This window comes from Georgenia satyanarayanai, assembly GCF_900116375.1.
GTDB lineage: Bacteria > Actinomycetota > Actinomycetes > Actinomycetales > Actinomycetaceae > Oceanitalea > Oceanitalea nanhaiensis.
The window spans coordinates 1-55,982 of sequence record NZ_UETB01000018.1 but is presented as its reverse complement, the minus strand read 5'-3'; the positions used below and the strand labels follow the sequence as shown (position 1 = coordinate 55,982).

General features: G+C 71.8%; 52 protein-coding genes, 2 tRNA genes and 1 rRNA gene (1 of these 55 running past the window's edge). 22 read left to right on the top strand and 33 right to left on the bottom strand.

The annotated features are described in order from the left end of the window. Positions 1–1,810, top strand: the 3' portion of a protein-coding gene (locus DSZ44_RS16525) for an AMP-dependent synthetase/ligase (RefSeq protein ID WP_110853731.1). It extends 11 nt beyond the left edge of the window; only the last 1,810 of its 1,821 coding nucleotides appear in the window; the start codon falls outside the window, past its left edge; its stop codon occupies positions 1,808–1,810. 92 nt (positions 1,811–1,902) lie between these two features. On the opposite strand, the gene DSZ44_RS16520 is transcribed toward DSZ44_RS16525, so the two are convergent. The 9 genes from DSZ44_RS16520 to DSZ44_RS16480 form a co-directional block, all read right to left on the bottom strand. After that, positions 1,903–2,205, bottom strand: coding sequence for a chorismate mutase (locus DSZ44_RS16520; protein WP_110853730.1), 303 nt, complete (start codon positions 2,203–2,205; stop codon positions 1,903–1,905). 95 nt (positions 2,206–2,300) lie between these two features. Beyond that, on the bottom strand, positions 2,301–3,488 hold the full coding sequence (locus DSZ44_RS16515; RefSeq protein ID WP_110853729.1) for a baeRF2 domain-containing protein: 1,188 nt from the start codon (positions 3,486–3,488) through the stop codon (positions 2,301–2,303). An 82-nt stretch (positions 3,489–3,570) separates the two neighbouring features. Further along, positions 3,571–4,842, bottom strand: a complete 1,272-nt coding sequence (gene clpX / locus DSZ44_RS16510) for an ATP-dependent Clp protease ATP-binding subunit ClpX (RefSeq protein ID WP_110853728.1) — start codon at positions 4,840–4,842, stop codon at positions 3,571–3,573. Positions 4,843–4,993: 151 nt separating this feature from the next. Then, positions 4,994–5,698, bottom strand: a complete 705-nt coding sequence (locus DSZ44_RS16505; RefSeq protein ID WP_309146727.1) for an ATP-dependent Clp protease proteolytic subunit — start codon at positions 5,696–5,698, stop codon at positions 4,994–4,996. A 29-nt stretch (positions 5,699–5,727) separates the two neighbouring features. Next, entirely contained in the window at positions 5,728–6,345 is a 618-nt protein-coding gene (locus DSZ44_RS16500; protein ID WP_181424694.1) for an ATP-dependent Clp protease proteolytic subunit, read from the bottom strand. Positions 6,346–6,538: 193 nt separating this feature from the next. Beyond that, on the bottom strand, positions 6,539–7,987 hold the full coding sequence (gene tig / locus DSZ44_RS16495; protein ID WP_110853726.1) for a trigger factor: 1,449 nt from the start codon (positions 7,985–7,987) through the stop codon (positions 6,539–6,541). A gap of 271 nt (positions 7,988–8,258) precedes the next feature. Then, entirely contained in the window at positions 8,259–9,062 is an 804-nt protein-coding gene (locus DSZ44_RS16490) for an alpha/beta fold hydrolase (RefSeq protein WP_220035244.1), read from the bottom strand. 28 nt (positions 9,063–9,090) lie between these two features. After that, positions 9,091–9,654, bottom strand: a complete 564-nt coding sequence (locus DSZ44_RS16485; RefSeq protein ID WP_110853724.1) for a DJ-1/PfpI family protein — start codon at positions 9,652–9,654, stop codon at positions 9,091–9,093. A 116-nt stretch (positions 9,655–9,770) separates the two neighbouring features. Further along, a complete protein-coding gene (locus DSZ44_RS16480) occupies positions 9,771–10,508 on the bottom strand; it encodes a GntR family transcriptional regulator (RefSeq protein WP_220035243.1) in 738 nt (245 codons plus the stop codon). A gap of 169 nt (positions 10,509–10,677) precedes the next feature. On the opposite strand from DSZ44_RS16480, the gene DSZ44_RS16475 reads away from it, so the two are divergent. The 7 genes from DSZ44_RS16475 (at position 10,678) to DSZ44_RS16445 (ending at position 18,922) form a co-directional block, all read left to right on the top strand. Then, positions 10,678–11,952, top strand: a complete 1,275-nt coding sequence (locus tag DSZ44_RS16475) for an iron-containing alcohol dehydrogenase (RefSeq protein WP_110853723.1) — start codon at positions 10,678–10,680, stop codon at positions 11,950–11,952. Further along, a complete protein-coding gene (locus tag DSZ44_RS16470; protein WP_110853722.1) occupies positions 11,949–13,430 on the top strand; it encodes an NAD-dependent succinate-semialdehyde dehydrogenase in 1,482 nt (493 codons plus the stop codon). Before DSZ44_RS16475 ends, DSZ44_RS16470 begins: the two co-directional genes overlap by 4 nt. 61 nt (positions 13,431–13,491) lie before the next feature. Next, positions 13,492–14,925, top strand: coding sequence for an extracellular solute-binding protein (locus DSZ44_RS16465; protein WP_110853721.1), 1,434 nt, complete (start codon positions 13,492–13,494; stop codon positions 14,923–14,925). A 7-nt stretch (positions 14,926–14,932) separates the two neighbouring features. Then, a complete protein-coding gene (locus tag DSZ44_RS16460) occupies positions 14,933–15,871 on the top strand; it encodes a carbohydrate ABC transporter permease (protein ID WP_220035242.1) in 939 nt (312 codons plus the stop codon). Then, the gene (locus tag DSZ44_RS16455; protein WP_110853719.1) at positions 15,871–16,782 is read left to right on the top strand and encodes a carbohydrate ABC transporter permease; all 912 of its coding nucleotides are present in this window, start codon (positions 15,871–15,873) and stop codon (positions 16,780–16,782) included. The genes DSZ44_RS16460 and DSZ44_RS16455 overlap by 1 nt, the downstream gene beginning before the upstream one ends. After that, positions 16,782–17,846 carry an ABC transporter ATP-binding protein gene (locus tag DSZ44_RS16450; RefSeq protein WP_110853718.1) on the top strand — a complete coding sequence of 355 codons (1,065 nt, stop codon included), beginning with the start codon at positions 16,782–16,784 and terminating at the stop codon, positions 17,844–17,846. Before DSZ44_RS16455 ends, DSZ44_RS16450 begins: the two co-directional genes overlap by 1 nt. Beyond that, positions 17,846–18,922, top strand: a complete 1,077-nt coding sequence (locus DSZ44_RS16445) for an ABC transporter ATP-binding protein (RefSeq protein ID WP_110853717.1) — start codon at positions 17,846–17,848, stop codon at positions 18,920–18,922. The genes DSZ44_RS16450 and DSZ44_RS16445 overlap by 1 nt, the downstream gene beginning before the upstream one ends. A gap of 100 nt (positions 18,923–19,022) precedes the next feature. On the opposite strand, the gene DSZ44_RS16440 is transcribed toward DSZ44_RS16445, so the two are convergent. Continuing rightward, a tRNA-Pro gene (locus DSZ44_RS16440) sits at positions 19,023–19,099 on the bottom strand. An 83-nt stretch (positions 19,100–19,182) separates the two neighbouring features. Here DSZ44_RS16440 and DSZ44_RS16435 point away from each other — a divergent pair. Both DSZ44_RS16435 and DSZ44_RS16430 read left to right on the top strand, forming a co-directional pair. Then, positions 19,183–19,256, top strand: a tRNA-Gly gene (locus DSZ44_RS16435). Positions 19,257–19,292: 36 nt separating this feature from the next. Beyond that, positions 19,293–20,222, top strand: a complete 930-nt coding sequence (locus DSZ44_RS16430) for an alpha/beta fold hydrolase (protein WP_181424693.1) — start codon at positions 19,293–19,295, stop codon at positions 20,220–20,222. 26 nt (positions 20,223–20,248) lie between these two features. Here DSZ44_RS16430 and rpmF read toward each other — a convergent pair whose 3' ends face one another. Continuing rightward, positions 20,249–20,416, bottom strand: coding sequence for a 50S ribosomal protein L32 (gene rpmF / locus DSZ44_RS16425; RefSeq protein ID WP_110853715.1), 168 nt, complete (start codon positions 20,414–20,416; stop codon positions 20,249–20,251). A gap of 135 nt (positions 20,417–20,551) precedes the next feature. On the opposite strand from rpmF, the gene DSZ44_RS16420 reads away from it, so the two are divergent. From DSZ44_RS16420 to epsC, 5 genes are all read left to right on the top strand, one after another. Beyond that, complete coding sequence (locus DSZ44_RS16420; protein WP_110853714.1) at positions 20,552–21,184, top strand: IMPACT family protein; 633 nt, start codon at positions 20,552–20,554, stop codon at positions 21,182–21,184. A 151-nt stretch (positions 21,185–21,335) separates the two neighbouring features. Then, entirely contained in the window at positions 21,336–21,695 is a 360-nt protein-coding gene (locus DSZ44_RS16415; protein WP_110853713.1) for a GntR family transcriptional regulator, read from the top strand. Further along, positions 21,692–22,699 carry a DUF1648 domain-containing protein gene (locus DSZ44_RS16410; RefSeq protein ID WP_110853712.1) on the top strand — a complete coding sequence of 336 codons (1,008 nt, stop codon included), beginning with the start codon at positions 21,692–21,694 and terminating at the stop codon, positions 22,697–22,699. Before DSZ44_RS16415 ends, DSZ44_RS16410 begins: the two co-directional genes overlap by 4 nt. Positions 22,700–22,938: 239 nt before the next feature. Further along, a complete protein-coding gene (cysK, locus tag DSZ44_RS16405; RefSeq protein WP_110853711.1) occupies positions 22,939–23,874 on the top strand; it encodes a cysteine synthase A in 936 nt (311 codons plus the stop codon). A gap of 1 nt (position 23,875) precedes the next feature. Continuing rightward, positions 23,876–24,457 carry a serine O-acetyltransferase EpsC gene (epsC, locus tag DSZ44_RS16400; protein WP_181424692.1) on the top strand — a complete coding sequence of 194 codons (582 nt, stop codon included), beginning with the start codon at positions 23,876–23,878 and terminating at the stop codon, positions 24,455–24,457. Here the strand turns inward: epsC and DSZ44_RS16395 are convergent. After that, positions 24,454–25,392 carry an AraC family transcriptional regulator gene (locus tag DSZ44_RS16395; protein ID WP_258369648.1) on the bottom strand — a complete coding sequence of 313 codons (939 nt, stop codon included), beginning with the start codon at positions 25,390–25,392 and terminating at the stop codon, positions 24,454–24,456. The two genes, epsC and DSZ44_RS16395, sit on opposite strands and share 4 nt — an antisense overlap. Positions 25,393–25,531: 139 nt before the next feature. Between DSZ44_RS16395 and DSZ44_RS16390 the strand changes: the two genes are divergently transcribed. Continuing rightward, positions 25,532–26,410, top strand: a complete 879-nt coding sequence (locus DSZ44_RS16390) for an NmrA family NAD(P)-binding protein (RefSeq protein WP_110853709.1) — start codon at positions 25,532–25,534, stop codon at positions 26,408–26,410. An 11-nt stretch (positions 26,411–26,421) separates the two neighbouring features. Here DSZ44_RS16390 and DSZ44_RS16385 read toward each other — a convergent pair whose 3' ends face one another. From DSZ44_RS16385 to DSZ44_RS16375, 3 genes are read right to left on the bottom strand one after another with little or no spacing between them, the layout of a single operon-like run. Further along, positions 26,422–26,904 (bottom strand): nucleoside deaminase, encoded by a 483-nt coding sequence (locus DSZ44_RS16385; protein ID WP_110853749.1) that lies wholly within the window; start codon positions 26,902–26,904, stop codon positions 26,422–26,424. Between the two features lie 46 nt (positions 26,905–26,950). Continuing rightward, on the bottom strand, positions 26,951–27,868 hold the full coding sequence (locus tag DSZ44_RS16380; protein ID WP_110853708.1) for an Fpg/Nei family DNA glycosylase: 918 nt from the start codon (positions 27,866–27,868) through the stop codon (positions 26,951–26,953). Further along, positions 27,861–28,187, bottom strand: a complete 327-nt coding sequence (locus DSZ44_RS16375; RefSeq protein WP_110853707.1) for an MGMT family protein — start codon at positions 28,185–28,187, stop codon at positions 27,861–27,863. The genes DSZ44_RS16380 and DSZ44_RS16375 overlap by 8 nt, the downstream gene beginning before the upstream one ends. A 51-nt stretch (positions 28,188–28,238) precedes the next feature. On the opposite strand from DSZ44_RS16375, the gene DSZ44_RS16370 reads away from it, so the two are divergent. After that, on the top strand, positions 28,239–29,522 hold the full coding sequence (locus tag DSZ44_RS16370; protein ID WP_258369644.1) for a GNAT family N-acetyltransferase: 1,284 nt from the start codon (positions 28,239–28,241) through the stop codon (positions 29,520–29,522). Between the two features lie 143 nt (positions 29,523–29,665). Here DSZ44_RS16370 and DSZ44_RS16365 read toward each other — a convergent pair whose 3' ends face one another. Next, positions 29,666–30,112 carry a ribose-5-phosphate isomerase gene (locus DSZ44_RS16365; protein ID WP_110853706.1) on the bottom strand — a complete coding sequence of 149 codons (447 nt, stop codon included), beginning with the start codon at positions 30,110–30,112 and terminating at the stop codon, positions 29,666–29,668. Positions 30,113–30,197: 85 nt separating this feature from the next. Between DSZ44_RS16365 and DSZ44_RS16360 the strand changes: the two genes are divergently transcribed. Continuing rightward, a complete protein-coding gene (locus tag DSZ44_RS16360) occupies positions 30,198–32,198 on the top strand; it encodes a M13 family metallopeptidase (protein ID WP_110853705.1) in 2,001 nt (666 codons plus the stop codon). Between the two features lie 51 nt (positions 32,199–32,249). On the opposite strand, the gene DSZ44_RS16355 is transcribed toward DSZ44_RS16360, so the two are convergent. The 7 genes from DSZ44_RS16355 to DSZ44_RS16325 form a co-directional block, all read right to left on the bottom strand. Beyond that, positions 32,250–32,795, bottom strand: coding sequence for a hypothetical protein (locus tag DSZ44_RS16355; RefSeq protein ID WP_110853704.1), 546 nt, complete (start codon positions 32,793–32,795; stop codon positions 32,250–32,252). Between the two features lie 61 nt (positions 32,796–32,856). Next, positions 32,857–33,558, bottom strand: coding sequence for a YggS family pyridoxal phosphate-dependent enzyme (locus DSZ44_RS16350; RefSeq protein ID WP_110853703.1), 702 nt, complete (start codon positions 33,556–33,558; stop codon positions 32,857–32,859). 134 nt (positions 33,559–33,692) lie between these two features. Beyond that, the gene (gene lplAB, locus DSZ44_RS16345) at positions 33,693–34,742 is read right to left on the bottom strand and encodes a lipoate-protein ligase LplAB (protein WP_110853702.1); all 1,050 of its coding nucleotides are present in this window, start codon (positions 34,740–34,742) and stop codon (positions 33,693–33,695) included. Between the two features lie 44 nt (positions 34,743–34,786). Continuing rightward, positions 34,787–36,406, bottom strand: a complete 1,620-nt coding sequence (cimA, locus tag DSZ44_RS16340) for a citramalate synthase (RefSeq protein WP_110853701.1) — start codon at positions 36,404–36,406, stop codon at positions 34,787–34,789. 233 nt (positions 36,407–36,639) lie between these two features. Next, positions 36,640–37,734 (bottom strand): branched-chain amino acid aminotransferase, encoded by a 1,095-nt coding sequence (locus DSZ44_RS16335; protein WP_110853700.1) that lies wholly within the window; start codon positions 37,732–37,734, stop codon positions 36,640–36,642. A gap of 134 nt (positions 37,735–37,868) precedes the next feature. Then, complete coding sequence (locus DSZ44_RS16330) at positions 37,869–38,921, bottom strand: 3-isopropylmalate dehydrogenase (protein ID WP_110853699.1); 1,053 nt, start codon at positions 38,919–38,921, stop codon at positions 37,869–37,871. A gap of 103 nt (positions 38,922–39,024) precedes the next feature. Continuing rightward, on the bottom strand, positions 39,025–39,600 hold the full coding sequence (locus DSZ44_RS16325; protein WP_110853698.1) for an ASCH domain-containing protein: 576 nt from the start codon (positions 39,598–39,600) through the stop codon (positions 39,025–39,027). 77 nt (positions 39,601–39,677) lie between these two features. On the opposite strand from DSZ44_RS16325, the gene DSZ44_RS16320 reads away from it, so the two are divergent. Together DSZ44_RS16320 and DSZ44_RS16315 are read left to right on the top strand one after the other, a co-directional pair. Continuing rightward, a complete protein-coding gene (locus DSZ44_RS16320) occupies positions 39,678–40,208 on the top strand; it encodes a DUF4870 domain-containing protein (protein ID WP_110853697.1) in 531 nt (176 codons plus the stop codon). Positions 40,209–40,396: 188 nt separating this feature from the next. Further along, on the top strand, positions 40,397–41,527 hold the full coding sequence (locus DSZ44_RS16315) for a ScyD/ScyE family protein (RefSeq protein ID WP_110853696.1): 1,131 nt from the start codon (positions 40,397–40,399) through the stop codon (positions 41,525–41,527). Between the two features lie 62 nt (positions 41,528–41,589). Here DSZ44_RS16315 and ilvC read toward each other — a convergent pair whose 3' ends face one another. From ilvC to DSZ44_RS16295, 4 genes are all read right to left on the bottom strand, one after another. After that, positions 41,590–42,618, bottom strand: coding sequence for a ketol-acid reductoisomerase (ilvC, locus tag DSZ44_RS16310; protein WP_110853695.1), 1,029 nt, complete (start codon positions 42,616–42,618; stop codon positions 41,590–41,592). Between the two features lie 67 nt (positions 42,619–42,685). After that, the gene (ilvN, locus tag DSZ44_RS16305; protein ID WP_110853694.1) at positions 42,686–43,210 is read right to left on the bottom strand and encodes an acetolactate synthase small subunit; all 525 of its coding nucleotides are present in this window, start codon (positions 43,208–43,210) and stop codon (positions 42,686–42,688) included. A gap of 13 nt (positions 43,211–43,223) precedes the next feature. Then, on the bottom strand, positions 43,224–45,068 hold the full coding sequence (locus DSZ44_RS16300; RefSeq protein ID WP_110853693.1) for an acetolactate synthase large subunit: 1,845 nt from the start codon (positions 45,066–45,068) through the stop codon (positions 43,224–43,226). A gap of 292 nt (positions 45,069–45,360) precedes the next feature. Then, complete coding sequence (locus DSZ44_RS16295; RefSeq protein WP_110853692.1) at positions 45,361–46,029, bottom strand: DUF6226 family protein; 669 nt, start codon at positions 46,027–46,029, stop codon at positions 45,361–45,363. A gap of 44 nt (positions 46,030–46,073) precedes the next feature. Here DSZ44_RS16295 and DSZ44_RS16290 point away from each other — a divergent pair, with 44 nt between their 5' ends. Next, a complete protein-coding gene (locus DSZ44_RS16290; RefSeq protein WP_110853691.1) occupies positions 46,074–47,054 on the top strand; it encodes a quinone oxidoreductase family protein in 981 nt (326 codons plus the stop codon). A gap of 139 nt (positions 47,055–47,193) precedes the next feature. Here DSZ44_RS16290 and ilvD read toward each other — a convergent pair whose 3' ends face one another. From ilvD to DSZ44_RS16265, 5 genes are all read right to left on the bottom strand, one after another. Beyond that, positions 47,194–48,894: a dihydroxy-acid dehydratase gene (gene ilvD, locus DSZ44_RS16285; RefSeq protein WP_110853690.1), complete on the bottom strand. Its 1,701-nt coding sequence runs from the start codon at positions 48,892–48,894 to the stop codon at positions 47,194–47,196. A gap of 114 nt (positions 48,895–49,008) precedes the next feature. Next, positions 49,009–51,828: a M14 family zinc carboxypeptidase gene (locus DSZ44_RS16280; RefSeq protein WP_110853689.1), complete on the bottom strand. Its 2,820-nt coding sequence runs from the start codon at positions 51,826–51,828 to the stop codon at positions 49,009–49,011. 69 nt (positions 51,829–51,897) lie between these two features. Then, positions 51,898–52,638: an amino acid ABC transporter ATP-binding protein gene (locus DSZ44_RS16275; protein ID WP_110853688.1), complete on the bottom strand. Its 741-nt coding sequence runs from the start codon at positions 52,636–52,638 to the stop codon at positions 51,898–51,900. Next, a complete protein-coding gene (locus tag DSZ44_RS16270) occupies positions 52,635–53,420 on the bottom strand; it encodes an amino acid ABC transporter permease (protein ID WP_110853687.1) in 786 nt (261 codons plus the stop codon). The genes DSZ44_RS16275 and DSZ44_RS16270 overlap by 4 nt, the downstream gene beginning before the upstream one ends. A gap of 3 nt (positions 53,421–53,423) precedes the next feature. After that, entirely contained in the window at positions 53,424–54,248 is an 825-nt protein-coding gene (locus DSZ44_RS16265; protein ID WP_110853686.1) for an ABC transporter substrate-binding protein, read from the bottom strand. Positions 54,249–54,416: 168 nt separating this feature from the next. Between DSZ44_RS16265 and rocD the strand changes: the two genes are divergently transcribed. Beyond that, positions 54,417–55,625 carry an ornithine--oxo-acid transaminase gene (rocD, locus tag DSZ44_RS16260; RefSeq protein WP_110853685.1) on the top strand — a complete coding sequence of 403 codons (1,209 nt, stop codon included), beginning with the start codon at positions 54,417–54,419 and terminating at the stop codon, positions 55,623–55,625. Between the two features lie 60 nt (positions 55,626–55,685). On the opposite strand, the gene rrf is transcribed toward rocD, so the two are convergent. Further along, positions 55,686–55,802, bottom strand: a 5S ribosomal RNA gene (gene rrf, locus DSZ44_RS16255). Between the last annotated feature and the right edge of the window lie 180 nt (positions 55,803–55,982).

Below are 55,982 nucleotides of genomic sequence, written 5' to 3'. Positions count from 1 at the left end.
GCGTCCCGAGGCGAGCACGCCCGGGGTCGGGCGGCTCGAGCCGCACATGTCCCTGCCCTGGGTGCTGGCCGACCGCCTCGCCCGCGACCCCGCCGGGGTCATCTTCGAGCGCAAGTCCTCCCTGGGCACCGACTTCGTGCCGGTGAGCGTGCAGACCTTCGCCGAGGAGGTCACCGCCGTCGCCAAGGGCCTCATCGGGCTGGGCGTGCAGGCCGGTGACCGCGTGGCGATCATGGCGCACACGAGCTACGAGTGGTCACTGCTCGACTTCGCGGCGTGGTCCGCCGGTGCGGTCCCCGTGCCGATCTACGAGACCTCCTCGGCCGAGCAGGCCGAGTGGATCGTGTCGAACTCCGGCGCGCGGCTCGTCTTCGCCGAGACCCGCGGGATGGCCGCGCTCCTCCAGCCGCTCGTCCAGCGTCTCGAGCACCTCGAGCAGGTGCTCGTCCTGGACGAGAACGCCGTCGAGACCGTCATCGGCCACGGTGCGGGCGTCCCGACGGAGCGGGTCACCGAGCGTGCCGAGGCCACCGACATGTCGAGCCTCGCGACGATCATCTACACCTCGGGCACCACCGGCCGCCCCAAGGGCGCCGAGCTCACCCACGGCAACTTCGTCACGCTCGTCGTCAACGGCAGCGACGACCCGAACTTCTCCGGGGTCGTGCGCGGCACCGACAAGCGCACCCTCGTCTTCATGCCGCTCGCACACGTCTTCGCGCGCTTCGTCGAGGTGCTGTGCGTGTACTCCGGCGCCACCATGGGCCACGTCCCGGACGCGAAGAACCTCGTCGCCGACCTGGACGCGTTCAAGCCGACCTTCCTCCTCGCCGTCCCGCGGGTCTTCGAGAAGGTGTACAACTCGGCCGACGCGAAGGCCGGCTCCGGCGCCAAGCAGCGCATCTTCCGCTGGGGCGCCAAGGTGGCGATCACCTACTCACGGGCGCTGGAGTCCGACGGCGGGCCGTCCGCCGCCCTCAAGGCGCAGCGGGCCCTGGCCGACCGTCTCGTCTACGCCAAGATCCGCGCCGCCATGGGCGGGAACCTCGACTGGGCGATCTCCGGTGGCGGGCCCCTCGGCGAGCGGCTCGGGCACTTCTTCCGCGGCATCGGCGTCGGCGTCCTCGAGGGCTACGGCCTCACGGAGGTGGGTGCCCCCACCACGGTCAACCGTCCCGGGCTCACGAAGATCGGCACGGTCGGCCCGCCCTACCCGGGCACGCGCGTGGCGATCGCCGAGGACGGGCAGGTGCTCGTCAAGGGCGACCACGTCTTCCGCGGCTACCACGACAACCCCGAGGCGACGGCCCAGGCCTTCACCGAGGACGGCTGGTTCGTCACCGGCGACATCGGCCAGCTCGACTCCGACGGCTACCTGCGGATCACCGGCCGCAAGAAGGAGCTCATCGTGACGGCCGGCGGCAAGAACGTCGCCCCGGCGGTGCTCGAGGACCGGCTGCGGGGCCACCCGCTGCTCTCCCAGGTCGTCGTCGTCGGGGACGGGCGCCCCTTCATCGGGGCGCTGGTGACGCTGGACGAGGACATGCTGCCCGGCTGGCTCGCCAACCACGACCTGCCCGCGATGAACGTCGAGCAGGCCGCGAGTGACGAGCGGGTGCTCGCCGCCCTGGACCGTGCCGTCACGCGCGCCAACGAGGCCGTCTCCCGCGCGGAGTCGATCCGCAAGATCACCGTCCTCACGACCGACTTCACCATGGAGAACGGCTACCTCACCCCGAGCCAGAAGGTGAAGCGCGCCAAGGTCCTCGAGGACTTCGCCGACGAGATCACCGCCATCTACGGCGCCTGACCCGCCTCCCCAACTTCGCAACTGGTCGGTCTGCTGACGCTTCCAGCGCCGCAGCCGTCGGTCACTCGACCACGTGCGACGTTTGGGGGGCGCTAGTCGGACTGGCGCTGCTCGGCCGTCGCGACGTGGTGGCGGATGACCTCCTCGACGATGAAGGACAGGAACTTCTCGGCGAACACCGGGTCCAGGCCGGCATCCTCGGCCAGCGCGCGCAGGCGCCGGATCTGCTCGGCCTCGCGGCCGGGGTCCGACGGCGGCAGGCCGAGGTCCGCCTTGATATGCCCCACCCGCTGGGTGCACTTGAAGCGCTCGGCGAGCAGGTGGATGAGGGCGGCGTCGATGTTGTCGATGGTGCCGCGGGCGCTGGCCAGCTCGGCGGGGATGGTCTCGCTCATGGCCCGATCCTAGGACGTGGCCCTGGGCCGGCCCCGCACGTCTCACGCACGACGACGCCCCACCGGGCCTGCCGGTGGGGCGTCGTCGTCGTCAGTCAGGAGCGGGCGCTGTCCCCGCTCACCTTGTAGGCGTGCTCGCTCGGGGTCGACGCGTCGCGCCACCGCAGCAGCGCACCCACGCCGTCGACGAGCTCGGCGGCCTCCTCGTCGACGATCGTCACGCCGGCAGCCTGCTCCGCGGCGGCACGACCGATCGCGAGGTCGGCGCGCACCTCCCGCGGCTCGCTCACGCCGAGGTCGGCGACGAGGGCAGGGGTCGTGGCGATCTCCAGCGCCCCCTCCCCCGCCCACAGGCTGCGCAGCCGCAGCTGGGAGTTCCGGCCGACCGTGTCCTCGCGCAGGAGGAGCTCGGAGACCTGTCCGCGGGAGAGCGCCACGACGACGTCGTCCACGCCCTGCGTGGCCGTCCCGTCCCGGCCCTCCTCCTGGCGGAAGCGGTCGAGGACCTCCTCACGACGACGCACCCGGAAGACGTCCAGCGCCTCGTGGAGGTTGCGCTCGAAGGCCTGCTCGTTGACGCCCGCGGCGCGCGAGCCGCCCTCGAGGACGGTGGCGATGGCCGCCGCCTCGGCGCCGAGACGCTCGCGGACGAGCGCGACCGCCCGGACGTCGCCGGTGAGGACGAGCAGCTCAGGGCGGCGCTCGGTGACGATGCGGCCCAGCTCGACGGCGACCGTCTCCGCGTTCCGCTCCCAGGAGTCCTCGGCCCGTGCCTGCAGGCGCCGCGACGCCAGGCCCGCGCGGCGGACCTTGTTGATGACGTCCTGGTCGCCCTCGACGCTGGCGAGCGCGTCGTCGCCGGCCTCGTACTCGAAGGCGGCGTGCCTCTGCAGGGTGAGATCGGCCCCCGTGCGGTCGATCTCGGCCAGCAGGTAGGCCACCGTGCCGTCCGCGACCTTGGCCAGCGACACGACGTCGAGGCCCACGACCCCGGTGTCGTCCGACGGCGGATCGGGCAGCACCCGGTCGACGACGACGCCGTCCGGCCCCGCCACGATCGTGCGACCGTGCTCGCCGGGTACGTGCGTCGGGACACGCACCTGCTCCTCGACGTGGTCGAGGGTACGGGCGCTCACGCCTCGGCCCTCCAGCGTGCGTCGAAGGTCGCGCCAGCGGGTCAGCACGGCCTGGTAGCCGTTCTCCGACTCGCGGGTGGCGTCGAACGTGACGGTGACGACGTCGTCGCCACTGGGAACCAGGCTCGTGAGCCAGTCGATCTGCATGTGACAGCACCTCACTCGTCTCGCGTGCAGTGCTGTCTACTGTGGTCCACGAAGCGCGGGCTCGCACCTCGCGGGAGGGAGGTCAGGCGCTCTTCTCGCGAGGCGGACGGCGCTTCTTCTCCCGCGGCACGAGCGTGGGGTTGACGTTCTGCTGGACGACCTCGGCGGTGATGACGACCTTCTCGACGTCGTCGCGGCTGGGGACGTCGAACATCGTCTCGCGGAGGATCTCCTCCATGATGGCGCGCAGGCCGCGGGCGCCGGTCCCCCGCAGGAGAGCGAGGTCGGCGATCGCCTCGAGGGCGTCGTCGGTGAACTCGAGCTCGACGCCGTCGATCTCGAACATCCGCTGGTACTGACGTACCAGCGCGTTCCGCGGCTCGGTGAGGATCTTGATGAGCGCGCCGCGGTCGAGCGGGGAGACGGTCGTGACGATCGGCAGACGGCCGACGAACTCGGGGATGAGCCCGAACTTGTGGAGGTCTGCGGGCCGCACCTCGGAGAACGGGTCGACGTCGACCTCGGTGGAGCGCAGCGTGGCCCCGAAGCCGATGCCGCTGCGACCGATGCGGGAGGTGATGATGTCCTCAAGCCCGGCGAAGGCGCCGGCCACGATGAACAGCACGTTCGACGTGTCGATCTGGAGGAACTCCTGGTGAGGGTGCTTGCGCCCGCCCTGCGGCGGCACCGAGGCCTGGGTGCCCTCGATGATCTTGAGCAGCGCCTGCTGCACGCCCTCACCGGAGACGTCGCGAGTGATCGACGGGTTCTCGCTCTTGCGGGCGATCTTGTCGATCTCGTCGATGTAGATGATGCCCTTCTCGGCCTTCTTGACGTCGAAGTCCGCGGCCTGGATGAGCTTGAGGAGGATGTTCTCGACGTCCTCACCGACGTACCCGGCCTCGGTCAGCGCCGTGGCGTCGGCGATCGCGAAGGGCACGTTGAGCATCTTCGCCAGCGTCTGGGCGAGGTAGGTCTTGCCCGTGCCGGTGGGGCCGATGAGGAGGATGTTGGACTTGGCCAGCTCGACGACGTCGTCGGACGCTGGCGCCTTCTCGGCGGCCTGGACCCGCTTGTAGTGGTTGTAGACGGCGACGGCGAGGGATCGCTTGGCAGGTCCCTGGCCGACGACGTACTGCTCGAGGAAGTCGAAGATCGCCCGCGGCTTGGGCAGGTCGACCAGGCCGAGCTCACTGGCCTCGGCGAACTCCTCGTCGATGATCTCGTTGCACAGGTCGATGCACTCGTCGCAGATGTACACCCCCGGCCCGGCGATGAGCTTCTTCACCTGCTTCTGGCTCTTGCCACAGAAGGAGCACTTGAGCAGGTCAGTACCCTCAGCACTCCGCGCCATGCTCACTCCTCTTCACCGGTGGGGTCACGGTCCATTGGACACCATGACGGGCCCGCGTGTCTTCTCACCGGGCCGTGGTGTGTCGAGCGATACGAGGACGCCGCCCGCACAGGGCCGCCGGCCGGGCACGTGCCCGGCCGGCGGAGGTGGCTCACGCGGTGATCGCGGGGGCCTGCGCCTTGCGGGACTCGAGGACCTGGTCGACCAGGCCGTACTCGAGCGCCTCGGCCGCCGTGAGGATCTTGTCGCGCTCGACGTCCTCGCGCACCTGCTCGACCGGCGTGCCGGAGTGGTGGGCGATGGTCTCCTCGAGCCACTCGCGCATCCGCAGGATCTCGCGGGCCTGGATCTCGATGTCCGAGGCCTGGCCGTAGCCGCCCCCCTGGACGGCGGGCTGGTGGATCATCACGCGCGAGTTCGGCAGTGCGAGCCGCTTGCCGGGCGAGCCGGCCGCGAGCAGCACGGCCGCGGCCGAGGCCGCCTGACCGAGGCAGACCGTCTGGATCTGCGGCTTGATGAACTGCATCGTGTCGTAGATCGCGGTGAGCGCCGTGAAGGAGCCACCGGGCGAGTTGATGTACAGCGTGATGAGGCCGTCCGGGTCCGAGCTCTCCAGGACGAGGAGCTGGGCCATGACGTCGTCGGCCGACGCGTCGTCGATCTGCACGCCGAGGAAGATGATGCGGTCCTCGAAGAGCTTGGTGTAGGGGTCCTGGCGCTTGTACCCGTACGCGGTGCGCTCCTCGTACTGGGGCAGCACGTACCGCGCGGACGGCGCGGCCGGTGCGAGGCCTCCGGCGAGGGCGGAGCCGTCGAGGCGTCCGGCGCGGGCCATGAACTGGGATTCGATGCTCACTGGTGCTCCTGGGTGGTCGTCGTGGTCCGCTACTTGCCGGTCGTCCCGCCGCCACCGGAGACGGAGGCAGCGGACTCGACGACGTGGTCGACGAAGCCGTACTCCAGCGCCTCGGGCGCGGTGAACCAGCGGTCGCGGTCGGCGTCCCGGTTGATCTGCTCGACCGTCTTGCCGGTCTGCTCGGCGGTGATCTCGGCCAGCACGCGCTTCATGTGGAGGATGAGCTCGGCGTTGATCCGGATGTCGGTGGCGGTGCCGCCGATGCCGCCGGAGGGCTGGTGCATCATGACGCGCGCGTGCGGCGTGGCGTAGCGCTTGCCCTTGGCACCGGAGGAGAGGAGGAACTGGCCCATCGAGGCGGCCATGCCCATGCCCACCGTCGCGACGTCGGGCTGGACGTACTGCATGGTGTCGTAGATGGCCATGCCGGCCGTCACCGAGCCGCCGGGAGAGTTGATGTAGAGGAAGATGTCGCGCTCGGGGTCCTCCGCCGCGAGCAGGAGCATCTGGGCGCAGATGGCGTTGGCGTTGTCGTCACGCACCTCCGTGCCGAGCCAGATGATGCGCTCCCTGAGGAGACGCTGGTAGATCGAGTCGTTGAGGCCGAGGCTGTTGCCCTCGTGGGCACCTCGAGGCTGGTGGCTCACGTACACGCTCCCATTGGTCGTCCGGGGCACCGGCGGTCGGGTGGACCCGCCGTGCGGCGATGTTCCTAGGACACTAACCCCGCCCGCGGCTCATCTCTGCCGCCTCACGGGTGTTTTCGCTGTTGGCGCACCTGGCAGGTCCGGGTACGCCGCAGGGCGGCGCCGTGTCGGCACCGCCCTGCGGATCATCGAGTCAGTCGGCGCTGGGCGCGGACTCGGCGCTGTCGGCCGAGTCGCCGCTGTCGGCCGAGTCGGCGCTGTCACCGGAGTCGGCGCTCTCCGCGGAGTCGGCGCTCTCGACGGCCGGCTCGGCGGCGTCCGCGACGGCGGCCGCCTCGGCGAGCGCTGCCGCAGCGTCCTCGTCGTCGGAGCCGATGAAGTCGCTGAGGTCGACGTCCTTGCCCTCGCCGTCGACGACCTTGACCTTGCGCAGCGCCACGGCCAGGGCCTTGTTGCGGGCGAGCTCACCGGCGAAGACCGGGATCTGGCCCGCCTGGCCGGCGGACTGGATGAACTCGTTGGGGTCCATGCCGTACTGGCGGGAGGTGGACAGGAGGAACTCGAGGAGCTCGTTCTGCCCGACCTGCACCTCCAGCGCCTGGGCCAGCTCGTCGAGGATGAACTGGTCGCGCATGGCCTTCTCGGTGTCCTCGCGGACCTCCTCGCCGTGCGGGTCGTCCTCGGCCTTGCCCTCGGCCTCGAGGTGCGCCTTGATCTCGGCGTCGACCGCGTTCTTCGGCAGCGGGAACTCGATCTCCCCGCGCAGGCGCTCGAGCAGCTGGTCGCGGGCGGCGACGGCGCGGTTGGAGTTCTTGTCCTTGCCGACCTGCTCGCGCAGGTCCGCGCGCAGCTCCTCGATCGTGTCGAACTCGGAGGCGAGCTCGGCGAACTCGTCGTCGGCGGCGGGGAGCTCGCGCTCCTTGACGCTGTTGACGGTGACGGTGACCTCGGCCTCCTCACCGGCGCGCTCGCCACCCACGAGGGTGGTGGTGAAGGTGGTGCTCTCGCCGGCGGACAGGCCGGTGATGGCCTCGTCCATGCCCTCGAGCATGGTGCCGGCGCCGACCTGGTAGGAGGTACCGGTGACGGAGTCGACCTCCTCCTCGCCCACGGTCGCCCTGAGGTCGATGGAGACGAAGTCGTCGTCGGCCGCGGCGCGGTCCACGCCCACGAGGGTGCCGAAGCGCTCCCGCAGGGACTCGAGGCGCTGCTCGACGTCCTCGTCGGTCACCTCGACGGAGTCGACGGCGATCTCGTAGGTGGACAGGTCGGGCAGGGTGATCTCGGGGCGCACGTCCACCTCGGCGGTGAAGGTGAGCTGGCCGCCGACGGCGCCGGTGAGGTTGGGGACCTCGGTGACGTCGACCTCGGGCTGGCCGAGCGGCTTGATGCCGGTCTCGGCTACGGCGTCGCGGTACAGGTTCGGCAGCGCGTCGTTGACGGCGTGCTCGATGACGGCCGCCCGGCCGACCCGCTGGTCGATGATGCGGGCGGGGACCTTGCCCTTGCGGAACCCGGGCACGTTCACCTGCTCGGCGATGTGCGAGTAGGCGTGGTCGATGCTCGGCTTGAGCTCCTCGTACGACACCTCGACGGTGAGCTTGGCCCGGGTGGGCTCAAGGGTCTCGACGGCGCTCTTCACTGCGATGCTCTCCACTCTTCGGTTCCATGGGACGCCCCCGCGCGGGGGAAGTGCGGGTGCTGTGCGTGCGCGAACCGAGGCAGACGGACGTGCGCACAGGCGCCCTCCATCGTAGGGCACGGGTGTCGAGCCCCGCGACGGCGCGGAGCGGGCGGGCGGCGTGACATCCACCGCAGGCGGGTCTCGCGGTCGGCCCGCGACGGCGCCCGGTGCGGTCGGTGCGGTCGGCGCGGTCGGTGCGGATCGTCGTCGTCCACCCGCCCGGCCCCCGTCACGCCCGGCGCAGGAAGTCCGCGAGGAGGCGGTGGACGTCGTGGGGGTGCTCGACCACCGGCGAGTGCCCGCACCGCCCGAGGACGTGCAGTCGGACGTCCGCGAGCTGGTCGAGCAGCGGCAGGGCCGCCGCCCGCAGGGGGGTGACCCGGTCCTGGGCGCCGTGGACGAGCAGGACGGGCGCGCGGACCGCCGCCAGTGCCTGCTCCGACAGGGTGAGGTCCGCGGCCCACCGCTGGCGGGGCGGCGGGAAGAGTGCCGCGAACGCGGCCTCACCGGCCCGCATCGCCGCAGCCCGGGCCGCGACCGCCGTCTCGGTGACGAGCGAGTGGTCCAGCAGGAGGCGGCTCAGCATGTCCCGCGCGCCGTCCTCCGTGGCAGGGGCGGCCCACACCGCGTCGAGCTCGGGCGACAGCGGAGCCCCGGGCGCGCCCATCGTCGACACCGGCACGACGTGGGTCACCTGCTCGGGACGTGCCGCCGCCAGCGCCAGGGCGACGGCGCCACCCATGGAGTGGCCGACGACGGCGTAGGAGCGGTGCCCGAGGGCGTCCATGAGTGCGGCGGCCTGCTCGGTCCACAGCCGCAGCCCGCCGCGGGACCCCGGCGGCAGCGGCGTACGGCCGAAGCCCGCCTGGTCGGGGGCGACGAGGTGGCAGGACGCCGAGAGCGCGTCGACGGTCGCCGCCCAGGCTCCGGACCCGGTCGTGCCGGGTCCGGAGCCGTGCAGGAGCAGGACGGCGGGTCCGCGTCCGCCCTCGAGCACCTGCACCGGCGAGCCGTCGACGGCGACGGTGCGCACCTCCGTCACCGGTCGGTGGCCGCGCGCATCAGGCGGTGACGAGGGACTTCGAGAAGACGTCCATCATCACCCGACCGAACTGCGGCATGTCCGGCCAGCCCCGGCAGGAGACGAGGTTGCCGTCGACGACGTCGGGGGCGTCCACGACCGTCGCACCGGCATGCTCCATGTCGCGGGTGATGGGCGGGAAGCACGCCGTCCTGCGGCCCTTGAGCAACCCGTAGTCCGCCGGCACCTGCGCGCCGTGGCACACGAGCGCGATCGGCAGGTTCCGAGCGAAGAAGTGCTCGGTGATGCGCCGCACGTCGTCGTCCACGCGGATCCACTCGGGAGCGCGGCCCCCGGGGATGATGAGCCCGTCGTAGAGATCGACGTCGACTTCCTCCCACAGCACGTCGACCGGCAGCTTGCGGCCAGGCTTCTCGACGTACGCGTCGCAGCCCGGGTCGAACTCGTGGATGACGAGCTGGACGTCACGCATCGACTTGTTGGCGACGTCGACGTCCCACCCGCCCTCCTGGATCCGGTAGTAGGGGTACATCGTGTCAAGCTCCTCGGCGGCATCGCCGGTCAGGAGCAACGCTCTGGGCACCTAGGTTCTCCTCGCACTCAACGTTGGGTGTGGGGTGCCACTCGGCCGAGTAGGACGAGCGGAATCCGATCCGATTCGATCGGATGGGTAAGGATGGCGCGCGGGGGCGCCGTCAGTCAAGCCCCCACCCGCGGGGCGTCCGCGAGCGGGGCGTCGTCGAACAGCGGGCGGAACCGGTCCCCCGACAGGAGGATGTGCCGCCGCATGGCGTAGGCCGCCTCGTCCGGGTCGCGCGCCGCGATGCCGGCGAGGATCTCGTCGTGCTCGCCCATGGCGAGGTAGGTGACCTGGGTGTCGTAGACGAGCCGGAACAGGTGCACGTGCGTGTGCAGCCGGCCCAGCGCCTCGCGGACGAGCCGGTTCCCCGCGCTCCGCGCGACGAGGTCGTGGAAGGCCGCGTCCCGCAGGCCGAAGGCACCGTAGGTCGCGGGCCCGTCCCCCTCCTCGAGCTGCGCCATCTCCTCGAGCAGCCGGCGCAGCTCGCTCACCTGTGCCGTGGTGGCGCGTTCCGCCGCCCGACGCGCAGCCGCGGGCTCCAGGAGCAGGCGGATCTCGAGCATGTCGTCGAACCGCTCACGGGTGATCAGCGGCGGGATCCGGTAGCCGGCGTTCGGCACCCGGACGACGAGCCCGTCGGCCTCCATGCGGTTGAGGGCGTCGCGGATCGGTGTCTGCGAGACCCCGAGCTCGCGGGCCAGGGCGTCGATCGTCACGCGGGAGTCGGGCACGAAGCGCGAGGACATGAGCTGTCGGAGCAGCGTGTCGTGCACCTCGTCCGCGAGTCGCCCGCGCGGCCGCCCGTTCTCCGTGCTGCGGGTCCCGAGGTCTCGACCGTTCGTCGCTTCATCGTCCACGAGGGTGTGCCCTTTCCACTTCCTTGGCCATGACGGTTGACAGCGGATGCTCCACTGCTCCATGATCTGCGTCAATCGGATCGTATAGGAAACAGCGTGGCTTCCTTCTCGCATCGTCGCGAACGGCTCCCGCTGGCTCCTCCTCCCACCGTCGACCTCTGGAGTCCCTATGAGCATGCTCGGTGTCCTGCGCGGGCCGCGGCAAGTCGTGTTCGGCGCTGGTCAGCGGCACGCCCTGGGGACGCTCACCGCGGCCCTCGGCTCCCGCGCCCTGGTCTGCACCGACGCCCGCTTCGGTGCGACGGGTGAGTTCGCCGGCATCGTGAGGCTGCTCGAGGGCGCGGGCGTCCAGGTGACGGTGTTCGCCGAGGTGCTGCCCGACGTCCCGGTGCACCAGGTGACCCAGTGCGCCGCGCTCGCCGCGAGCGCCGCGCCGGACGTCGTCATCGGCATGGGCGGAGGCAGCTGCCTCGACCTCGCCAAGGCGGTGGCGGTGCTCCTCACGCACGGTGGCGAGCCTTCGGACTACTACGGCGAGTCCCGTGTCCCCGGGCCCGTGCTGCCGGTCGTGGCCCTGCCGACCACCGCGGGGACCGGCTCGGAGGTCACGCCGGTGGCCGTCCTCACCGATCCCGAGCGCGTGAGCAAGGTGGGGATCTCCAGCACGCACCTCATCCCGCACACCGCCGTGTGCGACCCGGAGCTCACGCTCGGCTGTCCACCGTCCCTCACGGCGAGCGCGGGCGCTGACGCCCTCTCGCACGGGATCGAGGCGTTCACCGCGGTGCGCCGGCCGGTGACCACCGAGCTGACGACGGAGCGTGTCTTCGTCGGCAAGAACGAGCTGACGGACTCCTACGCCCTCATGGCCGTCCGGCTGGTCGCGGGCAGCCTCCACCGTGCCTGGTCGGAGCCGGGCGACATCGCTGCCCGTGAGGCGATGATGCTCGGGGCCACGGCCGGCGGCTTCGCCCTCGGCACGGCCGGCACGGCGGCGGCGCACGCGCTCCAGTACCCGGTCGGTGCCCTGACCCACACCCCGCACGGGATCGGGGTCGGGGTCCTGCTGCCCTACGTCCTCGAGTTCAACCGGCCCGTGCGGGTCCGGGAGCTGGCCGCCGTCGCCCTCGCGATGGGAGCCTCCCCCGACACCCCGGACGAGGACCTCGCCGACGAGGCGATCGAGCGCGTCGCGGCCCTGCTCTCCTCGGTGGGGATCCCCACCACCCTCGCCGACCTCGGGCTGCCGGCCGACCGGCTGCGCTGGACCGCCGAGCAGGCCCTGGGCTCCGCGCGGCTCATCGCGAACAACCCGCGTCCACTCGACGTCGACACCCTCGAGCAGATCGTCCGCGCCGCGCACAGCGGCGACCGAGCGGCCCTGCGGGAGACCCTGCCCGGGTCGGCCTCGCCGGACCTCACCACGACAGCAGGTGCCCGATGACCACGACACTCCACGAGTCCCTGCGTCCGGTCCTCGACGGCCTCGACGTGCCCACCGACCTGCTCGTCGCCGGCACCTGGCGCGGCGGCTCCGACGGGGGCCGCATCGATGTCCGTGACCCCGCGTCCGGTGCGGTCCTCGCGTCAGTCGCCGACGCCGACGTCGACGACGGGGCCGCGGCGGTGGACGCGGCCGCCACCGCGGCCGCCGGATGGGCGGCCACGGCACCCCGCGCCCGGGCCGAGCTGCTGCTGCGGGCCTTCACGCTCATGCACGAGCGCAGCGAGGAGCTCGCCCTGCTCATCAGCCTGGAGAACGGCAAGTCGCTGCCCGACGCCCGGTCCGAGGTCGCCTACGCCGCCGAGTTCTTCCGCTGGTACGGCGAGGAGGGCGTCCGGCTCCGCGGCCAGGTCGGACGTTCCCCGAACGGGGCCAACCGTCTGGTCGTCACCCACCAGCCCGTCGGCGTCAGCGTGCTCATCACCCCGTGGAACTTCCCCGCAGCGATGGCCACCCGCAAGATCGCACCGGCCCTGGCCGCCGGGTGCACCGCGATCCTCAAGCCGGCGACCGAGACCCCGTTGACGGCACTCGCGGTGGCGGCCCTCCTCCAGGAGGCCGGCCTGCCACCGGGCGTGCTCAACGTCGTCACGACGACGAAGCCCGGTCCTGTCGTCGAGACGATGCTCACCGACCCCCGGACGCGCATGCTGTCGTTCACCGGGTCGACGGAGATCGGCCGCCGCCTGCTGCGCACCGCCGCCGACCAGGTCCTCAAGTGCGGGATGGAGCTCGGCGGCAACGCCCCCTTCGTCGTCCTCGCCGACGCCGACGTCGACGCCGCGGTCGAGGGTGCGATGGTCGCCAAGATGCGCAACGGCGGCCAGGCGTGCACCGCCGCGAACAGGTTCTTCGTGCAGGCAGCGGTCCACGACTCCTTCGTCGAGGGCCTCGTCGCCCAGATGGCCGCCGTCCGCGTCGGTCCGGGTTCCGACGAGAGCACCCAGTGCGGTCCGCTCATCAACGAGGACGCCGTCCGGAAGGTCGACGAGCTCGTCCGGGACGCCCTCGACCGGGGCGCCCGAGCCGTGCTGGGCGGCGAGCGGCCCCGCGAGGGGGCGGGCTGCTTCTACCCCCCGACGGTGCTCGTCGACGTGCCGCCGGAGGCCCGCGTCCTGCACGAGGAGATCTTCGGACCGGTGGCCCCGGTGGTCCGGTTCGAGCGGGAGGAGGAGATGCTCACGATGGTCAACGACACGGAGTACGGCCTCGTCAGCTACCTCTACACGAGCGACCTCGGCCGCGGCCTGCGTCTCGCCGAAGGCATCGACAGCGGCATGGTCGGCCTCAACCGGGGGCTCGTCTCCGACCCCGCCGCACCGTTCGGCGGGACCAAGCAGAGCGGCTTGGGCCGCGAGGGCAGCACCGAGGGTCTTCTCGAGTTCATGGAGACCCAGTACATCGCGACGTCCTGGTGAGGCCGCCGCAAACCCCCACACGTCCAGCACCATCCCCCCGATGCAGGAAGCAGGAGAACTGATGAGCAACGCACTGCGAGACCGACGGAGCTCTCGCCACAGCCGCCCGGTGCGGGCAGGGGCAGCGACCGCGCTGGTCGCCCTGGCCCTGGCGGCCTGCGGCGGTGGCGGTGACGGCGACACCACGAACGACGCGAACGCGGACGAGGGTGGCCCCGCGGCACCCGCGACGATCCCCGAGCTCACCGACGAACCGCTGGACCTCAGCTTCATCTGGTTCGAGTGGCCCCCCGCCCAGCTCCTCGAGGACTTCGCGAACGAGGAGTACACCAAGGAGCGTCCGAACGTCACCGTCACGGTCAACACCGTGCCGAACGCGAACTGGCACGACGCGATGTTCACGCAGTTCGCGGCGCGACAGACGGACTTCGACATCGCGGTCCTCGACTCCCAGCACATCGGCGAGGCCGTGACGAACGGCAACATCCTCGACATCACCGACTTCATCAACGAGAACATCGAGACCGACGCCTACGACCCCTACCTCCTGGCCGCCTACGGCCAGTACCCCCAGGCCGAGACGGGGCAGCGGGACGAGAACGCCCGGATGTACGGGCTCCCGCTGCTCGGTGACACCTGGACGATGATCTACCGCAAGGACCTCATCGGCGAGGAGCCCCCCGAGACCTGGGACGAGATGATCGAGGTCGCGAGGCAGTGCCAGGAGGACAACCCCGGCGTCAGCGGGCTGGCCTTCCACCAGGCCAACGGATCGGACGCCGCGGCGGTCACCTACAACACCGTCAACGCCCTCTACGGCGGCAACCTCTGGAACCGGGAGGAGGGGCAGATCGAGGGCGTCATCAACGACGAGGCCGGGCAGCGGGCGATGGACATCCTCGTTAACGAGATGAAGCCGTTGACCGCACCCGGCTCCGGCAACTGGTTCATCGACGAGGTCAACGCGGCCGTCGCGCAGGGTGATGCCTGCATCGCCTTCAACTGGATCGCGGCGAGCGGCGGCCTGCTCGACCCGGCGCAGACGGTGCTGGGCGACACCCGCGAGGAGATCCTCGACACGCTCGGCTTCGCCACCCTGCCGACGCAGGAGACCGACCTCGTGCCGCTCGGCGGCATGGGGATGCACATCTCCGCCTACGCCCCCGACGACCGGGTCGCCGAGGCGCTCAACTTCATGCGGTGGTTCGAGCAGGAGGACATCCAGAAGAAGTGGGCCGCGGCCGGCGGCGTCCCCTCGCGCACGGACGCCCTGGAGTCCGCCGAGTTCCTCGAGGCCGGACCGTTCAACCAGGTCTACGCCGACTCCGTCGCACGGCAGCGGGACATGTGGAACGTGCCCGAGTACGCCCGCCTCATCGACATCGAGAACACCAATGTCAACGCGGCCCTCAACGGGGCGAAGGACCCGCAGACGGCGCTCGACGACATCGCCCGGGAGCAGCAGTCGGTGCTGGACGGCGACGGCGGGCTGTGAGATGAGCATGACGACGTCGGCCGACGCCCCGGTGCAGGAGGCAGCGCCCCTGCCTCCTGCACCGGGGCGCTCCCCCCGCCTGCGTGACCGTGGGCTCGCCGTGGCCTTCATCTCCCCGGCGATGCTCCTGCTGCTCGGCATGTCGGTCTTCCCGTTGCTGTGGGCCCTGTACCTGTCGTTCACGGACTACTCGGCCACGAGCAGCGTGCCCGGCAGCTTCGTCGGGTTCGAGAACTACGCCGACGTCCTCACGTCGTCGGAGGTCCACACGCGAGCCCTGACGACGGCGCTGTTCGTGGCCGGTGCGGTGATCCTGCAGACCGTGCTGGGCTTCTCCATCGCCTACCTCATCTCGCGACGGACGCGCGGGCGAGGGCTGCTCACCACGCTCTTCCTCGTCCCGATGATGCTCTCGCCGGTGGTCGTCGGACTGTTCTGGCGCTTTATGCTCGACGCGCAGTTCGGGGTGGTCAACAGCATGCTCACCTCCCTCGGGCTCGAGCCGGTCGAGTGGCTCACCCAGCAGCGGACAGCCCTGTTCTCCCTCATCCTCGTCGACACCTGGCAGTGGACCCCGTTCATCATGCTCATCGCGCTCGCCGGGCTCACCGCGGTGCCCAAGTACCTGTACGAGGCCGCGTCGATCGACCGGGCCTCGGAGTGGTTCCGCTTCCGCAACATCACCCTGCCGATGGTGTGGCCGCTGCTCCTCATCGCGGTGATGTTCCGGGCCATCGAGGCCTTCCGCCAGTTCGACCTCGTCTACGTCCTCACCAACGGCGGACCGGGGGTGTCCACCGAGACGTTGTCGTTCCACGTCTACAAGGTCGCGTTCCTCGGCTTCCGCACCGGGGCCGCCTCGGCGTACGGGATCCTCATGGTCATCGTCGTCATCGTCCTGGCGCAGTTCTACCTGCGCTACCTCAACAAGCTCAAGGAGGGCTGATGGCGATCTCCGTCGACGACGCCGTCCCCGGCCCCGTCAGCGCAGGCTCCCCCCGTCCCCGCCGCCGGCGCGGCGGCAAGGCCCGCACCGCCGTCGAGATCACGCTGCTGGCCGTGCTCCTCGGCAGCTCGCTGTTCGCGGTGATGTGGATTCTGCAGACATCCATCAAGACCGGCCAGGACATCTACGCCGTCCCGGCGAAGTTCCTCGGTTTCGACGTCACGCTGCAGCACTACAGGGACGTCTTCGTGGCCCCCGGCGGGGGCCGCTCGGACCTGTCCCAGTCGTTCCTCAACTCCGTCGTGGTCGCGGGGTCCTCGACCGTGCTGGCCACCCTGGTGGGCGTCCCCGCAGCGTGGGCGTACTCGCGGTTCACGCTCAAGGCCAAGAAGGACCAGCTGTTCTTCATCCTCTCCACGCGCTTCATGCCGCCCGTGGTGGTCGTCATCCCGGTCTTCCTCATGTACCGCGAGCTCGGACTCATCGACACCCGGCTCGGTCTCATCCTCGTCTACACCGCGTTCAACCTCCCCTTCACGATCTGGATGATGAAGGGCTTCGTCGACGAGGTGCCCTCGGAGTACGAGGACGCCGCGATGCTCGACGGCTACACGCGTCTGCAGGCGTTCTGGAAGTTCACCCTGCCCCTGCTCATCCCCGGTATCGCCGCGACGGCGGTCTTCGCGCTCATCTTCTCCTGGAACGAGTTCGTCTATGCCATCTTCCTCACGTCCAGCCAAGAGGTGCGGACGGCCCCACCGGCCATCGCCGGCCTCATCGGCGGTACCACGGTGAACTGGGGTCTGGTCGCCGCCTCCGCGGTCGTCTTCGCCCTGCCGGTGCTCGTGTTCGCCTACCTCGTGCGCAAGCACCTGGTGGCCGGCGTGACCCTGGGGGCGGTGCGACGCTGATGGCGGGCATCGAGGTCACCTCCCTGCACAAGCGCTACCCGGACGGGACGGTCGCCGTCGAGCACGTCGACCTGTCCATCGGTGACGGCGAGCTCTTCGTCATGCTCGGCCCCTCGGGCTGCGGCAAGACGACGACGCTGCGCGCCATGGCCGGGCTCGAGCGCCAGACGTCGGGCGACATCCACATCGGGGACACGCTGGTCAACGACCTGCCGCCCGCGGAGCGGGACATCGCCATGGTGTTCCAGTTCTACGCCCTCTACCCGCACCTCAAGACCCGCGACAACCTCGCCTTCCCGCTGCGTGCGGAGGGGCGGCCCAAGGCGGAGATCCGCGAGCGGGTCGAGGAGGCCGCGCGGATGATGCGGCTCGGCCCGCTCCTGGACCGCAAGCCGCACCGGCTGTCCGGCGGCGAGCAGCAGCGCGTCGCGCTGGCGCGGGCCCTCGTCCGGCGGCCGCAGGCCTTCCTCATGGACGAGCCGCTCACCAACCTCGACGCCGAGCTGCGGGCGGACACCCGGACCGAGATCAAGCACCTGCAGGCCCAGCTCGGCGCGACGATGGTCTACGTCACGCACGACCAGGTCGAGGCGATGTCGCTCGGGCACCGCATCGCGATCCTCAACAAGGGCCGGGTCGAGCAGGTCGGGACGCCGCTGGAGGTCTACGACCGGCCGGCGAGCCTGTTCTGCGCGGCCTTCATCGGCTCCCCGCCGATGAACCTCCTCGAGGTCGAGGTGGCGGAGGGTGCGCTGCGTGCGCCCGGTGGGCTCGCGCTCACCCCGCCCCCGGGGCTGCGGCGCGACCGTCCGCTCGTGGCGGGCGTGCGGCCCGAGGCGTTGGAGATCACCCCGGCCGGGGCGGACGGCACCGTCCCGGGACGGGTGGTGTCCGCCGAGGTCCTGGGCGACGAGATCATCTACGTCGTGGACAGCGGGGGGCGGGACGTCCGCGTGCGCATGCCCCCGACGATCCGCTTCGGTACCGAGGCACCGGTGGGCCTGCGGCACACCGGCGGGACCCCGCCGGTCTACGACTCGAGCACGGAAGAGCTGGTGGCCTGATGGGAACGGTTGCTGCCTACGGGCTGCGCAAGTCCTTCGGCGAGGTGCAGGCGCTCGACGGGGTGACCCTGGAGGTGCCGGACGGCTCCTTCTTCGTCGTCCTCGGGCCGTCCGGGGCGGGCAAGACGACGACCCTGCGCGCGATCGCCGGGCTCGAGAAGCTCGACGCCGGGTCGGTCCACCTCGACGGCCGCGACGCGACCGGTGACACCCCGGCCGCGCGCGACCTGGCGATGGTGTTCCAGAGCTACGCGCTCTACCCGCGCCGGACGGTCTTCGAGAACATCGCGTCGCCGCTGCGCGCCCGCAGCGCCTCGCGCGAGGAGATCACGACGGCGGTCGAGAAGGTCTCGGGCCTGCTCCACATCGAGCGGCTGCTGACCCGTAAGCCGGCCCAGCTGTCCGGTGGTGAGATGCAGCGCGTCGCCCTGGCGCGTGCGCTGGTCCGCAAGCCGCGCGCGTTCCTCATGGACGAGCCGCTGACGAACCTCGACCTCAAGCTCCGGGTCGAGATGCGCACCGAGCTCACCCGGATCCACCGCAGCCTCGGCGAGACCTTCGTCTACGTCACCAACGACCAGGTCGAGGCGCTGTCCATGGCCGACCAGGTCGCGGTGCTCCGCGAGGGCACGGTGCAGCAGGTGGGGACCCCGACGGAGGTGTACGACCGCCCGGCGAACCAGTGGGTCGCCGCCTTCGTCGGGAGCCCGCGCATCAGCCTGCTCGCCTGCCGAGCGCAGGGGGACCGGCTCGTCGGTGCGGAGGGCTGGACGCTCCCGCGGCCGCGGTGGACGACGGCGGAGGAGGGCCGTCCGCTGCTGCTCGGCCTGCGCGCCGAGGACCTGTCCGTCGAGGCGCGCGGCGACACGGCGCTCACGGGGGAGCTCTACGGCCTCGAACCGCTCGGCGACCGCACCGTCGTCGACGTCAAGGTGGGCAAGGAGATGCTCAAGGTCAAGGCGCGGCCGACCGTCACCGGTACACCGGGTGAGCGCATGTCCGTCACCGTCGACCTGGACCGCGTGCACCTCTTCGACGCGGACACCGGGCTCGCGCTGTCCGCCGTGGGTCGGTAGGAGGTCGCTGCCCCTCGGTTCCTGTCGGCCCGTCGGCCGGCGGGCCGAGGGGCACGCGTCCGTGGGCCGGCGCCGCAGACCCTGCCCGAGGCGCCCGTGCTGGTCGGGATGACAGGATTCGAACCTGCGACCTTCCGCTCCCAAAGCGGATGCGCTACCAAGCTGCGCTACATCCCGTTCGGCCGGTGGCCGCGAGCCGATTGTAGGCGACCGGCCAGGTCGCGTTACACTCGACCTGCACGCCGGCGAGACCGGCGCCTGCGGGTGTAGCTCAATGGTAGAGCCTCTGCCTTCCAAGCAGATGGTGCCAGTTCGATTCTGGTCACCCGCTCCACGCACCACCGCGGGTGCACCCTCCGAGGAGGCGGTCATGGGCCGACGACTGGCGATCGGTGCCCTCCTCGCTGCCGTCGCGGGCGGTGTCGTCGCAGCGGCCCGGCCGAGCCGGCCGCCTCTCCCCCGTCGGACCGGCAGGTCCGCCACCGGGATGGAGTACCTCGTCCTCGGTGACGGTCCCCGGACCCTGCTCAGCATCCCGGGCGGCCCCGGCAGCGACCTGCCCACCGGTGTGCTGGGCCGGCTCACCGAGCGGGAGTCGCGTCCGTACGTCGACGCGGGCTACGCCGTCTGGACCGTCACCCGGCCCCGGGACATGCCCGTGGGCCACACGGTGGCCGACATGGGCGACGACTACGCCCGCTTCGTGCGCGAGGAGATGGGCGGCGCCGTCGACGTCGTGCTCGGCCAGTCCTACGGCGGCATGGTCGCGCTCCACCTCGCCGCCGCCCATCCCGACGTCGTCGGTGCCGTGGTCCTCGCCGGCGCCGCCGCCGTCGTCGAGGAGTGGGGCACGGAGGTGGACGCGCGCTGGGCGCGGCTGCGTGCGGAGGGCCGCGACGCCGAGGCGGGCGCCGTCTTCCTCGAGTACCTGCTGCCGGACCCGCGCTACGCCCCGCTGCGCCGGCGCCTCGGGGGCGTCGCCGGCAGGCTCGCCGCCGGGTCGACGACACCACCGGGTGACCTTCTCGTCGAGGCCGACGCCGAGCTCGCCTTCGACGCCCGCGAGGTCCTCGGGAGCATCACGGCACCCGTCCTGCTCCTCGCCGGCGAGGAGGACCGCTTCTTCTCCCTCGACACCGTCCGGTCGACCGCCGCCCGCATCCGGCGCAGCACGCTCGTCACCTACCCCGGCCGCGGGCACGTCGCGACGATCTCGAGCAGTGACGTCCCGCGCGACGTCCTGGCCTGGCTCGAGCGGCTCGGCCCGGGAACGCGAGACGGCCGCCACCCCGAGGGGTGACGGCCGTCAACGCGTTGAGTACGCGATCAGTCTGCGAACTCCAGGCCCTTCTGGTAGGCCTTGGCCAGGCGCCGGGGCACCTGGATCTCGCGGCCCTGGACGCGGACGGTCTGGAGCGTGGTGGGCTCCGCCTTCCACTGGGACCGGCGAGAGCGGGTGTTGCTACGGGACATCTTGCGCTTCGGAACTGCCATCTGCCCTGCCGCTCCTTTCGTGGTCGAGACGATTGCCGTCGTATAGCGTGCCACGGCGCAGGCGTCCGGGTCCAATGCGGGACGCCGCGGCCGGTGTGACATTGCCCCCTCTGGGGCGGCCACAATGGCTGCATCATGGATGTTCGCACCCTCGCCGGCGGCGTGACCACCGCGACCGAGCTGGAGATCCGCCGCTCGCGCTTCATCACGTGGCTGCGCCGCGCCGACGACGAGACGGCGGCGCGCGCGCTGGTCGACGACGCGCGGCACACCTTCCCCGACGCCCGCCACCACTGCTCGGCCTTCGTCGTGCGAGTCCCCGGGGCGAACCTCGTCGAGCGGTCCTCCGACGACGGCGAGCCGGCCGGCACCGCCGGCATGCCGATGCTCGAGGTGCTGCGCGGCAGCGGGCTGGTCGACCTCGCCGCCGTCGTTGTCCGCTACTTCGGCGGGGTCAAGCTCGGGACGGGCGGACTGGTACGTGCGTACTCCGACGCCGTCCGCTCGGCGCTCGAGGAGGCACCGGTGGTGGTGCAGCGCGAGAGCCGCCTCCACGCGGTCTCACTCCCCCACGCCGAAGCCGGCCGCGTGGAGTCCGAGCTGCGGTCGCTGGGCTTCGCCGTCGACGACGTCGCCTACGCCGAGCAGGTGACCCTCGTCCTGGCGACGAACGACGACGGCGCCCTCGCCTCCGCCGTCGCGGCGCTCACCGGCGGGGCGGGCGAGATCCGGCCCGCAGGCACCCGAGTCGTCGACCTCCCCGCATGACCCTCCCCCTCCTTCACGCCGAGCGCTGAGTTGTTCCGGGAACAACTCAGCGCTCGGCGCATGCGGGCGGGGAACAACTCAGCGCTCGGCGGGGAAGGGGTGCGAGGGTCGCCGCTTGTTATAGTTGGGGTAGAGCAAGTATGGTGGAGCCATGCTCATCCGCATCGACCCGTCCTCGGCGCTTCCGCTGTTCGAGCAGCTCGCCGGCCAGGTACGCACCGCCGTCCTGCGTGGTGAGGTGACGAGCGGCGAGCGCCTGCCCTCGGCGCGGGACCTCGCCGAGTCGCTCGACGTCAACCAGCACACGGTGCTGCACGCCTACCAGCTGCTCCGCGACGAGGGCCTCGTCGAGCTGCGCCGCGGCCGCGGCGCCGTCGTCACCGCCCACGCCGTCGAGCACTACACCCCACTGCTCGAGGCCGTCGCCGCCGTCCGCCGCGAGGCCGCCCACCTCGGCCTGCCGATGTCCGCCGTCGCCGCCCTGCTCAGCTCCACGGAGGAGACCTCATGACCCAGCCCCTGCCCCACCGCCGCCGCGCCTGGGTGCTCGGCGTCCTGGTGCCCGCACTCATCACCGCGGCCTCCTGGCTCGCCGTCGTCCGGCTGCTGCCGCGCCTGCCCGACCCCGTGGCGGTCCACTGGGGACCCTCGGGCGTCGTGGACCGCACCGGCACGGTGGCCGAGCTCGTCGCCCCCATGGCCGTCATCAGCGGCCTCTCGCTCCTCGTCATGGCGGCCTTCTCCGTCCTCACCGGACGGCAGGCCATCACGCGGCGGCTGACGCTCGGCCTTGCCGTCGGGCTCGCCACCCTGTTCGCCGGCATGACGCTCGTCAGCGTCACCTCCCAGGTGGACGCCGCGACGGCCGCCGATGCCGCCTCCCCCGACGGGTGGCTCGCCGTCTCGATCCTCGCCGCCGTCGCTCTCGGCGCCGTTGCGGGCGCGCTGGCGGGCTCCGACCCCGCACTGCCCGCGACGGGAACCGCGGCCGACGGCGCGCCCACCGCGGACCTGCCCGAGGGGCACCGCGCCGTGTGGGTGCGTGGCGTCGCCGGGCTGGGCACCACCGTCACCTGGGTCGTCGTCGCCGCTGGCACGGCGGCCTCGGCAGCCCTGTGGCTCCTCGCGGACACCGCCCTGCCGCTCGTCGTCACGCTCCCGCTGCTCGCCCTCCTCCTCACCATGACCACGTGGCAGGTCCAGGTCGACGCCCGCGGCCTCACCGCCCGTGGCACCTTCGGCTGGCCCCGGGTCCACGTGCCCGCCGGAGAGGTCGAGCGCGCCGACGTCACCACCGTCAGGCCCTTCGCCGAGTTCGGCGGCTGGGGCCTGCGCACGAGCGTCGGTGGCAAGGTCGGCGTCGTCATCCGCACGGGCGAGGCGATCGCCGTCGAGCGGTCCGGCGGCCGGCACCTCGTCATCACCGTCGACGACGCCGCGTCCGGCGCCGCCCTCCTCAACACCTACGCCGCCCGCGCCCGCACGGCGCCCGCCCGCGATGCGACCAGCGATTGATCGGCCCGGAGGGCTGGTTTAGGGTTCAAGGAACGCAGGCCGGCACGTCGACCGGCCCGGCAGCAGTGAGAGGAGATGTCGCAGCCGTGCCCGTGCTCGCCCTCCCCGCCTCCTCCCGCTGCCACCCCTGTCTGTAGAGCGCCCGGCTCCAACCGTGCGGCCTGCCGCATGCCCGGCGCTCCCCCCGCCACCACCGTCGGTGGCCCCTGCTCCCAAACCTCCGAAGTGAAGGAAGTCCCATGGCACGCATCTACGACGACGTCACCGCCCTCATCGGCCGCACCCCGCTCGTGCGCCTCAACCGCGTCACCGAGGGCCTGAACGCGACCGTCCTGGCCAAGCTCGAGTTCTACAACCCCGCCAACTCCGTCAAGGACCGCATCGGCGTCTCGATCGTCAACGCGGCCGAGCAGTCCGGCGCGCTGCCCCCCGGCGGCACCATCGTCGAGGCGACCTCCGGCAACACCGGCATCGCCCTGGCGATGGTCGGCGCCGCCCGCGGCTACAACGTCGTCCTCGCGATGCCCGAGACGATGAGCCGCGAGCGCCGCGCGCTGCTGCGCGCCTTCGGTGCCGAGCTCGTCCTCACCCCCGGCTCCGAGGGCATGAAGGGCGCCGTCGCCAAGGCCGAGGAGATCGCCGCGGAGCGCGAGGGCGCGATCCTCGCCAAGCAGTTCGCCAACGAGGCCAACCCCGCCATCCACCGCCAGACCACCGCCGAGGAGGTCTGGAACGACACGGACGGCGAGGTCGACTACTTCGTCGCGGGCATCGGCACCGGCGGCACCATCACCGGCGTGGGCCAGGTGCTCAAGGAGCGCAAGCCCGACGTCAAGATCATCGCCGTCGAGCCGGCCGAGTCCCCGATCCTCAACGGCGGCCAGCCCGGCCCGCACAAGATCCAGGGCATCGGCGCGAACTTCGTCCCGGAGATCCTCGACACCTCCGTCTACGACGAGGTCATCGACGTCAACGCCGAGCAGTCCGTGGAGATGGCCCGCCGGCTCACCGCCGAGGAGGGCATCTTCGTCGGCATCTCCTCCGGTGCCGCGGTGACCGCCGCGCTGGAGATCGCCGCCCGGCCCGAGGCCGCGGGCAAGACGATCGTCGTCGTCATCCCGAGCTTCGGTGAGCGGTACCTGTCGACCCCCCTCTACAGCGAGTTCGCCGACTGACGTGCACGACTCCCGCATCCGCTTCTGGGTCCTCCTGCGGGAGGACCTCGAGGCTGCGCGCCGCGGCGACCCCGCGGCGCGCAGCCTCGCGGAGGTGGCCCTCGGCTACCCCGGGGTCCACGCCCTGTGGGCCCACCGGGTCTGCCACCGCCTGTGGCACGCCGGCCCCCTGGGCAAGCTGCCGGCGCGCCTGCTCTCCCAGCTCGTGCGCGCGCTGACCGGCGTGGAGATCCACCCGGCCGCCGTCCTGGGGCGCCGCCTGTTCATCGACCACGGCATGGGCGTCGTCATCGGCGAGACCTCCCGGGTGGGCGACGACGTCGTGCTCTTCCACGGCACCACGCTGGGCGGCCGCTCGATGACCCACGGCAAGCGCCACCCGACCATCGGCAACCGTGTGGTCATCGGTGCCGGGGCGAAGGTGCTCGGGCCCATCAGCGTGGGCGACGACGCTCGGATCGGGGCCAACGCCGTCGTCGTCAAGGACGTGCCGGCCGGCGCCGTCGCGGTCGGGGTACCGGGCCGGGTGCGTGAGCGTCCCGCCGAGGTGGACCCCTGGGCCGACCCGGCGCTGTTCATCTAGGCGGACCCGCGCCGCACGGCGCCGGGGGTCCGCCCCACCGTGCGGGTGAAAGCCCGGCTGAACGCCGCCTCGGAGCGGTAGCCCAGCTCCGTGGCGAGCGCGGCGACCGTCGTGTCGCCCTGCGCCAGCCGGGTCTGGGCGAGGAGCATCCGCCACCGGGTCACGTAGGCCATCGGTGTCTCCCCGACGAGCGCGGCGAACCGGGAGGCGAAGGACGAGCGCGACATCGCCGCGGTGCCGGCCAGCCGATCCAGGGTCCACGGCAGACCGGGCTCGGCGTGCACCGCCTCCAGCACCCGGCCGACCCGCTCGTCGTCCAGGGCCCTGAGCCAGCCCTCCCGTGCTGCAGGGTCACGCTCGAGCCAGCCGCGGATCCCCTGGACGACGAGGATGTCGGCCAGCCGGGTGGCCACCACCTCCCCGCCGGGCCGGAGGTGGGACAGCTCCTCGGCCATGAGGCGCACCGTGTCACGAACGGTGGACGCGCCGTCCGCGAGGACCACCGGCGGCAGCGCCCGCACCAGCTCGTGCGCCAGCGGCTCGTCGAAGCCGACGACGCCGCACACGAGCTGGGTGGCGGGCCCGCCACCACCGTGGCGCAGGACCGAGTAGTGCTCGGTGAGGTAGTCCTGCGGGAGCCGCTCCACCCGCCGTGGCGGAGCGCTCCCCGGGGCGCTGAGCAGGTCGTGGCCACGTCCGTGGGGGACGAGCGCGAGCTCGCCGGCGCGCAGCTCGACGGGTGCGAGGCCGGGCACGCTCACCCAGCAGGTGCCCGCGGTGAGCACGTGGAAGCTCACGGCATCCGCCACCGCGGGCATCCGCAGGGCCCACGGGGCGGTGAGCTGGGCGCGGCAGTAGAAGGTCCCGCGCATGCGCACGGTGTGCAGGGCCCGCGTCAGCCGGCCTCCCGGCCGCCACGGCGGCGTCGCGTCCACCGGCCCAGTGTGGCACCCCTGCCCGAGCGTCCGGCGAGGCTGGACGGATGAGCAAGAACCACGGCCGTATGGGCATGGATCGACCGGCCCGGCGGACCTAGCGTCGGACTCCCAGTCACCCTGACCTTTGGAGCACGCCATGTACGTCGTTACTGGAGCCACCGGGCGCGTCGGGTCCGCCGTCGCCCGTCACCTGCTCGACCACGGCGCGAAGGTCCGCGTCCTCGTTCGCCGGCCTGCTGCCGCGCCGGAGTGGGCGGCCCGCGGCGCGGACGTCCGCGTCGCCGACCTGCGCGACCGCGCCGCCCTCGCCGCCTCCCTCACCGGCTGCGCCGGGTTCTTCACCCTGCTGCCCTTCGACCTCACGGCCGCCGACCCCTCGGCGCACGCCGCGGCTGTCGTCGCGGCCACCGCCGCCGCCGTGGCGGACGCGCGGGTGCCGCACGTCGTCGTCCTCTCGTCCGGTGGTGCGGACCTGGCCGCGGGAACCGGTCCCGTGGCGGGGCTGCACGCGCTGGAGCAGGCGCTGCTGGCGTCGGGGGCCACCGTGACCGCGCTGCGGTCGGGCCACTTCCAGGAGAAGGTCACCGATGCCCTCGACCTCGTCCGCGAGCAGGGCGTCTACCCGGTCCTCGCCGCGTCCGCGGACGTGGCCCTGCCGATGGGCGCGACACGGGACCTCGGTGCCGTCGCCGCCGGCGCGCTCCTCTCCCCGCCCGCGTCGAGCGAGGCGGTCGACGTGCTCGGCCCGGCCACCACCGAGCGGGAGGTGGCCGCCGTCCTGGCCGCGGCGCTCGGCCGCGACGTCGACGTCGTCACCGTCCCGGAGGAGGCCTGGGTGGAGACGCTCGCGGGCACGGGCCTGCCCGTGCCCGCCGCCGAGAGCCTGGCCGAGCTGTACCGGGCGGACAAGCGAGGGCTGCTCGCGCCGCGCGGGGACCGCGCCGTTCACCTGAGCACGCCGATCGCCCGGACCGTCTCCGAGCTCGTCGGCGCCGCTCCCGCCGCGGTGGAGTAGCAGGCCCGCGCTCAGTACGGCACGCGGTCCCCCTTGCCCTCCCAGGCGAGGAAGGGCCGCGTGGCCGTGGGCACCCGCTGCCCGACGACGGGCAGCAGCCCCCGGCGCGCCGGGTCGGTGAAGTAGTCGTGGAAGGCGGCGTCGTCGAAGCCCGCGCGGGCGGCGTCGTGGCGGTCGGCGGCGTAGTGGACGGTGTCGACGCGTGCCCACAGGGCCGCCGCGACACACAGCGGGCAGGGCTCGCAGCTCGCGTAGAGGACGGCGCCGTCCAGCGCGACCGATCCCGTCGCGGCGCAGGCGTGCCGGATGGCGACGACCTCCGCGTGGGCCGTCGGGTCGACGGTCGCCACCACCCGGTTGGTCCCGACGAAACGCCGGCCGTCGGGCAGCACGATGACGGCGGCGAACGGGCCGCCGTCGCGGGCAACGTTGGTCTCGGCCCGCCGCACGACGTCGGTCAGCTCGGCGGTGACGGTCTCCTCATCCGGTCGCATGGCGTTGATGCTGCCCGCACCCACGGCGTCCGCGCGAGGTCTTTCCTCAGGCGGTGGCCGACGGGCGGCGCTGCTCGCGGGGGCACCAGAAGACCCGCCGCCCGGCCATCTCGTCCTCCGCGACCTTGCTGCCGCAGCGCAGGCACGGGCGCCCCTCGCGGTGGTAGACGTACCAGCGGTCCTCGCCCTCCTGCCGGTCCTCCGGCTCGGTGGTGACGATGCGGCCGGTGGCCACGCCGTCGGACATGAGCGTGACGAGGTCGGCCCACATCTCCCGCAGCCGCGGCGCGGCGACGGTGCGCCCGAGCTTGCGGGGGTGCAGGCGGGCCCGGTAGAGCGCCTCGGCGCGGTAGATGTTGCCGACGCCCGCGATGACCGACTGGTCCATGAGCAGCTCCCCCACCGGCCGGGCCCGGCGGCGCACGTTGGCGACGAACTGCTCGACGTCCCCGTCTGCGCGCAGCGGGTCCGGGCCGAGCCGGGCCTGGACGGCGTCCTTCTCCTGCGGCGTCACGACCTCGCACGCCGTGGGGCCGGTGAGGTCGGCGACGCCGTGCTCCCCCAGCAGGCGCACCCGCACCGCTCCCCTGGGCTCGGGCACCGTCCACTCCGACGGCGCCGGAGCCTTCCCGCCCGGCAGGGCCGTCTCCTCCTCGGCCACCCGGCGCCTGGGCGCGCCGATGGCGTGGGGTGCGTGGAAGGTGGCGTCACCGGAGAAGGTCCACGAGCCGTACAGCCCCAGGTGCACACGCAGCCAGCGGAAGTCCTCGGAGGCCTCCCCGTCCTGCGCGAAGCCGAGGAACAGGTGCTTGCCGTGGGCGTCGGTGGCCGCCAGCCGCCGCCCGTCGAGCAGCTCGGCGCCCGCGGCGAAGCGTCCCTGCGGTGAGGTGACCTCCAGGCGCTCCCCGTGGAGCAGCTCGTCGAAGGCGAGCGCGAGGCGGTGGATCGAGTGGCCTTCAGGCATTGAGGTCCTCCACGGGGTCCCACAGGGCGCGGGTGAGGTCGACGGAGCCGCCGGGGCGCCGCGGCGTCCCCTCGGCGCGGTAGTGCTCGGCGGCGCGGGCGGTGAGCTGCTCGGGCAGCGAGCCGTCGGCGCGGACCACCCGCCACCAGGCGACCGAACCTCCCTCACGGGACATCACCGCGCCGACCGACCGTGCCGACCCGCGGCCGGTGCGGGCGCGGGCGGCCTCGGCGATGAGTCCGTAGGTCGTGGCGCGGCCGGGCGGGACGTCGTCGGCGATGTCGAGGACGAGCTCGCTCCAGTCGGTCACGCCGGCCATTGTCCCAAAAAGCGCTCGCCGCGCCGTCGGGCCCGCTGCCATGCTCTGTCCGTGACCTTCACGCACCCGCCGAAGACCCCGCTCCCGTCCGGCTACCGCCTCGCCGAGCTCGACGACGTCGCCGACCGCGAGGCGATGCGCGAGATCGACCGCTGGGCCTTCGCCTTCGACCTCGACCCCGAGGACGAGCCCGCCGACGTGTGGAACCTCGAGCCCGGCCGCAGCGTCGGCGTGTGGCACGACGGGCCGCGCGGCACCACGCTCGCGGCGATGCACTCCTCGTACGCCTTCCGGGTGCAGGTCCCGGGCGGGGAACCTCTGCCGGCCGCCGGACTCACCTGGGTGGGCGTCCACCCCGCCCACCGCCGTCGCGGCCTGAGCCGGGCGATGCTGCACGCGCACCTGCGCCGCAGCCGCGAGCGCGGCGAGGTGCTCTCCGTGCTCAACGCCGCCGAGAGCGGCATCTACGGGCGGTACGGCTACGGCATCGCCACGCACCGGGTCTCGGCCACGCTCGGCCGCGGCGCCGGGCTGCGACCCGTGCCGGGCAGCGAGGAGCCCGTCGTCGAGCTCGAGAGCCTCGACGGCCCGCGGCACAGCGCCGAGCTCGAGCGCGTCCACGGCCAGGTGGTGCGTCCCGGGTGGATCACCCGGGACACCGACGCCCTGCGCCAGACGCGGGTCCTCGACTGGCCCTCCGCCCGCCGCGGCGCCGAGCGGCGGCGCATCGCCCTCGTACGGGACGCCTTGGGTGAGCCACGGGGCTATGCGCTGTTCCGCCGCAAGGAGAAGTGGAGCGACGAGGGGAAGCCGGAGGGCACCGTCCAGGTCCACGACGTGCTCGCGCTCGACGCCCCGGCGGCCCGGGCGCTGTGGGCGGCGTTGCTCGACCTCGACCTCATGGCGGCCGTCGAGGTGGGCAACCTCGCGCCGGACGACGCCGTCCTCGGCCTGCTCACCGACGTCCGCGGCATCAACCGCAAGGTCCACGACGACGTCTGGCTGCGCATCCTCGACCTGCCGGCCGCGCTCCGGGCGCGGGCCTACCCGTGCGTCGTCGACGTCGTCCTCGAGGTGAGCGACCCGCTCGTCCCGGACAACGCCGGGCGCTGGCACGTGCGCGGCGGGCCGCAAGGCGTGGAGGTGACGCGCTCCCAGGACCCGGCACACCTCGCCGTGGACGTCTCCGACCTCGGCGCCGCCTACCTCGGCGGCAGCTCGCTCACCGCCCTCGCCGCGGCCGGGCGGGTCACCGAGCTCGTCCCCGGGACGCTCGTACCGGCGGCGACGGCCTTCTCCTGGCCGGTGGCCGCGTCCACCGGCTGGGGCTTCTGAGCTCGTCCCGCACGCAGCGGGGAGTGGTGGTGCCGAGGCGTCAGACTGAGTCACCGGGTGGATCAGTCTGACGTTTCGGCGCACCCCCCTCCCGGACTGCGCTCGCGGGCGGCCCGGCCGGGCGGCGGCGACGCCCGACGGCGTCAGCGCTGCTCGTACGCCGCGAGCTGGTCGATGCGGCGCTGGTGACGGGCCTCGCCGGAGAACGGCTCGGCGAGGAAGGCCTCGACCATCGCGATCGCGTCGTCGACCGAGTGCTTGCGCGCTCCCAGGGAGAGGACGTTGGCGTCGTTGTGGGTGCGCGCGAGCGTGGCGGTGTCGAGGTCCCAGGCGAGCGCGGCGCGTACGCCGCGGACCTTGTTCGCCGCGATCTGCTCGCCGTTGCCCGAGCCGCCCAGCACGATGCCCAGGCTGCCCGGCTCGGCGACGACGGCCTCCCCGGCGGAGAAGCAGAACGACGGGTAGTCGTCCTGGGCGTCGTAGGTGTCGGCACCGTGGTCGACGACGTCGTGGCCACCGGCGGTGAGATGTTCGACGAGGGTGGCCTTGAGCTCGAACCCGGCGTGGTCGGCGGCGATGTGGATGCGCATGGCCCCTATCTTGCCGTGTCGCGCGACCGTCGCGGGCGACGATCTCAGCCCGCGCCGGGAACCGCGCCTCCCGTATCGTCGGACCATGACGACTGACGAGACCACCACCTCGATGTCGTTCGAGCAGGCCATGGACACGACCGTGCGGCCGCAGGACGACCTCTACCGCCACATCAACGGGACCTACCTCCGCGAGCACGAGATCCCGGCCGACCGGGCCCGCGACGGCGCCTTCATGGTGCTGCGCGACCTGTCCGAGAAGCGGGTGCGCGAGATCATCACCGACGCCGCCGCTGCCGAGGACGCCACCGGTGAGGCCAAGCAGGTCGGGGACCTGTACGCCTCCTTCATGGCCGAGGAGCGCATCGAGGCGCTGGGCACCGGGCCGCTCCAGCCCGACCTCGAGCTCTTCACCGCCGCCCGTGACAAGGAGGCCCTCGCCCGGGCCATGGGCACCCTGGCCTCCACGGGGGTGGGCGGAGCCGTCGCCCTCTTCGTCGACACCGACTTCAACGACCCCGACAGCTACCGCGTCTTCCTGTGGCAGAGCGGCCTCGGCCTGCCCGACGAGTCCTACTACCGCGAGGACGCCCACGCCGAGACGCGGACCGCCTACCTCGCTCACGTCGCCGCCATGCTCGAGCTCTCCGGGCTGGTCACCGCGGACGAGGCGATGGGAGCGGCGCAGCGCGTCGTGGACGTCGAGACGCGCCTGGCCGCCGGCCACTGGGACAAGGTGCGCTCGCGCGAGGCCGACCAGATCAACAACCCCCGCACGTGGGCCGAGATCCTCGAGTCCGCCGCCGGCTTCCCCTGGGACGTGTGGCGCGAGTCGCTCAACCTGCCCGCGGGCGCCGTCGACTCGACGATCGTCGGGATGCCCTCCTTCCTCAGCCACTTCGCCACGGCGTGGGAGGAGCTGGACGTCGACTCCCTGCGCATGTGGCTGCTGTGGCACGTCGTCTCCGCCCGCGCGCCCTACCTGCCGACCGCCTTCGTCGAGGAGCACTTCGACTTCTACGGCCGCACCCTCACGGGCGCGCCGCAGATGCGCGAGCGCTGGAAGCGGGGCGTCTCCCTCGTCGAGGGCGCCCTGGGCGAGGCCGTGGGCAAGATCTACGTCGAGCGCCACTTCCCGCCCGCGCACAAGGCGCGGATGCAGGAGCTCGTCGACAACCTCATCGAGGCCTACCGCCAGTCGATCACCGAGCTGGACTGGATGGGCGAGGAGACCAAGCGGCGCGCGCTGGAGAAGCTCGCCGCCTTCACCCCGAAGATCGGCTACCCCGACCGGTGGCGCGACTACTCCACCCTCGAGACCGACCCGACCGACCTGCTGGGCAACGTCCGTCGCGCCGAGCTCTTCGAGACCGCACGCAACCTCGCCAAGCTCGGCGAGCCCATGGACCGCGACGAGTGGTTCATGCCGCCCCAGATGGTCAACGCGTACTACAACCCGACGATGAACGAGATCGTCTTCCCGGCCGCGATCCTCCAGCCCCCGTTCTTCGACGTCGACGCCGACGACGCGTGGAACTACGGCGGCATCGGCTCGGTCATCGGGCACGAGATCGGCCACGGCTTCGACGACCAGGGCAGCAAGTACGACGGCACGGGCCGGTTGCAGGACTGGTGGACCGAGCAGGACCGCACCGAGTTCGAGGCCCGCACCACGGCCCTCATCGCCCAGTACGACGCCTTCTCCCCCGCCCAGCTGGGCGGCTCCCACCACGTCAACGGCGCCCTGACGATCGGGGAGAACATCGGGGACCTCGGCGGGCTGTCGATCGCGATCAAGGCCTACGAGATCGCGCTGCGCAAGCAGGGGCTGTCCGGCCTGGCGGACGCACCGGTCGTCGACGGGCTCACCGGGCTGCAGCGCATCTTCTTCTCGTGGGGCCGCGTCTGGCAGCAGAAGGCGCGCGACGCCGAGGTGGTCCGGCTGCTGTCGATCGACCCGCACTCCCCCAACGAGTTCCGCTGCAACGGGGTGGTGCGCAACCTCGACGCCTTCGTCGAGGCCTTCGACGTCCAGCCCACCGACGCGCTCTACCTTCCCCCCGAGGAGCGCGTGCGCATCTGGTGACCGACTGACCTTAAGGGCCGCCCGGGGACTCCCCGGGCGGCCCTTCTCGTGTCAGAACAGCTCGTAGGACGCGCGGGCGACCGCGAAACCGTAGCCGGACTCGTCGTGCCGGCAGGTGACCCCGGACTCGGCGCTCTCGCAGGTGAAGCCGTGCGCCGTCGTCGTCTGCCCGTAGTCGAGGGCGGGGACGTCACCGGCGACGACGAGCGGCTCGCACGGCATCGACGCCCCGGCGGCCTCCACGCGCAGGTGCCCGCCGGCGTCCTCGTCCTCGCAGTCGGCGTCCTCGGGCTCGTACTGGAAGTTCGAGATGACGCAGTCGGCGCTGTCGGGGGTAAGGGCGCAGACGATGTTGCCCGACGGCGAGGCGAAGTACTCCGCCTCCGGCTCCTCCGTCGGTGTCTCGTCGCCCGTCGCGTCGTCGGTCGCCTCGTCCGTGCCGGACGAGGCGGCGGCGCTCGGCGTCGCGTCGGTGGGCTCGTCCCCACCGCCCGCGAGGCGTCCGGCGAGGAGGATGACGAAGAGCAGCACGAGGATGCTGACGACGACGATGAGGAGCAGCTGCGCCGGTGTCAGCCGGCGGCTGGTGTCGGACATGGACCTTCCCGTCTCTCGAGAACCCCGACACGGTACGCGACGGGACCCCGTGGAGGACAACCTAGCGGGTGGGGCGAGCCCCGAACACGGCGGTCCCGACCCGGACCATCGTCGCGCCGGCGGCGACGGCGACCTCGAGGTCGGTGCTCATCCCCATCGACAGCTCGCGTGCGTCGGCGGTGCCCGGTGCGCCGCTCGCCACGACGTCGTCGCGCAGCGTGGCGAGCCGATCGTAGGACGCACGGACGACATCGACGTCGCTGGACCGGGCGCCGATCGTCATGAGCCCGCGCAGCCGCAGGTGCGGCAGGGCCGCGACGGCGACGGCGAGCACCACCGCGTCCTCGGGCGTGGCCCCCGCCTTGGTCGCCTCCCCGGAGGTGTTGACCTGGACGAAGACGTCGAGGCGGCGCCCCTCGCGGCCGGCGAGGCGGTCGAGCCGCTCGGCGAGCGCCAGGGCGTCGACGCTCTGGACGCAGCTGACGAGAGGGACGACCTTGCCCGCCTTGTTCGACTGGAGCCGGCCGATGAAGTGCATCTCGTGCGGGAGGTCGGCGAGGTCGGGGGCGGTGCCGACGAGCTCCTGCGCCCGGTTGTGGCCCAGCAGGTGAGCGCCGGCGGCGATCGCCTCCCGGACGCGGTCCGCGGGCAGGGTCTTGACCGCCAGGAGGAGCTGGACGTCAGCGGGGTCGCGCCCCGCGGCACCGGCGGCGCGGGCGACGCGGTCCCGGACAGCCGCCAGTGCTTCCAGGACCTCACTCACGCGTCCGAGCCTATCGTCCCCGCTGCCTGCTGCCGGATCGCGCCACAATGGCGGGCACGCGGGCGGGGCGCGCCGCGCCGGCGCCGCGCCCCTGGGCGTGTCGCCCCCCGGTTGTGGCGGGATCCGGACGCGGCTCAGGGAACCCGGTAGGTCCAGGCGTCGTCGAGGAACTTGTCCTGGACGAGCTGCTCGGCGCGGGCCAGCTCGTCGGCGGTGTAGTCCGAGCACACGGTGTCGTAGCGACCCTCGAAGTGGGCGATGAAGGCGTCGATGATGGCCGCGCGGCTCATACCGGTCTGCGAGCGCATCGGGTCGACCCGCTTGTTCGCGCTCGCCGTGCCCTTGTCCGACATCTTCTCCCGGCCGATGCGCAGCACCTGGAGCATCTTGTCCGCGTCGATGTCGTAGCTCATCGTCACGTGGTGCAGGACCACGCCGCTGGCGAAGCGCTTCTGCGCGGCCCCGCCGATCTTCCCGGCGTCCGAGGCGATGTCGTTGAGCGGCACGTACCGGGCGTTGACCCCGACCTCCCTGAGGGCGCCGAGGACCCAGTCGTCGAGGAAGGCGTAGGAGCGCTCGAAGCTCAGCCCCTCGACCAGCGAGGTCGGCACGACGAGGGAGTAGGTGATGCAGTTGCCGGGCTCCATGAACATCGCGCCACCGCCCGAGACGCGGCGCACGACCGTCATCCCGTGCCGGGCCAGCCCCTCGGGGTCGATCTCGTTGCGCACCGACTGGAAGGACCCGATGACCACGAGCGGGGCGTCCCAGTCCCAGATCCGCATGAGCGGGCCGCGTCGGCCGGCGGCGACCTCTCCGGGCAGGACCTCGTCCAGGGCCACGTGCATCGCGGGGGGCAGCACCCGGGGGCCGATGACCTCGAAGGTGTGGTCGGCCCAGCTCGTCGCGTGACCGAGCGCGCGGCGCACCGCGATCCCGACGGCGTCGGCGCTGAAGCCGACGAGCGCCACCTCGGGGTCCAGCGCCCGCGTCACCGCCCGGGCCAGCTCCTCGGCACCCGCGGTCGCGGGCACGCCCTCGAGGGCCGCGTTGATGTCCTCCAGCGCGGAGTCGGGCTCGAGGAAGAAGTCGCCCGAGACGCTGACGTGACGCAGCCGGTCCTCGACGACGTCGAGGTCGACGGCGACCAGCTTGCCCTGGGGAACCTTGAACTCGCCTCGCACGCCTAGCAGGCTACCGCGCCCCGTCCCCGCCGGACGCGGCCGGGTCAGCGGGGGTGGACGTCGCGGTGGAGCAGGCCGTAGACGACGGAGTCGACCAGGGCCTCCCAGCTCGCCTCGATGATGTCGGGACCCACGCCCACCGTGCTCCACGAGCGCGCGCCGTCGGAGGTCTCGATGAGCACGCGGGTGGTGGCGTCGGTACCGGACTGGGTGTCGAGGATCCGCACCTTGAAGTCGATGAGCTCGAAGTCCTCGAGCTCGGGGTACACGTCGACCAGTGCCTGGCGCAGGGCGTGGTCCAGCGCGTTGACCGGGCCGTTCCCCTCGCCGGTGCACACGATCCGGCCGCGGCCGGTGTGGAGCTTGACGGTGGCCTCCGCCATGGTGAGGGAGATGTCCTCGCTCAGCGTCTGCACGATCGCCCGCCAGCTCTCGACCGAGAAGTAGCGCGGGCGGACGCCGTCGAGCTCCTCACGCAGCAGGAGCTCGAAGGACGCGTCGGCGGCGTCGAAGGTGTAGCCCTGCGCCTCGGCCGCCTTGACCCGCTCGGTGACACGCGCGAGCACGTCGGCGCGGCCGGACAGGTCGATGCCCAGCTCCCGGCCCTTGAGCTCGATGCTCGCCCGTCCCGCCATCTCCGAGACGAGCATGCGCATGTCGTTGCCGACGGCGACGGGGTCGATGTGCTGGTAGAGGTCGGGGTCCACCCGGATCGCCGAGGCGTGCAGGCCGGCCTTGTGGGCGAAGGCGCTGGACCCGACGTAGGGCTGGCGCGCGTAGGGGCTGATGTTGGTGATCTCGCTGATCGCGTGCGACAGCCGGCTGGACTCACGCAGTCCGTCACCGGCGAGGGTGTCCACGCCGTGCTTGAGCTCGAGGTTGGCGACGACGGTGACGAGGTCGGCGTTGCCGGTCCGCTCGCCGTAGCCGTTGACCGTCCCCTGGACGTGGCGCACGCCGGCCTCGACGGCGGCGAGGGAGTTGGCGACCGCGCAGCCGGTGTCGTTGTGGGCGTGGATGCCCAGGACCCCGTCGACCCGGGAGCGCACGTCGGTGACGATCTCGTGGACCCAGCCCGGCAGCATGCCGCCGTTGGTGTCGCACAGGACGGCGACGTGCGCCCCGGCGTCCAGGCCTGCCCGGATCGCGGCGACGGCGTACTCGGCGTCGTAGCGGTACCCGTCGAAGAAGTGCTCGGCGTCGAGGATGACCTCGCGGTCCTGCTCGCGCAGGTAGCGGACCGTGTCCGCGATCATCCGGAGGTTCTCCTCCCCGGTCGTGCGCAGGGCCCGCTCGACGTGCCGGATGTCGCTCTTGGCGACGATCGTCACGACGGGCGCCTGGGAGTCGACGAGGGCGCGGACCTGCGGGTCGTCGTGCGGACGGGTGCCGGCCTTGCAGGTCGAGCCGAAGGCGGCCAGCCGCGCGTGGCGCAGGTCCAGCTCCTTGGCGGCGCGCGCGAAGAACTCGGTGTCCTTGGGGATGGCGCCGGGCCACCCACCCTCGATGTACCCGACCCCGAGCTCGTCGAGGAGCGGGGCGATGGCGAGCTTGTCCGCGACCGAGAGGTTCATGCCCTCCTGCTGCGCGCCGTCGCGCAGGGTCGTGTCGTAGACGTCGATGGTGAGCTCAGCCTGCGAGGCGAGGCGCGTCGTCGTGCTCATGGTGTCCGTTTCCCTCTGTCAGCCGTGGCAGTCCTGCTCCCCAGCGGGGGTGGTGCCGGGTCTCGGTCGCCGCCGGGCAGGTGGCCCCGGCAACAAAAAAACCTCCCGGGGTACGGGAGGTTGCGCACGTGGCGGGTGGTGCCGCGTGCGCTAGCCGATAATGAGCCGGAACTGCATGGGGTCATGATGCCACACGTGGAGGGTGACGCGTACCACCCGTCCACGCGCTCCCCTCAGACGAGGGGCTGCATCCAGCCGTGCGGGTCCTGCGCGTGGCCGAACTGGATGTCGGTGAGCTGGGTGAACAGGCGCTCGGTGACCGGCCCTGCGGCACCGTCGCCCACGGTGACGTCGAAGGACTCACCGGCCAGGCGCCCGATCGGGGTGATGACCGCCGCGGTGCCGCAGGCGAAGACCTCGCTCACCGAGCCGTCGCGGATGCCGGCGAGCAGGCCCTTGAGCGGGATGTCGCACTCCTCGACCGGGGTGCCCTGGTCGGCGAGCAGCGTGAGGATCGAGGAGCGCGTGACGCCCTCGAGGATGGTGCCGGTGAGGGCCGGGGTGCGCACGACACCGTCGGCGCCGACGACGAAGACGTTCATCCCGCCGAGCTCCTCGAGGTTGCTGGCCGTGCCGGCGTCGAGGAAGCAGACCTGGTCGAAGCCGCGGGCGTAGGCGGTCTGCTGCGGCAGCAGGCTCGCGGCGTAGTTCCCGCCGAACTTCGCGTTGCCGGTGCCACCGGGGCCGGCGCGGTGGAAGTCCTCGGCCACCCAGATCGACACCGGCTGGAAGCCGTTGACGAAGTAGGGGCCGACCGGGGAGGCGATGACGAGGTACTCGTAGCGGTGGGAGGGCCGCACGCCCAGGAAGGGCTCGGTCGCGACCATGAAGGGGCGCAGGTAGAGGCTCGCGCCCGCGGTGGCCGGCACCCACTCGAGGTCGGTCTCCACGAGGGCGCGGATCGAGGCGAGGAAGTCCTCGACGGGCAGCTCGGGCATCGCCAGGCGCCGCGCGGAGGCCTGGAAGCGTCGCGCGTTGGCCTCCGGGCGGAAGGCCCAGGCCGAGCCGTCGGCGTGCCGGTAGGCCTTGAGGCCCTCGAAGATCTCCTGGCCGTAGTGGAAGACCGAGGCCGCCGGGGACAGCTCGAGCGGGGCGAAGCCCTCCACCCGGTGGCCGTGCCACCCGCCGTCGACCGTCCACGTCGCCCGCGCCATGTGGTCGGTGAACTCCACGCCGAAGCTCAGCCGGTCCAGGGCGGCCGCGCGCTCGGCCGTCGTCCGCGGCCGGGAGCTGGGCACGATCGCGAACTCGGCGGGTGCAGTGGTCATGGCGGGCCTCCAGCGGTCCTTCCGTCATCCGCCCGCACGGGCGGGTGCTGGTGCGTGTGGTGGTACTCGAGGGTAGCGCCCGGGGAGGGCGTCGCCGGGAACTCGGGCGGCCCCGTTCCCGGCGCGGACCGCCGTCAGGAGGCGGGCAGGGCCTCGGCGACGGCGGCCGCGAGCGCGTCGCCGACCTCGCTCGTCGTACGCGGCGTTGTCCCGCGGCCGGCGATGTCGGCGGCGACGGCGCGCTCGACGCGGGCCGCGGCGTCGTCGTGGCCGAGGTGGGCGAGGAGCAGGGCGACGGAGAGCACGGTGGCTGTCGGGTCGGCCTTGCCCTGGCCGGCGATGTCGGGCGCGGAGCCGTGGACGGGCTCGAACATGCTCGGCGCGGTGCCGTCGGGGTTGACGTTGCCGGAGGCGGCCAGGCCGATGCCGCCGGTGACGGCCGCGGCGAGGTCGGTGATGATGTCACCGAAGAGGTTGTCGGTGACGATGACGTCGAAGCGTCCGGGGTCGGTGACGAGGAAGATCGTCGCGGCGTCGACGTGGAGGTAGTCCACGGTGACGTCGGGGAACTCCGCGTTGACGCGCTCGACCGTGCGCCGCCACAGGTGGCCGGCGTGGACGAGGACGTTGTGCTTGTGGACGAGCGTGAGCTTCTTGCGGGGGCGTGCCGCGGCGCGGGAGAAGGCGTCACGCACGACGCGCTCGACACCGAAGGCGGTGTTGACGCTCACCTCGTTCGCGACCTCGTGCGGCGTCCCGACGCGGATGGCGCCACCGTTGCCGACGTACGGCCCCTCGGTGCCCTCACGGACGACGACGAAGTCGATCTCGCCGGGGTCGCCCAGCGGCGTGACGACGCCGGGAAAGAGCTTCGAGGGGCGCAGGTTGACGTAGTGGTCGAGCTCGAAACGCAGGCGGAGCAGCAGCCCCCGCTCGAGGACGCCGCTGGGCACGCCCGGGTCCCCCACGGCACCGAGGAGGATGGCGTCGTGCTGGCGGATGGCGGCGAGGTCCTCGTCGGTGAGGGTCTCTCCCGTGCGGTGCCAGCGGGCGGCGCCGAGGTCGTACGGAGTCGTGCGGACGGTGACGTCCTGGAGTGCCGCGTCGAGGACCTTGAGCCCCTCGGCGACAACTTCCTGACCGATTCCGTCGCCGGCGATCACTGCGAGGTCGATGGTGCGCGTCATGCGCCCATCGTAGAGACGGCGTCCACGTGTCGGGACACGCGTCTCACCTACTGGCCCGCCTGTCCTTTCCGGTCCAGGACGACGGCGCGGGGGGACGGCGCGCCTACGTCGTCACCGGCTCCCGCTCGTCCGCCTCGTGCGAGTGGCGCTTCGGGTCGAGGAGACGGAAGCGCTCGAGGACGACCTCGCTGTCCTCGTCGAAGGTCAGTCCCACCTCCGCGAGCTCGCCGGCGAAGAACGGGGCGTGGACGGCACGCCAGTGCTCGAGGGACAGGTCCCCCTCCCCCTCGGCAGCGGCGTGCGCGGCGTCGACCGCGGCGTACGGCACGACCTCGATCGCCGTCGTGACGATGAGCGCCCGGGGGCGACCTGCGCCGTCGAGGATGATGGACAGGTCGCCGGGAGCGGGCACGGACTCCCCGCGGACCGGGTAGGGTGCGGCGGCGCTGGACGTGGCGGTCTTGCGCCCGGCGAGGACGAGCCCGAGGAGCGAGTCCGCCTCGGCGGGGTCCGAGCCGAAGGACCACGCCGGCGGCTGCACCGCCCCGATGGCCTGCTGCCCGACGACGACGTCGAGCCGGTTGAGACCCGCGCGCTTGCGGGCCGTGGCCCAGTAGGCGGCGACGGCGGCGTCCTGCGCCTCGTCGTGGGGGAGGTTCTGCTCGATGTCGTCACTCATGGGGTCGAGTGTGCCAGCCGCGGGCGGGCCCCGGTGCGTACGCTGGGCCCGTAGCGCCCGCCGACGAAGGAGCCCCGATGTCCACCCCTCCCCCTCCCCCGCAGCCCGGTGGCCCGTACGGCGAGCAGCCCTACGGTGGTGGGCACTCCGGCGAGCAGCCCTACGGCGGCGGACCGTACGGCGGGCAGCCGCCAGGCGGGCAGGACGGCGGGTACCCGCCCTACGGGCACCAGCCCTACCAGCAGCCGCAGCCCGGCGGTGACGACCGCACGATCGCGGTGCTCGCGCACCTGTCCCCGCTCATCGCGCTGATCTTCAGCGCCGGCATGCTGAGCTTCCTCGGGCCGCTCATCGTCTGGTTCGTCTGGCGCGACCGCAGCCCGCTCATCCGCAACGCCGCCGTCAGCGCCTTCAACTTCAACGTCACCGTGTGGGTCGCCAGCGCCATCGCCTGGATCTGCGTGTTCACCGTGATCCTCATCCCGCTGTCGATCGTGCTGTGGGTGGGCGCCTTCATCGTCCAGCTGGTGCTGTCGATCAAGGGCGCGATGTCGGCCAGCCGCGGCGAGGTCTACCGCTACCCCCTCCAGGTGCCGATCCTCTCCTGAGGGGGTGAGTGCGGTGTCGTCCGTGAATCGTCCGTCAATCCCCTGGTGGACGCTCCGGGCACGGGCATAGCGTCACGCTGTCCCGGGGCCCCGCACTCTCCCGATACCGCCTCCGCCCGCTCCAGCCCGGTCCCGGTCACCGACCGCCTCATGAGAGACGGCCGTCGGAACCATGCCTGGAGACCCCTATGCGCAGATCCATCCTGGCTGCCGGAGTGAGCGCGCTCGCCCTGGCTGCCACCCTCGTCACCGTTCCCGCGCACGCCCATCCCGACCGCGACAGCGAGCCCGACGTCGTCGTCAACGGCCTCGCCGGTCCCCTCACCCTCGCGGTCGGGGACAAGGGCGACGTCTACGTCACCCAGACCTTCGCCAACACGCTGTCCAAAGTGGACAAGCGGGGCCGGGTCAGCACCCTCCACCAGCTGCCCCTCTCCCCCGAGGAGGGGGAGCTGGTCGGCGTCGCCCGAGACCGCGGTGCGACCTACCACGTCGAGACGGACCTCACCGGTGAGGTCCCCACCAGCCACGTCGTCAAGACGTCCAGGACGGGCAAGCGCACCGTCGTCAGCGACGACCTGTGGGAGTACGAGATCGAGCGGGACCCCGACGCCCGGCAGACCTACGGCTTCCGCAACCTGCGCAGCTCCTGCGCCGACGAGCTCGCGGACTTCGAAGAGACGGTCGGAGCGCCGATCTTCAGCGAGTACACGGGCATCGTCGAGTCCCACGCCTACCAGCTCGACGTCCACGACGGCACCATCTACGTCGCCGACGCCGCCGCGAACGCCATCCTCAAGGTCAACGAGCGCACCGGCCGGATCTCGACGGTCGGCGTCGTCCCGTCCTCGACGATCACCTTCACGGAGGACCTCGAGGCGTACGTCGAGGGCCAGTTCGGCGGCGCGGACCTGCCCGACTGCCTCGTGGGGAAGCGGTTCACGCCGGAGCCCGTGCCGACCGACGTCGTCCGGGGATGGGACGGCGGCCTGTACGTCAGCACGCTCGAGGGCTCGGCCGGCGAGGCGGCGCCGCTGAGCAAGGTCTACCGGCTGAGCCAGTGGACCGGCCGCTCCCTGGAGCTGGCCCGCGGCATGCACGGCGCCACCGGCCTGGCGCTCATGCCCACCGGGCACATCGTCGTCGCCGAGATGTTCGGTGGCGAGGTCTCGGTGATCCGGCCCTTCACCGGCCGCGCCGCGACCCTGTTCGAGGCCGAGAGCCCGGCGGACGTCGGCGTCGACGGACGGACGGTCTACGCGACGACCGGCACCTTCGGTGACGGCGCCCTCGTCAGCTACCGCTACCGGGGGTGGTGAGGGCCCGACACGTGACGAGGCGCCGGCCGGGATCGTCCCCGGCCGGCGCCTCACGGGCGGGATCAGCGCGCGGCGCTGCCCTCGGTGTAGTCGGAGTCCTTGGTCTCCACCCAGCTGAAGAGCTTGCGCAGCTCGCGGCCGGTCGTCTCGATCGGGTGCTGCTCACCCTTGGCCCGCAGCTCCTTGAACTCCGGTGCGCCGGCGTCCTGGTCGGTGATGAAGCGGTCGGCGAAGGCGCCGGACTGGATGTCGGCGAGGACGCCCTTCATGTTCTCCTTGACCTCCGGGGAGATGACCCGCGGGCCGGAGACGTAGTCGCCGTACTCGGCGGTGTCGGAGATGCTCCACCGCTGCTTGGCGATGCCGCCCTCCCACATGAGGTCGACGATGAGCTTGAGCTCGTGAAGGACCTCGAAGTAGGCGACCTCGGGCTGGTAGCCGGCCTCGGTGAGGACCTCGAAGCCGTACTGGACGAGCTGGGAGGTGCCACCGCACAGGACGGCCTGCTCACCGAACAGGTCGGTCTCGGTCTCCTCGGTGAAGGTGGTCTTGATGCCGCCGGCGCGCAGGCCGCCGATGGCCTTGGCGTAGGAGAGCGCGGTGTCCCACGCCGTGCCGGTCGCGTCCTGCTCGACGGCGACGATGACGGGCACGCCGCGGCCGGACTCGTACTCGCGGCGCACGAGGTGGCCCGGGCCCTTGGGGGCGACCATGACGACGTCGTGGCCCGCGGCCGGCTTGATGTAGCCGAAGCGGATGTTGAAGCCGTGGGCGAAGAGCAGCGTGGCGTCGGCCTTGAGGTTGGGCTCGATGTCCTGCGCGTAGAGCGTGCGCTGCACCTGGTCGGGGGCGAGGATGACGACGACGTCGGCACCGGAGACGGCGTCGGCGATGCTCGCGGTCTGCAGGCCCTGGTCCTTGGCCTTGGCGGCCGACGAGCTGCCCTCGCGCAGGCCGACGGTGACGTCGACACCGGAGTCGCGCAGGTTCAGTGCGTGGGCGTGCCCCTGGCTGCCGTAGCCGATGACGGCGACCTTCTTCCCGGCGATGACGGACAGGTCGGCGTCGTCGTCGTAGTACAGCTCAGCCACAGTGTTCTCCCTGGTGTTTGGTGTGGTGGCCCTGCGAGGGCCGGTGCTTCGTTGGTCAGTATGGGGGTCAGGCGGTCCGGACCCGCTCGAGGGCGCGGTCGGTCATCGAGCGAGAGCCGCGGCCGATGGCCACGGTGCCGGACTGGACGATCTCGCGGACGCCGTGCGCCTCGAGGGCCGTCAGCAGCGCCTGCAGCTTGGAGTGCGAGCCGGTCGCCTCGATCGTCACGGCGTCCGGGGCGACGTCGACGACGTGGGCCCGGAACAGCTCGACGACCTGGAGGACGGCGGTGCGCGAGGCGTCGTCGGCACGGACCTTGACGAGCAGGAGCTCGCGCTGGACCGAGGACTCCGGCTCCAGCTCGACGATCTTGATGACGTTGATGAGCTTGTTCAGCTGCTTGGTCACCTGCTCGAGGGGCAGCTCGGCGGCGTCGACGACGACCGTGATCCGGGAGATGTCCGGGTGCTCGGTCGGACCGACGGCGAGGGAGTGGATGTTGAAGGCGCGGCGGGCGAACAGCGCGGACACGCGCGTCAGCACGCCGGGCTTGTTCTCCACCAGGACCGACAGGGTGTGACGGGTACTCATCGCTTTCCTCGCTTCACTCGTCGCGGTCCCACGAGGGGGTGATTCCCCGCGCGTACTGGATGTCGTCGTTGCTCACGCCGGCGGCCACCATCGGCCACACCATCGCGTCGCGGCTGACGACGAAGTCGACGACGACGGGACGGTCGTTGATCTCCATCGCCTTCCTGATCGTGTCGTCCACGTCCGCGACGGTCTCCGCGCGCAGCCCGACGCAGCCGTAGGCCTCGGCGAGCTTGACGAAGTCGGGGATGCGAGCGGTCTGGTGGCCGGTGTTGAGGTCGGTGTTGGAGTAGCGGCCGTCGTAGAAGAGGGTCTGCCACTGCCGGACCATGCCGAGGGAGGAGTTGTTGATGACGGCCACCTTGATCGGGATGCCCTCGAGAGCGCAGGTGGCCAGCTCCTGGTTGGTCATCTGGAAGCAGCCGTCGCCGTCGATGGCCCACACCGTGCGGTCCGGCATGCCGACCTTCGCGCCCATGGCGGCGGGCACGGCGTAGCCCATGGTGCCCAGGCCACCGGAGTTGAGCCAGGTGCGCGGGTGCTCGTAGCGGATGAACTGGGCGGCCCACATCTGGTGCTGGCCCACACCCGAGGCGTAGATGGCGTCGGGGCCGGCGATCTCACCGATCCGGCTGATGACGTGCTGCGGTGCGACGTGCCCGTCCGCCGTCGGGGTCCAGCCGAGGGGGTAGGTCTCACGCAGCTCGTCCAGACGCTGCCACCACGCCTCGATGTCCGGCTTGCCGAACTGCTCGTGGGCTGCGGCCAGCTCGGTGACGAGGTCCGGGATGGTGTCGGCGAGGTCCCCGACGATCGGGACGTCCGCGTGCCGGTTCTTGGAGATCTCCGCCGGGTCGATGTCGGCGTGGACGATCGTCGCCTTGGGGGCGAAGGAGGACAGCTGGCCGGTGACGCGGTCGTCGAAGCGGGCACCCAGCGTGACGATGAGGTCGGCCTGCTGGAGCGCGGCGACGGCCGCGACGGACCCGTGCATGCCCGGCATGCCCAGGTGCTGGGGGTGGGAGTCGGGCAGGGCGCCGCGGGCCATGAGCGTGGTGACCACGGGCGCACCGGACAGGTCGGTGAGCCGGCGCAGCGACTCGGAGGCCTGGGCGCGGATGACGCCACCACCGACGTAGAGCACCGCGCGCCGCGAGGTCGCCAGGAGCCGGGCCGCCTCGCGCACCTGGCGCGAGTGGGGCTTGACGGAGGGACGGTAGCCGGGCAGGTCGAGCTGCTGCGGCCACGCGAAGGTCGTCCGGGACTGCTGGGCGCTCTTGGCGATGTCGACGAGGACGGGGCCGGGGCGGCCGGTGGAGGCGATGTGGAAGGCCTCGGCGATGCGCGCGGGGATCTCGTCGGGGTCGGTGACGAGGAAGGAGTGCTTGGTCAGCGGCATGGTGGCGCCGACGATGTCGGCCTCCTGGAACGCGTCGGTGCCGATCGCGCTCGCCCCCACCTGGCCGGTGATGGCGACGAGAGGCACGGAGTCCATGTGGGCGTCGGCAAGCGCGGTGATGAGGTTCGTCGCGCCGGGGCCGGACGTCGCCATGCACACGCCCACCTTCCCGGTGGCCGCGGCGTAGCCGGTGGCGGCGTGACCGGCGCCCTGCTCGTGACGCACGAGGATGTGACGCAGCCGCGTGGAGTCGAAGAGCGGGTCGTAGGTGGGCAGGATGGCCCCGCCGGGGATGCCGAAGATGACCTCCGCACCAACCTCCTCGAGGGAGCGGACGATGCTCGTGGCGCCGTCGACCTCCTCGCGGATCTGACCGGCAGGCGCGGCCGGCGCGACGACGCTGGGCGCCGACGGCTGCGGGGTGGTGCGGGGCGGCGCGGGGACTGGTCCCTTGGCCATGATGACCCTCCTGGTACCTCGGTGGTGGTGCGGCAGAGCGGCAAACAAAAAACCCCTCGACCCGAGGAGGGTGCGAAGGGATGCGCGCAGCGGGACCGGCTCAGCGGTCGGCGGCTGCGCGCCTGTGAAGTACGACGTCCTGCTGCATGCCGAAACTGTAACCCCGCCCCACCCCTCAACCCAAACCGTCTCACATAATGGTTTTCCGTCCCGGCATCTGACACGCCCGTCGGCGTTGCCACCCCCCCACCCCTCTCCCGCCGAGAGCTGAGTTGTTACGGCGCCGTTCTCGTCACGGCCGACGCGCCCACGGACGCCAAGGCCCACCGCGGCGCCGTCTCAGTGTGGCGCGGGCGGAACTGCCCCGGAACCGCGGAACTCGGTGCGCCACCTGCCTGCCAGAGCTGACGTTGCCGTGCCGGTCGGCGAGCGCGTACTGCACCCACCGCCGAGGTCGGCGGTGGAGGCGCTCCCCGTAGCGGCCCTCGGCCACCGCGAGCACCAGGTCCTCGAGGCCGTCGACCTCGGTGTGCCAGGTCGCGTCGCACGCGTCGCAGCCGCACCCCGGGAAGGGGAAGTCGTGCAGCAGACCCGCGTGGACCAGCACGGAGTAGTCGTCGAGGAGGACGACGGTCAGCGCCGCGGCGTCGGCCACCCGCGGGGTCAGCCGCACCGCCCGCACCACGCCGGCGCCCGGGAGGTCGCCGTCGTCCGCGAGGACGCCGACGTCTGCGGCGACGGCGAGGTCCTCCTCGACGAGGACGTCGTAGGTGGCGATGAGGTGCGCGACGAGCGCCTCGGCCACGAGGTGCAGCGGGGAGAACCGCTCGAGGTTGCTGTCGACCGAGTACGCGTCCTCCGGCGGTGGGTCGTCACCCCACCGGTGGCCGTAGGCGATGACGGCGCCGTGCTCGTCGCGGAACACCTCCTCGGGGACCGCCGGTCGGGTGTAGTCGCTCACGGCTGCCACGGTACTCAGCGGGAGCGACGGGTATACATGGAGGTATGCGTGCCATCCATGCCACCGAGGCCGGGGGACCTGAGGTCCTCACCGTCGTCGAGCTGCCCGACGAGCCGCCGGGCCCGGGCGAGGTCCGGGTCGAGGTGGCCGCCGCCGGGGTCAACTTCATCGACACCTACCGCCGCGGCGGGGTGTACCCCATGGACTTCCCCCACGTCGTCGGCTCCGAGGGTGCCGGCACCGTCGTCGAGGTCGGCGACGGCGTCACCGAGTTCTCGGCCGGCGACCACGTCGCGTGGGCCGCAGCGCCGGGCAGCTACGCCGAGCGGGTGAACGTCCCCGTGCGGGAGGCCATCCCCGTCCCGGCGGGCATCGACCTCCACACCGCCGCCGCGCTTCCCCTCCAGGGGATGACCGCCCACTACCTCAGCGCCTCGACCTTCCCCGTCTCCGCCGGTGACGTCGCGCTCGTCCACGCCGGCGCCGGCGGGGTGGGGCTGCTGCTCACCCAGCTCGTCGTCCGCCGCGGCGGACGGGTGATCTCCACCGTGTCGACCGCGGAGAAGGAGCTGCTGTCCCGCGAGGCCGGTGCGGAGCAGGTCATCCGGTACACCGAGCTCGAGGACCTCACGGCCGAGCTGCCCCAGATCGTCCGCGAGCTCACCGACGGCCGCGGTGTCGACGTCGTGTACGACGGCGTGGGCAGGGCGACCTTCGACGCCTCCCTGGGCAGCCTGCGCCCGCGGGGGATGCTCGTGCTCTTCGGCGGGTCCAGCGGTCAGGTTCCGCCGTTCGACCTCCAGCGGCTGAACTCCGCCGGGTCTGTCTTCGCCACACGCCCGACCCTCGCCCACTACACCGCCGACCGCGCCGAGCTGCTCTGGCGGGCCGCCGACCTCTTCCACGCCGTCGCCGACGGGCTGGACGTCCGCATCGGGCAGGAGTTCCCGCTCGAGGAGGCCGCCGCCGCGCACGCCGCCCTCGAAGGTCGGCAGACGACGGGCAAGGTCCTCCTCGTCCCGTAGCAGATCCCCCTCCCCCGTAGCCGCCGGGAGCTGGATCCAGCTCTCGGCGGAGGGGGCGCTCGACGCCGGAAGCCTCCCGATACACCGGGAGCCGGACTCCTCCGTGAGGAGTCCGGCTCCCGGCGTCAGGCGGAGTGCGCTAGGCGAGGATGGCGCCCTTGCTCGCCGACTGGACGAGCTTGGTGTACTTGCCGAGCACGCCCTTGGTGAACTGCGGGGCGATCGGCGCCCAGCCCTCGCGGCGCCGGGCCAGCTCGTCCTCGTCGACCAGGAGGTCGAGGGTCTTGCCGGCGACGTCGAGGCGGATCGTGTCGCCGTCACGGACGAAGGCGATGGGTCCGGCGTCGACCGCCTCGGGGGCCACGTGCCCGACGCACAAGCCGGTCGTGCCACCGGAGAAACGGCCGTCGGTGAGCAGGAGGACGTCCTTGCCGAGCCCGGCACCCTTGATCGCGCCGGTGATGGCGAGCATCTCGCGCATGCCCGGGCCGCCCTTGGGTCCCTCGTAGCGGATGACGACGACGTCGCCGGCCTGGATGGTGCCGTCCTCGAGGGCGTCCATCGCGGCCCGCTCGCGCTCGAAGACGCGGGCGGTGCCCTCGAAGACGTCGGAGTCGAAGCCCGCGGACTTCACGACCGCGCCCTCAGGGGCGAGCGAGCCGCCGAGGATGGTGATGCCGCCGGTCGCGTGGATCGGGTTGTCCAGCGCGCGCAGGATCTTGCCGTCCGGGTCCGGGGGGTTGATGCCCTCGAGGTTCTCCGCGACGGTCTTGCCGGTGACGGTGAGGCAGTCGCCGTGCAGGAGCCCGGCGTCGAGCAGGGCCTTCATGACGACGGGCACGCCGCCGATGCGGTCGATGTCGTTCATGACGTAGCGGCCGAAGGGCTTGAGGTCGCCCAGGTGCGGCACGCGCTCGGCGATACGGCTGAAGTCGTCGAGCGTGAGGTCGACCTCGGCCTCGTTGGCGATCGCGAGGAGGTGCAGCACCGCGTTCGTCGAGCCACCGAACGCCATGACGACGGCGATCGCGTTCTCGAGCGACTTCTTCGTGATGATGTCGCGCGCGGTGATGCCCTGGCGGAGCATCTCGACGACGGCCTCGCCGCTGCGGTGGGCGAACATGTCGCGGCGGCGGTCCGCCGACGGCGGGGCGGCGGAGCCGGGCAGGGACATGCCCATCGCCTCGGCGACCGAGGCCATGGTGTTGGCGGTGTACATGCCGCCGCAGGCGCCCTCACCGGGGCAGATGGCGCGCTCGATGCGGTCGAGGTCGCCCTTGCTCATGAGCCCGCGGGAGCACGCGCCGACGGCCTCGAAAGCGTCGATGAGCGTGACGTCCTTCTCGGTGCCGTCCTCGAGCTTGACCCAGCCCGGCATGATCGTGCCGGCGTAGAGGAAGACGGCAGCGAGGTCGAGGCGGGCGGCGGCCATGAGCATGCCGGGCAGCGACTTGTCGCAGCCGGCGAGGAGCACGGAGCCGTCGAGACGCTCGGCCTGCATGACGGTCTCGACGGAGTCGGCGATGATGTCCCGCGAGACGAGGGAGTAGTGCATGCCCTCGTGGCCCATCGAGATGCCGTCGGACACCGAGATGGTGCCGAACTGCAGCGGGTAGCCACCGCCGGAGTGGACGCCCTCCTTCGCTCCCTGCGCCAGGCGGTCCAGGGAGAGGTTGCAGGGCGTGATCTCGTTCCACGAGCTCGCGATGCCGATCTGGGGCTTGGCGAAGTCCTCGTCACCCAGGCCGACGGCACGAAGCATCCCGCGCGACGCCGTTGCCTCGATGCCGTCGGTCACCTGACGGCTGCGCGGCTTGATGTCAGTGGCTTCGGTGGTCATGGCCCGAGTCTAAGACTCCGGACCGACACGTCGGTCCACCGTTCGAGCGGCAAGACATGCCAGCGGGGCGGCGCCTCCGGTCGGGAGGTGCCGCCCCGCTGGGTCAGGCCGGTGTCAGTCCGTCAGGCGACGACGGGCGACGAGCACGCCGCCGGCACCGGCGAGCAGCACCGTGAGGACACCGAGCATCCAGACGTCGGCGCCGGTGGTGGGCAGACGACCGCTCCCCGGCCCGTCGGTCGGGGCCGTCGTCGGGGCGACCGTCGGCCCGGCGGTGGTGGGCTCCTCGGTGGGCTCCGACGTGGTCGGCTCCTCGGTCGGGGCCGGGGTGGTCGGCTCCTCCGTCGGCTCCTCCGTCGGCTCCTCGACGGGCGGCTCGATGAGCGCCCCCTCGGGACCGGCCCACAGGAGTGCGGCGGCGACGTCGTCGAACATGCCCCGCGGGTGGGTGCGGAAGAACGGGTCGGTGCCGAAGACGAGCGCCCGCGCACCGTCGGCGTTGACCGCGGAGATGACGGACGGCTGCCCGCCGGCCTGCTCCGGCCCGCCGGTGCCGTCCCCGTTCGGCAGCCAGTGACCACTGAGCAGCGGCTCGGTGCCGTATGACTGCTCGACGGTGACGTCGTCCCCGAGCTCGGTGAAGTACGCCGGGCCGTAGGCGAAGGCCGCGTCCTCGGCCTGGGCGGAGATGACCCCGTCCTCCGTGTCGACGAGGACGACGCCGTTGGCGCGTCCCGGCCCGGTGACGACGTCCGCCTCGAACAGCTCGAACTCCTCCGCTGCCCAGATCCCCGCGTCCGCCGTCGCGACGGCGCCCTTGCCGGAGTCGAAGTACGCCTCGAGCGCGTCGTCCGCGGCGTCGGCGTCCTCGCCCAGCCGCAGGCGGGACCCGAGCCACAGGACGTCGATCTCCTCGAGGTCGACGCTGCCGTCGTTCAGGCCCTCGACAGTCACGCGCACCGGGTCGACGAAGCCGAGCCCGGTGAGGACGAGCTCGTCCTCCCCGCCGTAGGGCGCGGACGAGGTGTAACCGACGCGCAGGGCGGACAGGCCGCGCACGTCGTCGCCGGCGAGCTCGCGCCCGTCGGTGGCGGTGAAGGCGACGCCGAGCAGCTCGCTGAGTGCTGCGGCCTGCTCCAGCCCGTCGGGGCCGACGACGACGGTGCCGTCCCCGACGTCGACGACGGCAACGCCGGCGGCGAGCAGGAGGTTGACGGCCTGCACGGCGGCGACACCGTCGAGCGCGAGGCTCACGTAGTCGGCGTCGTCCGGGAAGCTACCCGTCGGGGGCGCGACGGCGACGGGCGTCGTCGTCACGTCGAGGGCGGGGTCGGTCGTGCTGCCCACGCGGTCGACCTCGGCGCCCCAGAGGCGACCGAGGCTCCACGCCGAGATGTCGTACATGCTCGGGACGCGGTCTGAGATGTCCGCCCCGTCGGAGAGGAGCACGTTGGCCAGGCCGCGAAGCGGCTGGTGCATGTCGACGACGAAGCTGCCCGCGGCGTACTCCTCGCCGCCGACGGAGAAGTCGGCGTCGGCGACACCGACCTCGACGCCGTGGGCGATGAGGTGGTCGACGAGGGTGGCGGCGTCGGTCGAGCCCGCGGGGATGACGTAGGCGCGCGGGAACTCGGTCCCGGTGACGTCGGCCGCGTCCCACTCCTCCGCCCACTCGTCAGGGCCCTCGTACTCGTCCGGGTCCGGGTTGGCCGGGATCTCGACGAGCGGCAGACCCGCCTCACCGCGGCGGAAGATCTCCATCTGGTTGCCGAGGATCGCGTCGCGGTTCTCGTCGACGTAGGCGACCGTCGACTCGATGACCTGGTGGCCGACCTCCCGGTTGGTCGCCAGACGCTCGGCATTCTCCGCGAGCTGCTCCTCGAGGGTCGCTGCGCGACTGCGGCCGGGACCGAGCTCGACGGTGTAGGCGATGGAGCCCTGGAACTGGACGTACTGGGGGGTGAAGATCGGCGGCCAACCGTCCCAGCCGTCCGGGATGTCGCGGAAGGGGATGATGATCCCGCCGTCCTCGGTCAGCGGGTTGCCCGCGATGTCCGCGTCGATGACGTCCTGCTCGATGCGCAGGGCGGCGGCGTAGGAGTAGGGCATGAGGAGGTCGTGCTCGTAGTTCTCACCCTGCGGCGGGCCGGTGGGCTCGACCTGGAGGTTGCCGGTGTAACCGTGGATGTCGACGAAGAAGATCGGCTGCAGGTCCCCGGTGAGGTCGCGGATGATCCGTGTCTCGGGAGTCGTGTTGGTGATGAAGTCACGGTTCGCGTCGAGGTTGAGCGCGGTGGCGCGGGTCCCGGCGACGCGGCCGTCGGGGTTGTTGCTCACCGTGAAGTACAGGCGGTAGTTCTCGGCGAGGGCGACGGCGTCCGCGTCGCCCGCCTCGAGGTCCTCGACGAGCTCGTCGATGTAGGAGAGGGCGGCGTCGGTGCCGTCCCACTCGTTGCCGTGGATGTTGTTGTTGAACCAGATCGGCGGCTTGTAGCCGGCCATGAGCGCGTCGTCGTCCTGGGCGGCGGCAGCGTCATGCTTGATCCGGTCGCGCCAATCGTCCTGCTGGGCGCTCTCCTCGGCCGACTCCGGGGCCGTGATCGTCACGAGGTACAGGTCGCGCCCCTCGGTGGACTGGCCGACGACCTCCGTGGAGACGTACTCGCTCGCCTCCATGTGCGCGTTGAGGGTCGGCGCGATCTCGTGGAAGGGGATGGCCCCACGCCAGTAGGACTGGTCGTCCTCGTTCACCGGCGGCTCGGTGAGCGGCTCCTGCCGCGGGTAGGGCACGCCGTCGTCCTCGGGCACGGCACTCACCGTCGGGGGCGTGACCACCGTGGCCACCGGGCCGGCACCCGCGGCGGGTACCGTCACCGCCCCCAGCAGCGCGGCGGAGACCGCCGCACCGCACCAGACTCGTCGTCGAACCTGCATCGTGTTCCTCTCGTCAACATGCGAAAAGCGGAGTGAGGGAGGCGCACCAACGGCTCGGGGTGGGAGCGGCTAGAGCACCTTCGACAGGAACGCCTGGGTGCGGGCGTGCTGGGGGTCGGCGAGGACCTCGGCGGGTACGCCTTCCTCGACGATGAGGCCGTCGTCCATGAAGACGAGCCGGTCCCCCACCTCGCGGGCGAAGCCCATCTCGTGGGTGACGACCATCATCGTCATGCCCTCGGCGGCGAGGAGCTTCATCACGTCGAGGACCTCACCGACGAGCTCGGGGTCGAGCGCGGAGGTCGGCTCGTCGAAGAGCATCATGTCGGGGTTCATCGACAGGGCGCGGGCGATGGCGACGCGCTGCTGCTGACCACCGGACAGCTGCGCCGGGTACGCGTCGCCGCGGTCGGCGAGCCCCACCCGCTCGAGCATGGCGCGGGCGACCTCGGCCGACTCCTGCTTGCCGCGCTTGAGCACCCGCCGCTGGGCGATGGTGAGGTTGCCCATGACGTCGAGGTGCGGGAAGAGGTTGAACTGCTGGAACACCATCCCGATGCGGGTGCGCACGGAGTCGATGTCGCAGTCCGGGTCGAGGATGTCCTCGCCCTCGATGCGCAGCGAGCCGCCGCTGGGCTCCTCGAGCCGGTTGACCGTACGCAGCAGCGTGGACTTCCCCGAGCCGGAGGGGCCGATGACACAGACGACCTCGCCCGTGTGGACCGACAGGTCGATGCCCTTGAGCACCTCGTTGTCGCCGAAGCTCTTGCGCAGTCCCGTGATCTCGATCGCGGGGGTGGTGCCCGTCATCGTCCCCTCGCCATCCGTCGTTCGAGCACCGCCACGAGCCGGGTGAGCGGGATCGTGATGAGCAGGTAGAGCATCGCGCCCATGACGAGCGGGGTGCCGTTGCCGGTCGTCGTCTGGCCGTCCCGGGCGAAGGTCGTCAGCTCCTTGGTCAGCACCGTGGAGCCGGCGATGAACAGGAGCGAGGTGTCCTTGAGGAGGAGGACGAACTCGTTGGTCAGCGGCGGGATGATGATCCGGAAGCCCTGGGGCAGGACGATCCTCATCATCGTCGTGGCCGGGGACATGCCCAACGACCGCGCTGCTTCGTTCTGGCCCCTGGGGACCGCCTGGATACCGGCGCGGATGACCTCGGCCATGTAGGCGGAGGCGACGAAGATGAGGCCGACGAGACCGGCGCCCACGTTGCCGCCGGGAAGCCGGAACCCGAGAGCGATCGGCACCACGTACGCCATCGCGAAGATCGTCAGCAGGGCCGGCAGACCCCGGAAGAGTTCGATCCAGGCGGTCGCGAACCACCGGTAGGGCCCCACGCTCGAGAGCTTCATCAACGCGAAGACGATGCCGAGCAGCAGACCCCCGACGAAGGCGATGAGAGTGAACAGGACGGTGTTCTTCAGCGCGATGGTGATGATCTGCGGGAACTGGTCGCGAGCGATGTCCCACTGGAAGAACTGGCTGGCGATCCGCTCCCAGTCCGCCAGCACCGCGACGGTCGCGAGCACGGCGAAGAACAGGACGTACAGCCCGATCCTCGTCAGCCGCCGACGTGTCGTGAGACGCATGGTCTACTGCGGCTCGACGGCGAAGTAGGAGTCGTAGATGTCCTGGTAGGTGCCGTCGTCGCGCAGCGTCTGCAGCGCGTCGTTGATCGCGGTGACGAACTCCTCCGGGGCGTCCCCGTCCATCGCGTAGCCGTACTGCTCGTCGGTGGAGTACTCCTCGACGATGACGTAGGCCGGGTCGGCCTTGGCGTTCTCGACGTTGACGGGAAGGTCCTGGAGGATCGCGTCGATCTGGCCGGCCTGGATCGCGGACCACAGCTCGGAGTTGCCCGGGTACTCCACGAGCGTGGCGCCCTCGGCGTTCTCCTCGGCGTAGGACATGCCCGTGGTACCGGCCTGGACCCCGACGTTCACGCCGTCGAGGTCAGCGATCGACTCGATACCCGAGTCGGGTGCGACCAGGAGGGACTGGAGGGAGTCGTAGTACGGCTCGGAGAACGTGAGGTTCTCCTCGCGCTCCGGCGTGATGGTGATCGCCGAGGCCCCGATGTCGCACTGGTCAGCGGCGAGCGTGGTGCCGGACTGCAGGGCCTCGAAGCTCACGTCCTCCACCGCGAGGTCCAGCTCGAGCTCGTCGGCGATCGCCTGGAGGAGGTCGATGTCGAAGCCGCTGTACCCGCTGGGCGCCTCGGCGTCCTCGACCTCGAAGGGCGGGTAGGGAACTTCGGAGCACGCGGTGAGGGTGCCGGGGTTGATGAGGCCGAGCGCGTCGTCGCCGCCCTCACCGCCGCTCTCGCCGCCGCTGTCACCACAGGCAGCCACGAGCAGGAGCGCTGCTGCCGCGGTCGCGGCGAGCATGCTGCGTCGGGCCAGAGGAGAAGAGTTCATTTGTCCGTTGTCCTTCTGCTGGGTGTGGGACGGCTGGCGTCATGCTACGCGGTCCCACGTTACCGGCGTGTCACATCCGCTCCACGTCCGCGCCGCCCGGAAACCCGGATCTCACGGGGTTCACCGGCCTACGATCGTGACGGACCACACCGAGGCGGGGAGGAGTCCATGACCACCGCGGAGACCATCGCAGTCGAGAGCGCCGTGCTCGCGCAGACCTACGCGCCGCTGCCGGTCGTCCTCACCGAGGGGCAGGGCGTGTGGGTCCGGGACGTCGAGGGTCGGGAGTACCTCGATGCCCTCGCCGGCTACTCCGCTCTCAACTTCGGTCACGCACACCCCGCGCTCGTGGCGGCGGCCGAGCAGCAGCTGCGCCGTCTCACACTCACCAGCCGCGCCTTCCACAACGACAGGCTGGCCGGCTTCGCTCAGCGACTGTCCCGGTTGTGCGGCAAGGACCGTGTCCTGCCGATGAACACCGGGGCGGAGGCCGTCGAGACCGCGATCAAGGTGGCCCGGAAGTGGGCGTACACCAGACGCGGGGTGCCCGACGGCCGGGCACGCATCATCGTCGCGGAGAACAACTTCCACGGGCGGACGACGACGATCGTCGGCTTCTCCAGCGACCCTGCTGCGCGCGCGGGTTTCGGTCCGTACGACGGCGGGTTCGACGCCGTCCCCTTCGGCGACGCCGCCGCCCTCGAGGCAGCGGTCCAACCGACGACGACGGCGGTCCTGCTCGAGCCGATCCAGGGCGAGGCCGGCGTCGTGCTGCCTCCGCCCGGCTACCTCGCAGCGGTCCGGGAGATCTGCGACCGCCATGGCCTGCTGCTCCTCGCGGACGAGGTGCAGAGCGGACTCGGCCGCACGGGCCGCACCTTTGCGTGTGAGAACGACGCCGTGGTCCCGGACGTCTACATCCTCGGGAAGGCGCTGGGAGGCGGGGTGCTCCCCGTCTCTGCCGTCGTCGCGGACACGGTGGTCCTGGACGTCCTCGGTGTCGGGGAGCACGGCTCGACCTTCGGTGGCAACCCGCTGGCCTGCGCGGTGGGTGAGGCCGTGATCGGCCTCCTCGAGCCTGGCGATCTGCAGGAGCACGTCCGGGCGCTCGAGCCCGTGATGGAGGAAGGCTTGGCAAGACTCCACGAGCTCGGGGTCCTGCGCCACCGTGTCCGCGGACTGTGGGCCGGCATCGACCTTGACCCCCGGGTGGCCAGCGGGCGGCGGTTGTGCGAGGAGCTGCAGCACCACGGTGTACTGACCAAGGACACGCACGGAGCGACGCTCCGACTCGCTCCCCCGCTGGTGATCACCGACGAGGAGCTTATGCTCCTTCTCGAACGCCTGGAGTCGGCGTTGCTCGCGTTGCAACGGTAACCGGCGGGTGGTGAAACACGTAAGGGCCGCACCTGTGGTGCGGCCCTTACGGGAATGGGTGTTCGGCGGTGTCCTACTCTCCCACGTAGTCTCCCACGCAGTACCATCGGCGCTGAGGGGCTTAGCTTCCGGGTTCGGAATGGGACCGGGCGTTTCCCCCTCGCTATGACCGCCGTAACTCTGTGGAGTTGTCCGACCGCTTCCCTCACGTGTGTGAGGGGTGGGTGGCTCCAGAACCGTACAGTGGACGCGTCAACATTTGATCTTGATAGTTGTGGTGAAGTTGTTGGCCAATTAGTACCGGTCAGCTCCACGGGTCGTTAGTCCCCGCTTCCACGTCCGGCCTATCAACCCAGT

Bases quoted from the DNA above. Each gene is read 5' to 3' on its own strand.
- DSZ44_RS16520 (WP_110853730.1), bottom strand. From the start codon at position 2,205: ATGAGCGAGACCATCCCCGCCGAGCTGGCCAGCGCCCGCGGCACCATC.
- DSZ44_RS16515 (WP_110853729.1), bottom strand. From the start codon at position 3,488: ATGCAGATCGACTGGCTCACGAGCCTGGTTCCCAGTGGCGACGACGTC.
- clpX (WP_110853728.1), bottom strand. From the start codon at position 4,842: ATGGCGCGGAGTGCTGAGGGTACTGACCTGCTCAAGTGCTCCTTCTGT.
- DSZ44_RS16475 (WP_110853723.1), top strand. From the start codon at position 10,678: ATGAGCATGCTCGGTGTCCTGCGCGGGCCGCGGCAAGTCGTGTTCGGC.
- DSZ44_RS16470 (WP_110853722.1), top strand. From the start codon at position 11,949: ATGACCACGACACTCCACGAGTCCCTGCGTCCGGTCCTCGACGGCCTC.
- DSZ44_RS16465 (WP_110853721.1), top strand. From the start codon at position 13,492: ATGAGCAACGCACTGCGAGACCGACGGAGCTCTCGCCACAGCCGCCCG.
- DSZ44_RS16460 (WP_220035242.1), top strand. From the start codon at position 14,933: ATGACGACGTCGGCCGACGCCCCGGTGCAGGAGGCAGCGCCCCTGCCT.
- DSZ44_RS16455 (WP_110853719.1), top strand. From the start codon at position 15,871: ATGGCGATCTCCGTCGACGACGCCGTCCCCGGCCCCGTCAGCGCAGGC.
- DSZ44_RS16450 (WP_110853718.1), top strand. From the start codon at position 16,782: ATGGCGGGCATCGAGGTCACCTCCCTGCACAAGCGCTACCCGGACGGG.
- DSZ44_RS16445 (WP_110853717.1), top strand. From the start codon at position 17,846: ATGGGAACGGTTGCTGCCTACGGGCTGCGCAAGTCCTTCGGCGAGGTG.
- DSZ44_RS16430 (WP_181424693.1), top strand. From the start codon at position 19,293: ATGGGCCGACGACTGGCGATCGGTGCCCTCCTCGCTGCCGTCGCGGGC.
- rpmF (WP_110853715.1), bottom strand. From the start codon at position 20,416: ATGGCAGTTCCGAAGCGCAAGATGTCCCGTAGCAACACCCGCTCTCGC.
- DSZ44_RS16420 (WP_110853714.1), top strand. From the start codon at position 20,552: ATGGATGTTCGCACCCTCGCCGGCGGCGTGACCACCGCGACCGAGCTG.
- DSZ44_RS16415 (WP_110853713.1), top strand. From the start codon at position 21,336: ATGCTCATCCGCATCGACCCGTCCTCGGCGCTTCCGCTGTTCGAGCAG.
- DSZ44_RS16410 (WP_110853712.1), top strand. From the start codon at position 21,692: ATGACCCAGCCCCTGCCCCACCGCCGCCGCGCCTGGGTGCTCGGCGTC.
- cysK (WP_110853711.1), top strand. From the start codon at position 22,939: ATGGCACGCATCTACGACGACGTCACCGCCCTCATCGGCCGCACCCCG.
- DSZ44_RS16390 (WP_110853709.1), top strand. From the start codon at position 25,532: ATGTACGTCGTTACTGGAGCCACCGGGCGCGTCGGGTCCGCCGTCGCC.
- DSZ44_RS16385 (WP_110853749.1), bottom strand. From the start codon at position 26,904: ATGCGACCGGATGAGGAGACCGTCACCGCCGAGCTGACCGACGTCGTG.
- DSZ44_RS16380 (WP_110853708.1), bottom strand. From the start codon at position 27,868: ATGCCTGAAGGCCACTCGATCCACCGCCTCGCGCTCGCCTTCGACGAG.
- DSZ44_RS16375 (WP_110853707.1), bottom strand. From the start codon at position 28,187: ATGGCCGGCGTGACCGACTGGAGCGAGCTCGTCCTCGACATCGCCGAC.
- DSZ44_RS16365 (WP_110853706.1), bottom strand. From the start codon at position 30,112: ATGCGCATCCACATCGCCGCCGACCACGCCGGGTTCGAGCTCAAGGCC.
- DSZ44_RS16360 (WP_110853705.1), top strand. From the start codon at position 30,198: ATGACGACTGACGAGACCACCACCTCGATGTCGTTCGAGCAGGCCATG.
- DSZ44_RS16355 (WP_110853704.1), bottom strand. From the start codon at position 32,795: ATGTCCGACACCAGCCGCCGGCTGACACCGGCGCAGCTGCTCCTCATC.
- cimA (WP_110853701.1), bottom strand. From the start codon at position 36,406: ATGAGCACGACGACGCGCCTCGCCTCGCAGGCTGAGCTCACCATCGAC.
- DSZ44_RS16335 (WP_110853700.1), bottom strand. From the start codon at position 37,734: ATGACCACTGCACCCGCCGAGTTCGCGATCGTGCCCAGCTCCCGGCCG.
- DSZ44_RS16330 (WP_110853699.1), bottom strand. From the start codon at position 38,921: ATGACGCGCACCATCGACCTCGCAGTGATCGCCGGCGACGGAATCGGT.
- DSZ44_RS16325 (WP_110853698.1), bottom strand. From the start codon at position 39,600: ATGAGTGACGACATCGAGCAGAACCTCCCCCACGACGAGGCGCAGGAC.
- DSZ44_RS16320 (WP_110853697.1), top strand. From the start codon at position 39,678: ATGTCCACCCCTCCCCCTCCCCCGCAGCCCGGTGGCCCGTACGGCGAG.
- DSZ44_RS16315 (WP_110853696.1), top strand. From the start codon at position 40,397: ATGCGCAGATCCATCCTGGCTGCCGGAGTGAGCGCGCTCGCCCTGGCT.
- ilvN (WP_110853694.1), bottom strand. From the start codon at position 43,210: ATGAGTACCCGTCACACCCTGTCGGTCCTGGTGGAGAACAAGCCCGGC.
- DSZ44_RS16300 (WP_110853693.1), bottom strand. From the start codon at position 45,068: ATGGCCAAGGGACCAGTCCCCGCGCCGCCCCGCACCACCCCGCAGCCG.
- DSZ44_RS16290 (WP_110853691.1), top strand. From the start codon at position 46,074: ATGCGTGCCATCCATGCCACCGAGGCCGGGGGACCTGAGGTCCTCACC.
- ilvD (WP_110853690.1), bottom strand. From the start codon at position 48,894: ATGACCACCGAAGCCACTGACATCAAGCCGCGCAGCCGTCAGGTGACC.
- DSZ44_RS16280 (WP_110853689.1), bottom strand. From the start codon at position 51,828: ATGCAGGTTCGACGACGAGTCTGGTGCGGTGCGGCGGTCTCCGCCGCG.
- DSZ44_RS16275 (WP_110853688.1), bottom strand. From the start codon at position 52,638: ATGACGGGCACCACCCCCGCGATCGAGATCACGGGACTGCGCAAGAGC.
- DSZ44_RS16270 (WP_110853687.1), bottom strand. From the start codon at position 53,420: ATGCGTCTCACGACACGTCGGCGGCTGACGAGGATCGGGCTGTACGTC.
- DSZ44_RS16265 (WP_110853686.1), bottom strand. From the start codon at position 54,248: ATGAACTCTTCTCCTCTGGCCCGACGCAGCATGCTCGCCGCGACCGCG.
- rocD (WP_110853685.1), top strand. From the start codon at position 54,417: ATGACCACCGCGGAGACCATCGCAGTCGAGAGCGCCGTGCTCGCGCAG.